Source organism: Pseudomonas sp. CFBP 13719 (genome assembly GCF_014842095.1).
GTDB lineage: Bacteria > Pseudomonadota > Gammaproteobacteria > Pseudomonadales > Pseudomonadaceae > Aquipseudomonas.
The window spans coordinates 225,750-283,116 of sequence record NZ_JACYVB010000006.1 but is presented as its reverse complement, the minus strand read 5'-3'; the positions used below and the strand labels follow the sequence as shown (position 1 = coordinate 283,116).

Below are 57,367 nucleotides of genomic sequence, written 5' to 3'. Positions count from 1 at the left end.
CGTCGCTGTACACCGCCAGTTCGATGCCCGCAGTGGCGAAGCCCGGCAGCACGCTGTCGAGCAGGCCGTGCTTGAGGATGCCGGCGTCGGTGACCAGCAATACCCGCCGGGCGCCGCGGCTGGCGCACTGTTCTGCCAAGCCGGCGGCGCTGCCGGTGGCGCAGATGAGGTGGGCAGTGCTGCTGAAGGTGAATCCTTGCATGGGGTGACCTCGTATTCTTGTGGTTGGGGGCGCTGTTTCAGCGCAGGGCTAGGGCAGCGGCTGTTCGGGTTCGGCAGGTTGATCGGCATCGATGATCTGCTGGGCGATGGCCTCCATGCTGGTGCGCCGCGTCATGGCTTCGCGTTGCAGGCGCCGATGGGCATCGTTCTCGCCCAGGCGATGGCGCGCCATCAACAGTGCCTTGGCCATGGAGATTTTCGACACGGCCGGTTGCCGGCTTTGCAGCTTGCGCAACTCGGCGAGCATGTCGATGCGCGCCCGCCAGGCGGCCCGCGCCATCAGCAACTGGGTCAGCAGGCCGAAGGGCCGCAGGGGCCGCTCGATGACCGCCGCCGGTTGCGTCTCCAGCACCAGTTGCAGCATCGACGGGTTCTCGTAACCGACCACGGCGATGATCGGCGGCGCCTGCTCGCTCAGGCCTTCCACCAGGGTTTGCGTGTTCGACCGCTGGCTGAGTTCCACGGCCAGCAGCACCACGTCGACCGCTTCGGGCAGCGTGGTGGGCACCGGCCAGCGTTGTTCGACGATGCAGCCGATGCGCTGCAGTTGGTCGAGCACGATGCGTGCCTCGCCGTCCTGTGGGTGAATCACCAGTACGCGCAGGCCCTTGAGTTCGCGCAGCAGGGACGGCGCGTTGGTCATCTCGGCCTCCGGCAGGTCATGGCTGCACGTCCATCTGGTAGTCGACCATATAGGGGCTCGGCTGCACAGCTTCGGCGCTCTCCAGCACCAGTTGGAATTGCCGTTGATGATCGAGCCGGGCGATGCGTGGCCACAGCCAGGTGTGCTGGGTCTGGGCGTCGATCTGCACGGTGCCCTGAGGCGCCTCGAAGCGTGCCCCGGCCAGTGCTTCGCGCAGGGCCTGCACTGAATCGTCGGACGCGCGGCGCGCGGCTTGCGCGAACAGGTGAACCTGGAAGTAGGCCGCTTCGGCACCCGAGGTAATCGCGGCGTGTTCGCCGAAGCGCGCACGGTAGCGTGCCACGAATGCCTGGCTGGACGGCGTCGGCAAGGTCGAGAACCACGGTGCGGCGGAGATGTGGCCTTCGGCTTCCTCGTCGCTCATGGCCTGCACGTCGACCTCGTTGGTGGCCAGGCTGACGATGGGCACGACCGCAGGATCGAACCCCGCCTGGCGATAGGCGCGGTGCAGCGACGGAATGTCGCTGCCGACGATGGTCGAGTAGATGGCGTCGGGAGCGGTTTCGCGCACCCGCTGCATGACCCGGTCGAAATCTTCGGCGGTGGCGTGGAAGGGCAGGTAGATCTCGTCGACGACCTCGCCGCCGGCCTGTTCGAACAGCTCGCGCATGATGCGGTTCGATTCGTAGGGGTAGACATAAGAGCCCCCGACGAACAGCACCCGCCCGCCATGGGTTTCCAGCACGTAGCGGGCCAGCTGCAGCGAATTCTGGTTGGGTGCCGAGCCGGTATAGAAGCAGTACGGCGAGTATTCGAAACCTTCGTACAGGGTCGGGTAGAACAGCAATCGACGACGACTTTCGACCACCGGCAGAACGACCTTGCGCGTGCTCGACATGTGCGTGCCGAACAGCACCTGCACCTGATGCTGGTCGCACAGCTGCAGCGCGCTGTCGCGGTAGTCGTTCGGGTCGCCGCCGGGGTCGCCGTCGATGGCCAGCAGGCGCCGGCCGTCGAGGCCGCCGCTGTCATTGATTTCGGCGATGGCCAGGTGCGTGGCGTTGGCCTGGGCGGTTTCCGACGCCGCCGTCAGGCTGGCCCGGGAAAACAGCAGGCCTACCTTGTAGTCTTCGCCGCTCATGAGGTCAGGCTTTCCCAATCAATATGCTGTTCGAAGTGATGCGCGGCTTGGTAAAGGGTCGCCTCATGGTAATCGCGGGCAATGAGCATCAAACCCACCGGCAACCCCTGGGCCAATCCGCAGGGAATCGACAGGGCCGGGTGGCCGGTCACATCGAACGGTGCGGTGTTGGCGTTCATTTCCAGGGCACGGGTAACCCAGGTCGCGGGTGTGGCATCGGCTGCGGGAAGCTTGGGTGCCTTGAGCGGCACCGTTGGCATCAGCAGCAGATCGTAGCGAGCGAACTGCTCGTCGTAGGCGGCGCGCAGCTGGCGTGCAGCGTTCTGCGCCTTGGCATAGTACTGGCCGGCGAATCGCTGATGAGCATAGTGGCCGGCCAGCAGGCAGGTTTTCAGATCGTGAGGGAAGGCGTCGGCTTGCTGTTGCCAGTCTTGTTGCGCGCGCATCAGGCTCTCCACGTACAAGCCCTTCCAATTGGAACCGTAATTGTAGCCGCGCAGCAGCTGCGTGGTGCCCTCCACGGCAATCGGTGTCCAGATGGCATGGCCCAGTGCGTGCAGGGGGATGGAAACCTCGTCCACCAGCGCGCCCCATTCGGCGAACAGACCGGCGGCGCGGCGCACGGCGGCGTCGACATCGGCTTCGGAATTGGCATGGCCAAAGCCCTCGCTGACAATGCCGATGCGCAGGCCCGCAACACCTGCGCCCAGGGCCTGGGTATAGGCCTGCACCGGCATCTGCCGGTCCTGACGCGGATCCAGGCCGTCGGCGCCGGCCAGTGCTTCGAGCATCAGTGCGTTGTCGGTCACTGTGGCGCTCATGACGCCAGCGTGGTCCAGGGTCATCTCGATGGGCATGATGCCGGTGTAGGGCACCAGTCCGTGGGTCGGCTTCATGCCGTAGATGCCCGAGTAGGCCGCTGGAATGCGCACCGAGCCGCCTTGATCGGTGCCGATGGCCAGGTCCACTTCACCGGCGACGATCAGCGCGGCGCATCCCGACGACGACCCCCCGGTCGAATGCCCTGGGTTGCGCGGGTTGTGCACCGCGCCGGTGGCGTTGGTGTGGCTGCTGCCCGATACGCAGAAAAACTCGCAATGGGCCTTGCCCAGAATGCTGCCGCCGGCGTCCAGCACGCGCGTGGCCACGGTAGCGTCGACATCGGGGACGTAACCTTGCAGGGTCGACGAACCATTCATCATGGGCACACCGGCCAGGCAGATGTTGTCCTTGAGGGCGACGCGCTTGCCTGCGAGCTTGCCGTCGGCAGCGCCGTGCAGGTCGGTGCGCACGTACCAGGCGTTGTAGGGGTTTTGCGCCGGGGCAGGAATCTGCCCGGCATTCCTGGGATACCGCTGCGGCACGCTGGCAGGTTGCAGTTGATCCAGGCGGTCATAGTCCTGCCAGACCGCTTCGAGGATGTCGGCGTACTGCGCCAGTAACGGCGCTGGCAGATGCAGGCCCAGTTGGTTGCCGGTTTCGGCAAGCTCGGCCTGGGTTGGACGTTGAATGGACATGACGATGAATCCTTAAGAATGAAAGCCCATGAAACGCTCGGCAAGCGCTTCGGCAGTGGTGCTGGCAGGGTCGACTTCATCGACCAGTTGGCCGTTCTCGATGATCAGGATGCGGTCGGCCAGGGCCGTCAGGAAGTCGATGTCCTGCTCCACCAGAATGATGCCCAGGCCCTGTTCGCGACGCAGGCGCTGCAGGGTCTCGATGATCTCGTCGCAGATGGAGGGCTGGATGCCCTCGGTCGGTTCATCGAGCAGAATCAGCTTCGGGTTGCCGCACAGGCAGCGAGCCAGGGCCAGCAGCTGTTGTTCGCCGCCCGACAACGCGCCGCCGGGCTGGTCGAGCAGCCGTTGCAGCCGCGGGAAATACGCCAGGATCCGCTCGATGGTGGCGCTGGCCTCGGTGAAATTCTTCACGCAGCCCATGCGCAGGTTTTCGCCAACAGTGAGAAAGGGGAAAATCTGCCGGCCCTGGGGCACGTAGCCGATACCGGCCCGTGCCCGCTGGCTGGCGTCGGCGCGGCTCAGGTCCTGGCCGGCGAAACGCACGCTGCCGGACAGCGCCGGCAATTCGCCGATCAGCGCGCGCAGCAGGGTGGTCTTGCCCATGCCGTTGCGGCCGAGCACGCCGATGCAACTGTCGGTGGCGCTGCGCAGACCGATGTCGCGCAACACCGGCACGCGCCCGTAGCCGGAACACAATCCGTTGACTTCAAGCATGTTTGATCTCCTGTTTGCCCAGATAGGCTTCGCGCACCAACGGGTCCTGAGTCACCTCGGCAAAGCTGCCCTGGGCGAGAATTGCCCCCTGGTTGAACACGGTGACCGTGCCGGCGATCAGGCGAATGAACTCCATGTCATGCTCGACCACCACCACGGTGCTGTGCGCATTGATCTCCTTGATCAGCGCTGCGGTCTTGCGCACTTCCTGATAGGTCATGCCGGCGGCCGGCTCGTCCAGCAGCACCAGCGTCGGGCGGGAGGCCAGGATCATGCCCAGCTCGACCCACTGACGCTGGCCATGGGCAAGGTCGCCCACCAGACGATGACGGTGTTCGCTCAGATCGATGCGTTGCAGGGTCTGTTCGGCGGTTTGCCGGGCCTGGTCGGCGCTCTGCGTGCGGCTGGCGGCCAGCCGCAGGTTCTCGAACACATCCAGGCCGTCGAACACGCTGGGCGTCTGGGTCTTGATGCCGATGCCCATGCGGGCGATGCGGTGCGGCGGCAGGCCGCTGATGCGTTGAGCCTGGAAGTGACAGCTGCCGTGGGAAGGCTTCAACTGCCCGCTGAGCAGTTTGAAGAAGGTGCTTTTACCCGCTCCGTTGGGGCCGATGAGGCAGCGCAGCTCACCACGTTCAAGGGTGAAATCCACCGCCTTGACGGCATGCACTCCGCCGAAACTGACGCCCAGGCCCAGGGTTTGCAGAAGCACGCTCATACGACGCTCTCCGGTGGCACGACAGGGCTGGGCGCCGGGCGGCGCTTGAAGAGGCGCGAGGCCAAAGCCCCCAGGCTTGGCAGCAGGCCGCGCGGCAGCAGCATGACGAAGGTCAGCAGAATCGCGCCCAGCACCAGGCCGCTGTCGACCGTTTGCTGTTCACCCAGTCGCGCCATCAGCGCCTGCAGGCCGATGCAGGCCAGGATTGGCCCGAACAAGGTGCCGCGGCCGCCGACGATGACCCAGATGATGATCTGCGCCGACTGTGCCAGGCCAAACACGCCTGGGCTGACGAACGCCCCCCAGTTGGCGAACAGGCATCCGGCCAGCCCGGCAATGCCGCCGCCCAGGCTGAACACGATCAGCTTGTGCAGGCGCGTGTCATAGCCCAGCAGCCCGGCGCGCTGCTCGTTTTCACGGATGGCTACGACCACCTTGCCGAAGCGGCTGGCGAGCAGCCCGCGCAGGCCCAGGTAGCAGAGAATCAAAGCGCCGCCGATCACCTGGAACAGGGTTTCAGGTTCCAGCACGCGCTCTGGATCGAACGGCACGTTGAGCGTCGGGATCGCCGGAATGCCATTGAAACCACCCAGCAGCGCGCTGCCGATGTGGTATTCGCTGCCCGAGGTGGAGTTCATCACGTTGAACAGAATCAACGTCACCGCCAAGGTGATCACACCCAGGTACACATCACTGATGCCGCCGTAGAACATGAAATAGCCCATGGCCGCGGCGAACAGCGCGGGTACGGCAATGGCCAGCAGCACCGGCCAGGTACTGTCGCCGATGTTCAGCACGCCGATGGCATAGGCATAGGCACCCAGGCCGAAGAACGCGGCCTGGCCGAAACACAGGATGCCGCCAAAGCCCCAGATGAATGCCAGGCTCAGCGCCAGCAAGGCCATGACCAGGTAGATGGTCAGCGAGAGCAGGGTGAACAGGTCCAGCCACTGCGGTAGCACGCCGACCAGCACGGCAGCGAGCACACAGCCCAGCACCGGCAGCACATCACGAAATGCAACAGGCATCAGAACGCCCTCCGAAAGAAACGACCGGTGATGCCTTTGGGCAACACGCGGATCAGCACGATGGCGGCCAGCAGCAAGGCCACTTCACCGAACACCGGGGTGCTGAAGAAGGTCACCATTTGGCTGATGACGCCGAACGCCCCGGCTGCACTCAGTGTGCCGGTAATGACCGCGCTGCCGCCGCCGATCACCGTGATGAAGGCTTTGGCGATGTAGCTGGCGCCCAGCGTCGGGATCACCCCGGTAAGTGGTGCGAGGACCGCGCCACCGAGCCCGGCCAGGGCCGCACCCAGTCCAAAGGTAAGGCTGTAGATGCGCCCGGGGTTGGCGCCCAGGGCGGCGGCCATTTTGGCGTTCTGCATGGTCGCCCGCGCGCACAGGCCAAACTGCGTGAAGCGCAGCAGCGCCCACAGGCTCAGCAGGACCGCCACGGCCACGGCAATCACGAACAGTCCGTAGCCACTGGTTTGGTAGGCGCCCAGGGTAATGCCCGGCAACGGTGAGCTGATGCCCACCGTGGTGTTGCCGAACAGCATGGTCGCCGTACCGGTCAGCGCCAGGCTCAGGCCCCAGGTGGCCAGCATGGTGTCGATCATGCGGCCGTACAGATGACGAATCAGCAGGCGCTCGACCAGCATGCCGAACAGGCCCACCGTGAGCGGCGCCAGCACCAGGATCGAGATCCAGATCGGCACATGCCAGTGGTGGGTGGCCAGAACGGCGACGTAACCGCCAAGCATCATGAACTCGCCGTGCGCCAGGTTAATGATCTTCATCATGCCGAACACCACCGCCAGGCCGATGCTGAGCAGCACCAGCGTGGCGATGGCACCGACTATCTGCAGGGAAAAAATCGCAGCCCAATCCATGTCCGTCTCCTTACAGCGCGATGCTGTATTGCTTGGCATCACGGGGGTTCTTGATCAGGTCGCAGACTGCGGCGGTGTCCGAAGGCGCCTGTTGGGCGAAGCTCTCGACCACCTCGAGGCGGCGATCGCGCACCTCGGCGATGTGTACGTCCAGGATGCAGTGGTGGGTGGCGGGGTCGATGCTGACCTTGCCGCTGGGCAGGTCCAGGCTGATGCCTTTCTCCAGCGCTTCGATGACCGCCATGCGTTCGATCGAACCGGCCTGACGCACGCCCTCGGCCCACAGCATCATGCCCTGATAGGCGCCCATGGCCAGTTCGGTGATGTACGGGTAGTCGGCGCCGAAGCGCTTGTGGAAACGTTCGACGAAGGCAGTGTTGAGCGGTGTCTGCAGTTCCTGCACGTAGTTCTGGCAGATCAGGATGCCATTGCATTCTTCGGGCGAGAGCACGATGTGCTCGTTGCCCCCGGCGAAGGTGGTCGAGGCGATCGGCAGCTTGCCGGTCATGCCGGCGGCCTTCCACTGGCGGTAGAACGACATGTGCGCGCCGCCGACCAGGGCCGACCAGACGAAGTCCGGCTTGGCTTCCTGAATTTTCGAAATGGTCGCGCCGAAGTTGGTCACGTCCAGCGGGAAGAACTCGATACCCACGCTCGAACCGCCGGCCTGCTCGACGTACTTCTTCACCCAGGCGGTGACGATCTGCCCGTAGTTGTAGTCCGCCGCGACGATGTAGACCTTCTTGCCCCACTTCTGGGTCACGTGGGACACCAGCGTCTCCACGGTCTGCCCCGGCGTCACGCCGGTGCCGAAGAAGTTGCGATCACACACGCCGCCTTCGTACTGGTTGTCGTAGAAGTACAGCGTCTTGTAGCGGTCCAGTACCGGCCGTACCACTTCGCGGGATGCCGAAGTGATGCCCGCGTGCACCACGGCGGCGCGATCCTTGAGCGCAGCCTGCTGAGCGTATTGCGCGTACAGCTGCATGTTGGACTGGGTGTCGTACTTGATCAGGTTCAACGGCCGACCGAGCAGACCGCCCTGGGCATTGAGTTCCTCGGTGGCAAACGTCAGCGCGTCCACGATCGGCTTGCCGTAGATGTCCAGGCCACCCGAGCTGTCGTACAGCGAGGCGATCTTGATGGCGTCATCGGCGGCGAAGGCCGACAGGCTCTTGAAGCTCAATGCCGACAGTGCGGCAGCGGAAATGGCGGACGAACGCAGGAAGGTACGACGATTGATAGCCATGCTCAGTGCTCCTGGAACCAGCCCTGCGTGCCATCGCCTGCCGGTTTGCGGACAGCCGAATGGGCTGCCCGTGCAAACACCGGGAAACAGCAATGGAGTGGGGTCTGGATGAGATGCAGGCGAGGGGGGTTAGGGCCTGATCTCACGTACCGACGACGCTGTCGGCTGAACGGGTGTCGAGCGTTTCGCTTGTGACCGCAGCCGCATCGTTGGGGCCGGGTCGCCCAGTGCGTGGGGGCGCTGGAGGAAACAGATGTCGCGTGGGGCGCGACGTCTGAGACAAAGCAATAATCAGGCCGCTGTTAGCAACTAGATGTTTTCATTGGCTATTTTTTATTGGTGCGCTTTTGAGAGCGTAATGGTTTGCTCCAAAATGGGAATCCTGCACTCAAACCGGGCAGGGTCCATCCGATGGGTAACATCAGTGGCAGTGCTCAGCAGAGATTGAACACTGCCCCTATGCAGCGAATGGATCTGCGCAAACGGCTTCACCCTCCGGAAGCAAGCCTCGATATGGCAGCCTTGCTGCCTGCACGCTCGCGCAGCACGAATTTCTGGATTTTGCCCGTGGCCGTCTTCGGCAGCTCCGTGAAGATGACCTGCCGCGGGCATTTGAACCTGGCCAGGCGCGTTTGGCAGAACGCGATCAGCTCGGCACCGGTGGGCGCCGCGACACCGGCCTTGAGCTCGATGAAGGCGCATGGTACCTCGCCCCATTTGTCGTCGGGCTGGGCTACGACAGCCGCGTGCAGGACGCTGGGATGGCAGTGGATGACATCCTCGACTTCGATCGAGGAGATGTTCTCGCCGCCTGAGATGATGACGTCCTTGGAGCGATCGGTGATCTGCACGTAGCCGCCTTCGTGCACCACGGCAATGTCGCCTGTGTGAAACCACCCCCCCTCGAAGGCCTTGCCGGTGGCCGACGCGTTCTTCAGGTATCCCATCATCACGGTGTTGCCGCGCAGCAACAGCTCGCCGGTGGTGACACCATCGTGCGGCACCGCGATCAAGGTATCCGGATCGGCCACCATCATCCCTTCGAACGTTGCCGCTCGCGTGCCTTGGCGAACCCGGAAGGCGCGCTGCTCGCTGTCCGTCAGCGCGTCCCAGCCGTCTTGCCACACGCAGCTCACCGGGGTCCCGGATACCTCGGTGATGCCATAGACGTGATCCACGTCGAAGCCCAGTGCAACCACGGCGCTGAGCACCGAAGCCGGTGGGGGGGAGCCGGCCGTGAGCACGCGCACAGGTGATCGCAAGACCTCGCGATCACGCGCATCGGCAATCATGGCCATGACCACGGGTGCGGCGCAGAAATGGTCCACGCCGTGGGTATCGATGGCATCGAACACGGCCTCGGCACTGACCTTGCGCATGCACACATGAGTGCCCGCCGCTGCGGTGATCGCCCAGGTAAAACACCAACCGTTGGCATGGAACATCGGCAGCGTCCACAGGTAGCGCGGCGCACGCGGCAGCGGCCAGTTGGTCATCTGCAGCAGGCTCATCAGATAGGTCGCGCGGTGACTGGTGACGACCCCCTTGGGATCGCCCGTGGTACCGGAGGTGTAGTTCAGGGCGATAGGGTGCCACTCATCGACAGGCCAGACGCCGGCAAAATCCGGATCGCCGCTGGCGAGCAGCTCTTCATAACCCACCACGCCGATCGATGGCCCCAAAGGCGCGAAGGGGTCGTCGATATCAATCACGATCAGCGCCTGATCCAGTCGCTCGAGCGCCGCCGCAACCAGGCTCGCGTATTCGCGATCCACCAGAACGGCCTTGGACTCGGCATGACGGAGGATGAACGCCACGCCTTCGGCATCGAGCCGACAGTTGATGGTGTTGAGCACTGCGCCCGATAACGGGATGCCGAAATGCGCTTCGAGCATGGCCGGCGTATTCGGGCACAGAATGGAGACGGTATCGCCAGCGCCCAATCCCCGAGCGACCAGAGCGCTGGCCAGTCGCAGGCAGCGCTCTCGCGTCTGCGCCCAGGTCCGGGTGATGGATCCATACACCACCGCAGCCCGTGTCGGATGGGCCAGCGCAGCCCTTTCCAGAAAACCCAACGGGGTAAGGGGGAGGTGATTGGCCGGGGTCTTGTCGAGGCACTCGTTGTGGGCTGCAGGCTTCATGGGCGAGTCTCTTTGTTATTGTGATGAAAGGTGGTGAATGCACTGACCGGTTCGCGCTCGGTGACCAGCTCGTTCTCGACGCTGGACGCGTCCGCATAGCCCAGGCTCATGCCGCAGACCAGCATTTGCTCGTCGGGAATGCCAAGGACTTCGGCGATGACGTGGTGATACTTCAGAAAGGCGGCCTGAGGGCACGTGTGCAACCCGCGAGCCCTGGCAGCCACCATCACGCTCTGCAGGAACATCCCGTAGTCCAGCAGGCTTCCTTGCTGGAGCACGCGGTCGATGGTGAACAGCAGACCTACCGGCGCGTCGAAAAACCGATAGTTGCGGCCGTGCTGTTCGTGCATGCGCTGCTTGTCGCCCTTGGCAATACCGAGCAGTCCGTACAGCTCCCAGCCGACCTTCTTTTTCCTGTCCACGTAGGGCGTCACCCACTCCCTGGGGTAGTACTCGTAGGGGTCGAGCAGCTGGTTGGCATGGGCGGGATCGTTGTCTATATCCGCTATGGCGTTGGACAGCTGCCGTTTGGCGTCGCCGGTGACCACGTGCACACGCCAAGGCTGCATGTTCACCCCCGTCGCGCAGAAGCGGGCGACATCGAGGATGCTTTCCACGTCTTCCTGGGCCACGGGGTCGGGAAGAAACGCCCTGATGCTGCGCCGAGACCTGATCGCCCAGTCCACAGCCTGCACAATCAGGGCGGGGCTTGACGGCGGTTGAGACAGTCGATTCATAAGTGCCCCGAGTCAGGTGGATTTGGAGGTAGCGCGATTCAAGGCCGCACCGTCGGTGGCCGGTGGCGCACGACGGGTCGAGCGCGCCTGGGAAGAGTCGGCGAGGGACTGATTGATCAGCGAAACCGCTGCCGCACCGATCAGCCCGGCAAGGGCGATGGCCATGAAGTTCTGCTCCAGCGGCAAGTGCATCGAGATCAACCAGCCGATCAGCACCGGGGCTACGATGGCGCCTATGCGGCCGACGCCCGATGCAAAGCCGACGCCGGTGGCCCTGATGGTCGAGGGGTAGAAATCACCGGCGTAGGCGTAGGCCAGCAGTTGCGTGCCCAAGGTCGATGCGCCGACCGTGAACACCACGGCGTAGAGCAGGGTAGGCGAGCGGGTGTAGGCAAGCATGACCAGCGCCAGGGCGCCGACGATGTAGAAACACACCAGCACACGCTTGATGTTGAACCTGTCGCCCAGCCAGCCACCGCCCAGCGCGCCGACGATGGCACCGACGTTGAACACGATCACGAAATTCAGCGCCGATCCCAGGCTGAAACCCGCCATCGCCATCAGCTTGGTCAGCCAGGAGTTCAGCGCGTAGACCATGAACAACCCGGTCATGAATGCGGCCCAGATCATGACCGTGCTGAAACCGCGGCCATCGGCGAACAGGTTACGCACGGGGGAATCCTGTTTATCGAGGATCTCCGGGTTGCCGGCCATGAGCGCATCGTCGGGAATCACCTTGCCGGGATCGAGCTTTCGCGCCACCTCCCTGAGGGCCTCCTGCTGGCCCTGTTTGAGCATGTAGCCGATGGAGTCAGGCATGCTCTTGAGAATGAACGGGATGAGGATCACGGGCAGTCCGGCGACATAGAACACCCATTGCCAGCCATGACTTTCAATCAGCTGTTTTGCGGTAAGGGCGACCAGGATGCCACCCACGGAATAGCCGGCAAACACCAGCGTCACCAGGCGTGTGCGCAGCTTCAACGGTGAAAACTCGCCCATCTGCGCGGTGCAGATGGGCAGCACGCCGCCGATACCCAGCCCTGCGATGAAGCGCATGATGCTGAAACTGATGGGGTCGTTGGTCAGCCCGGCACCCGCAGTGAACAGACTGAACAGCGCAACGCAGATGGCCGTCATCTTCGGCCGCCCGATGCGATCGGCCAAAGTGCCGAGGAAGATCGCGCCGAGCATGGTGCCGAACAGCGCCGAGCCGGCCATGATGCCGGCGCTGGTGGCCTCGATGTTCATGTCTTTCATGATGGCTGGCAGTGCAGCACCCACAACGGCGAGGTCGTAGCCGTCGATGATCAGGATGAGCACGCACCAGAACAGGATCAGGCCATGGAAGCGGTTGAACCTTGAATCCTTTGCCAGCGCGAATACGTTCACGGGTTGCATAGCGTGTCTCCTTCGGTTTTATTCTTGTTTTGAAGTGCACAGGTGTTCCGCCGACCAGGCCATGGGCAGCGGCCATGACTGGAGTTCGGCTATCGTAGGCGCCGGCATGGAATAGGCCCATGTCCAAAGTCGTCGTTCTGATTGGGGTCTTTGGACAGTCCCCAGGCAGGGACAGGCGGAAGGGTTTGCTTATTTCACAGTGGCGAACGGACGGTGCTCATGTTTCATCGGCTTCGGTGCGGCGATAGCAACCGGGACTGACGCCCGTCCATTTCTTGAAGGCCCGATGGAAAGCGCTGGCATCCTGAAAGCCGGTTTGCAGTGCCACCTCGACCACTGTCAGCTCTTCACGGCCAAGCAGATGAATGGCCATGTCCCGGCGAAGATCGTCTTTCAGGCGCTGGTAGCTCAAGCCTTCGATGTGCAAGCGTCGTTGTAGTGTCGAACTCGACGTGCCCAGCGATTTCGCCAACCGGTCGAACTCAGGCCAGTCCTCCGGATCCACACCGCGAAGCTTCTGACGAACCCTTGCTCCCGTGCTTTCATCGTTCCGATACTTGACCAGCAAATTGCCGGGCGATTCTTCCAGGAAGGATGTGAGGGTTGCGGGTGTCTGCACGACCTTGAGGGCGAGGAGGCTGCGATCGAACCTTACGGTGGTCTGGGCGACACCGAACACCAGCGACTCGCAAAAGCGCAGGCGGTAGTCGCTGTCGTCCAAAGGTTGCGCCGGCCGGAAGCCGATGCTTTGGATAGGCAAGCGCCGACCGCCCAGCCAGCAGAGCAATCCGTGCACCAGGATCAGCCAGGTGCCATAGCTGAACAGGCGTCTTTCCACGCCGTGGTCGTGAATGACCAGCACCGCCGAGTCGTCTTCGTACGTCAGCTCGCCGTAGACATCGTCCAGAGCGCTGCGCAGAAACATCAGGATCCGCCGCAGCGCCTGCTCCAGCGAGTGGCAGCTCAAGGCCACGTGGCACATCAGGCGAAAGCTGCCTCTGCGCAGCGGGTGGCTGTCGATGGCGAAAAACTCGTCGTCCAGCGCATTGGCCAGCGCAATCCAGAGTCGAGAAAACGCGACTGCGGAGACTCTGGCCTGGGGCGCATCAAGCAACCCTGGGTCGATGCCCGCGTCTCGCAGCACCGGCTGGATGTCGAATCCGCGCTGCACTGCACCGTGCAGGGCTTCGTGCACCAGGCCTATGGAAGTCGTGCCTTTGTCTGCAACTACAGCCATGACGTGTCCCCGTGAGCGATGCACCGAGTGTCGACCAGCGGCCTGAACGGTAAACAAACCTGCACCGACAGGCAATCGGTGCAAGCACACCAACTCAATCGTCGTCTGATCATTGCTGCACCGAGTGCAGGTATATACTGCAGATTCACCGTCTTGTGAAACGCCGGGCGCGTTTCCATACTCGTCGGCACTACTGACCGACTGGAGAACGACATGGCCGCAGTGATCCGTTTCAATCAACCCGGTGATTCTTCCGTACTGTGGGAAGACACCGTGGTCGAGCAGGCGCCGGGCGAAGGGCAGGCGTGGCTGCAGCAGGCGGCCGTGGGCGTCAACTACCTGGATGTCACCCAGCGCAATGGTGCGGTCAAGGTCCCGCTGCCGTCCGGCCTGGGCCTGGAAGGCGCGGGCACCGTGATCTCGGTGGGGCCAGGGGTAACCAACGTGCAGCCAGGCGACCGCGTTGCCTATGCCACCGGTCCCTTGGGCGGCTATGCGGCGCAACGGCTCTATCCGGCCGAACGACTGGTGAAGTTGTCGGCCGGGGTCAGCTTCGAGCAAGCGGCGGCGGTGTTGTTCAAAGGCATCACTGCACAGTACCTGTTGAAATCCACCTACCCGGTAGGCCCCGGTACGACGATGCTGCTGTACGGCGTCGCCGGCGGCCTGGGGCAGATCATGGGGCAGTGGGCCAAGCACCTGGGGGCGTACGTCATCGGTGTGGTGTCGAAACCCGAGAGCGTCGAGCGGGCAAAGGCGGTGGGCTGCGACGAGGTGCTGGTATTCGATGCGGCCACGCTCGCTGCAGACGTGGCGAAGCTCACCCAGGGCCGCAAGGTCGATGTGGTCTACGACCCGATTGGTCGCATCTCCTTCGAAGCGTCGCTGGACAGCCTGCGTCCGCGCGGTTTGATGGTGTCGTTCGGCGCATCGTCGGGTGCGCCCAACGCGGTCGAGCTGTCGACCCTCAATGGCAAGGGCTCGCTGTTCCTGACCCGGCCTTCCATCGTCGCGCACACAGCGTCCACAGCCGAATACCAGGAGCGCGCAGCCGACGTGCTGGCGGCGGTCGAGGCGGGCATCATCACCCCGCGGATCTGGAAGACCTATCCCTTGACCGAAGCGGCTCGCGCCCATGAGGCGCTCGAATCGGGTCAGTCCGGCGGGGCGATCATTCTCGCCCCATGACCCCGGACCTGCTCGACAGTCAGCACAGCGACGAGATCGCCGCCTTCCTCGCCGTGGCCAGCCAAGGCTCGTTCGTCGCTGCCGGTCGCTTGCTCCAGCGTCACCCCACGGTGATCTCCAAGCGTCTGGCCGCCATGGAAAAGCGGTTGGGCGTGCGCCTCATGGAACGCTCCACGCGCCAGGTCAGGATTACCGAAGTCGGCGCCAAGCTGGAACAGCGCCTGCGCGCAGCCCTTGGCCAGATCCTCGAGGCCGAGCAGCAGGCCACCTCAGGCGTTGCCCAGGTGCGCGGAGTCCTGCGCCTGGCGCTGCCGGCCGCCATGGGACGGCTGTGGGTGGCCCCACTGTTGCCCGAGTTTCTCGGCGCACACCCCGGTGTTTCGATCGTTGCCGACTACAGCGAGCACGTCGTCGATATCATCGAGCAAGGCTATGACCTGGCCCTGCGCATCGGCGAGCTGGACGACAGCCGATTGATTGCCAACAAGCTCTGCGACCATCGCCGCATTCTCTGTGCGTCTCCTGCGTACGTGGAACGCTGCGGCATGCCGCTGACGCCCGCAGATCTGATCCAGCACAACTGCCTGCGCTTCAGCGGGCTGGCCTCGTTTCCGGAATGGAAACTGCACCGCGCAGGCTGTCAGGAAAGCGTGACGACCCAAGGCACACTGACATCCAACGACAGCGAAACCCTGCTCAGCGCCGCAATGGCCGGCACGGGCATTCTGGGCGCCGGTGAATGGCTGATGAGCCGCCAACTGGCATCGGGTGAACTGGTTCAGGTACTGCCCGACTGGCGACTGGATTCAGTGGGCGGAATCTACTTGATACGACCCTCTGCGAAGTTCCCGGCGGCGACCGTCCTGGCATTCAAGGCCTGGATCGAATCGCGCTTCGTCGATGTGCCCCCTTGGGGGTAGGTGTGCGGCGCAAGGGTCATGCTGGCGTCTGACAGCGATATCGGAACTACGTCACAGTAGTAGCATATTGATATTAAAGACTTCCTCGACCCGTCCGATACCCCTTTCACTGTGTAACCAAAAGAAATGGCCATGTGCCATTATTTTAGTTGCCGGCGATAAATGGATGATGTCATAATGGCATCATTGGCCACTACGTTCCGAATTTTGGAGCGTTGTGGCTTTGGTTGGCCGGACGTGTCGTTCGAAGGCTCGCAATGCTTCGCGATCATGCCCACCAACACCCGATCACGCTGTCAGTCACGATCCGACAGGATCGCCAGGGAACAATGGCGGCCTGGAACACCGCGTAGCGCACCCATCAACGCGCCGGTTTCCAGGGTCTTTACAAACGCTCGCGCAAGCGAATCCATTCTCATCCAGAGGGATGAGAACCACGCAAGCAAGGTTGCTTTAATAGTCCCAGAAATGGGATTGCTACACTGGAACACGATGAATCGATCTATCTGCCTGATGTTCGGCCTGCTTCTTTCCGGCTGCAATGGCATGCCAACTCCCTTTGTCAGCGATGCCGCCTACAAAGACGCTTTCATGGTCACCTCGAGTCTTCCCGCCCCTCTCCTGTATCAGGCCTCCGCCGTGCAATGGAATGAGGACTACGCGGTTTCTGCCAAGCACACCCCTTACCTCAGTGACGTTGCGCACCGTGGTCGTGGCGATGTGGTCTTCATCAAGCGCAAGGCTGCTGCGGCTCCCCACTGGCGTCAGGCATCGGTCGGCGAAAACGTCACCGCCGTCGGCTTCAGTCCACTGCTGATGCCCGTCAAAGGCAGCGGCAAGGTGAAGGAAGGCAAGCTGCTGCTCAGCAACCTCAACGATGGCGTGCTCTATTCCATCCACGACGGTCCGAGTGCCATGGGCATGTCGGGTGGTCCGGTGTATGCGGATGATGGCTCGGTAGTCGGTATCACGGTGGCATTCGTGCCGACGCGCTACACCCAGTCCATGACCAATACCGATCTGGCCGACGCCAAGCGGGTGAGTGTGTTCATGAGCTACAAAGAAATCGACAAGGAATGGCATCGCTTTCAGGGCGACGTCAAAGTACCGGCCCCAGTCATGGGCTATGTGACACGTTGAGTCGATGGGGGAACGGCGGGGAGGTTGTCAAGGCGGGGGGCGTTGCGGAAGAAGCACGGCTCGGGCGGCCTTGGCAGCCGCCCAAGCCCCTCACTCATTTCTGAGCGCGAGCTGCGTCACGCAGTGCCTTGATCTTGTCATGATTGCGCATGACACCATCGAACTGCTTCTGGATCACGGCGCGTACCTCAGGGGTCACGTCATGGTTTTCCAGCGCTTTGGTGTAGCTCTTCTTGGCAACATCTTCGCCACGCTCTGCTTCGTTGAGCAGTGCGACGTCGTCCTTGCCGGTGATGGCCGACTTCAGGTCGACCCAACGACGGTGCAGATCGCCTGCAACGCTGGTGGTGGTTTCAGGTTCGCCACCCAGCTTGCGTACTTCGTTCTGCAGTTCTGCAGCACCGCTGGCAGTGTCGGAAGCGGCGGCTGCGAAGACTGCCTTCAGTTCAGGGTTGTTGGTGTTTTCGGCGAGATCCTTGAAACCAGCCTCACCATCTTTCGATGTTTCGATGAGGTCGTTGAGTACCTTGATCGTTTCTTTATGAGCGTCGGTCATTTCAAAATCTCCTTGGTGGACGGTCTGGCTCAGACCCAAGAGGCAGCCATGGCGTAGGCATGGTACGTACGCTGTGTTTAGGTCGCCCTGTTTGGCGGAAGGTTCCGATTTTTTTGAAATGGGCGCTTAGGCAGTTCTTTCAGGCGCATTTTTGCGGAGCACAAATCGGCCAGGCGCCCGTCACCGTCAGGCGTTCGGCCCAGGCGCGCCGGCCAACTCTCTGACCAGTCGGTCCAGCTCGTCGAGTTCGAACGGTTTGCGCAGCACCACCGCACCGTCGATGGCATCCAGTGCAAGGGTGTCGGCATAGCCACTGATGAAGATGATCGGTAGCTGGGGGACGAGCTGGCGTGCCTTGCGCGCCAGCTCGGCGCCATTCATCTCCGGCATCAGGAAGTCGATGACGGCTGCGGCGCAGCGCGTGTTGCCCAGTATTGCCAGGGCCTTGCCACCACGATCGGCCTCGAGCACTTCATAGCCACGTCCACGCAGGTCGTCGACCAGTACCGTGCGCACTGCATCGTCATCGTCGACCACCAGCACCGGCAGGGCGAGAGGGGCGAGCGGCGCCGCGACGCTGGTCGGCTGTGGGCCGATCGAGTTCGCGCGCGGACGCTCGGCCATTGGCAGCACCAGCTCGAAGGTCGAGCCTTGGCCCGGCTCACTGGTGATCTTCAGGTCGCCGCCACATTGACGGCACAGGCCGTAGACCTGCGCCAGGCCCAGCCCGGTGCCGCGGCCCGATTCCTTGGTGGTGAAGAACGGTTCGCATGCCTTGGCCAGGACTTCCGGCGACATGCCGGTACCGCTGTCGCTGACCCGGATCGACACGCTGGGCGGCGTGCCCTGCGCTGTGGTAGGCAGGCATTTGACGATGAACCAACCGCCGTCGGGCATCGCATCCCTGGCGTTCAACGCAAGGTTGAGTATGGCCATTTCCAGCTGCAGGGGGTCGGTGCTGACGAACAGGCTGCGATTCGGTGTCTGCATGTCGATGTTGATGTCCGGCCCCAGCGCGTTCCCGACCAGTTCGAAGGCAGCACTGACAGTATCGGCGAGGTTGACCGCTGAAACGTTCAATCGCTGAGTGCGCGAAAACGCCAGCAGTTGCCCGGTCAGACGAATGCCCTTTTCCGTGGACAGCGTCGCCCGTGTCACGTACTTCGAGGCCTTGGGATCACTCTCGACGTGGCGATGCAGCAGTTCGAGGTTGCCTGAAATGCCCATCAGCAGGTTGTTGAAATCGTGGGCGATACCCCCCGTCAGTTGGCCGACTGCATCCAGGCGTTGGGCGCGGTTCATGACTTGCTCGGCGACGATGCGTTGTGCCGATTCCTGTTCCAGTTCTGCGCGCTTCTGGTCCAGCTCGAGTTCCAGGCGCTGGCGGATGGTGGTTTCCAGGCGACGCTGCTTCTGCCGTTGCAGGTCCAGTCGGGCCGTGACCCGGCCGTCCTTGACGATCAGGATGACCAGCGGCAGAAACACCGTTGCCACGACCAGGGCCAGGGCGGCGGGCGCACCGATGGCGCGGGCGTTGATGGCCGACAGCAACAGCCAGCCGATCACCGGCAGGATGGCCGTGAGCAGCAACTGCCGACGGGTGACCGCGCCGGCACGGTTGCTCAGCGTGACCACGTTCAGCCAACCCTGGTCGGCCTGGAACAGCATCATCGAAACGGCCAGGCAGGCCAGTGCCGCTGCGGTGTGTACTGCCATGGCGTTGAACAGCAGCACCGAGTACAAATCCTTCACGCCGTAGGCGTAGCCCAGCAGGCCGATACCGGCCACGCCGAAGGCGAGCAGGGCCAGCACATCGCAGGCTTTGTGGCGACCAGCGAGCTGAGCCATGCGGGCCACGCCCAGCAAAGCCAGGCAGCTCGCCGTGGCCGGCGAAACGCTACCGACGAAGAGCTCCGAAGGCGGAAACAACCAGGCGTTCACCGCCGGGCTCAAGACGTCGGCACCGAGCAACAGGTGTGCGCCCAGCAAGGCGAATGCGATGCTCGAAGCCAGGCCGGCGAGCAACCAGCTGGGGCGTGCGCGACGTCCCAGGAGGCTGGACAGCGCCAGACCGCAAAGCGCCATGGCCGTCAAGGGTGACATGCCCATCAGGCCCGGAAAGAGATAGCCCAGCAATGGCTGGCCCAGCAGGTATTCGCAAAGCGCCGTGGCACCGGTAAGCAGGGCCACCCACGACAACAGCTTGGCCACCCACCTGACCGATGTCGCGGCGTGCAGACGGCTCAGTCCCCAGCCGGAGGTGTGGGCACCGGTATCCAGGTCGTCGTCGGGTGCGTGCATCGGTAATGGGCCTCCGTGATGGGCTGGTCGATCGAGGGCAGGTCGGCGCGGGCCTACGGACCGCGCATGGCGATGACACTTGTAAAGCCACTGCCACCAATTCTCAAGGCTTTGGCATCGACCTTTGGCACGGGAAACTGCAGCCGCGGCTTGGCAGGTGGGGAATCGTTACCGGCTGGCAAACCCCCGTGCAGCTCAGCAATCTGGCCGCGCTGGGCGAGCAGTCAGGACCGCCACGAGGTTGTTGCGCAGTCCTGCCGTCGCGGCCATTCACACGCAGAGATCACCATGACACACATTCAGCAGGTACACGATGTCGTTGCACGAACGCTATGGGGTGAAGCCCGCGGCGAGGGCGTCGCCGGGCAGATCGCGGTGGCGTGGGTCATCCGCAACCGTGTGCATGATGCCAATCCCCGTTCGTGGTGGGGCGAGGGCTACATCGGCGTGTGTCATAAATCCTGGCAGTTCAGCTGCTGGAACCCTGGTGACCCCAACTACCCCTACCTCAGCGGCGCTCGTCCCATTCCGCAGGCGCAATGGGCGCAGGCCTTGGTGGTGGCCGAGCAGGTCATCGCTGGCCGTACGGCGGACCCCACCGACGGTGCCACGCATTACCATGCGTTGCGCCTGTCCCCACCGCCAGCCTGGGCCGCTGGCGCGACGCGTACGCTGGTACTCGGCGGCCATGCGTTCTTCAAGGATGTGCCTTGAGGCCAGGTGCCGCTGAGGAAAACCCAGGCAGCGTTACAATCGGCGCAACAGTGTTTCACCCATCCACGCCGGGGCGATTTGTCGCAGCTGTCGGTTTTTTTTGATATCGTTGCGTAACTAACTAATTAGTTAATGCTGTGACGGCGCCCGTCGTTCCTCTTTGGAACCTGATCGGGAAGCCGTGCAGGTCGTGAAAGTGCGTCACGAGCATCGTCCCGACAAGCGTGTCGCGATGGCTTGCCTACACTTTGCTCAACCTTCCAGAAACGTTCATGCGTCAACAGGATCATGCAACATGACTAAGCCTCAACCTTCACCAGCGGTGCGCCGCTGGCCCATCTGGGTCGCCGCCTTGGGCGTACTCGTGTTCGGACTGCTCTACCTTGCGGGCGGGGGCTACCTCGCCACCCTGGGCGGCAGCTGGTATTTCCTGCTGGCCGGCCTGGGCATGACCGTTGCCGCCATTGCTCTGTTCAAGTCGCGCCTGCTGGGTGCCTGGCTGTTTGCCACGGTGATGGTGTTGTCGGTGATCTGGGCACTGGTCGACGCCGGGCTTAATTTCTGGCCGCAGATTTCCCGCCTGTTCGCGCTGGGTGTGCTGAGTCTGGTCGTGGCATTGGCCTATCCCACCTTGCGTCGCGCCAACGGGCTTAGCGGCGGTCGCGCCGGCTATGCGCTTGGCGCGCTGCTGGCCGTGGCTGTCGTGGCTGGCGCCGCCGGCATGTTCGTGCCGCATGCCTCGGTCGCCCCGACCGGGGAAGGCCCAGGCCTGACCCAGGTCACGCCGGCCAACGCGCAGAAGGACTGGGCCCATTACGGCAACGACGAAGGCGGCAACCGCTTCGCCGCGCTCGACCAGATCAATCGCGGCAATGTCGCCGATCTGGTTCCAGCCTGGACCTACCACACCGGTGACGTCGCCATCAGCAACGGCAACGGCGCGGAAGACCAAGCCACGCCGCTGCAGGTGGGTGACAAGGTGTTCATCTGCACTCCGCACAACAACATCATTGCGCTGAACGCCGACACCGGCAAAGAGCTGTGGAAAAACCAGATCAATGCTCAGGCTGCGGTCTGGCAGCGTTGCCGCGGCCTGGCCTACTTCGACGCCAGCAGTGCGGTGGTGGAATCGAGCGAAGGCAATACGCCGGTCAAGGCCGTTGCAGTCGCGCCGGGTGCCAATTGCCAGCGTCGCTTGTTGACCAACACCATCGATGCCCGCCTGATTGCCGTGGATGCCGACACGGGCGAGTTTTGTGAAGGTTTTGGCAACAAGGGGCAGGTGGACCTGAAAGCGGGTCTGGGGAATGTCCCGGATTCCTACTATCAGTTGTCGTCCGCGCCGTTGATGGCCGGCACCACGGTGGTGGTCGGCGGTCGCGTCGCCGACAACGTCCAGGCGGACATGCCGGGCGGTGTGATCCGCGGTTTCGATGTGGTCACTGGCGAGATGCGCTGGGCGTTCGATCCGGGCAACCCCGAGGACAAGCAGGCACCGACCGGCGACAACACCTATGTGCGCAGCACGCCCAACAGCTGGGCACCGATGTCGTACGATCCGAAGATGAACACCGTGTTCCTGCCCATGGGCAGTTCGTCGACCGATATCTACGGTGTCGAGCGCACGCCGCTGAATCACCGCTACGGTGCTTCGATCCTGGCGTTGAACGCGACCACCGGTGAAGAGAAGTGGGTCTACCAGACCGTGCGCAACGACCTCTGGGACTTCGACCTGCCCATGCAGCCAACCCTGATGGACTTCCCCAAGCCTGACGGCAGCAGTGTGCCGGCAGTGGTGATCGGCACCAAGGCGGGGCAGATCTATGTGCTGGACCGCGCGACCGGCCAACCGCTGACCGCCGTGCAGGACATTCCGGTCAAGGGCTCGGACATTCCTGGCGAACCCTATGCCAAGACTCAGCCGTTGTCGGTGGGCATGCCGCAGATCGGCGCGCAACACCTGACCGAGTCGGACATGTGGGGTGCCACCCCGTTCGACCAGATGCTGTGCCGGATCTCGTTCAAGAAAATGCGCTATGAGGGTCTGTACACCGCACCGGGCACCGATGTGTCCCTGAGCTTCCCAGGTTCGCTGGGCGGCATGAACTGGGGCAGCCTGTCGACCGATCCGGTGCATGGTTTCATCTTTGTGAACGACATGCGTCTGGGCCTGTGGGTGCAGATGGTGCCTCAGCAGAAGGATGCCAAGGCGTCTTCGGGTGGCGAAGCGCTCAACACCGGCATGGGCGCGGTGCCACTCAAGGGCACGCCGTATGCGGTGAACAAGAATCGCTTCCTGTCCATCGCCGGCATTCCGTGCCAGGCGCCACCGTTCGGTACCCTGACCGCAATCGACATGAAGACCCAGAAAGTTGCCTGGCAGGTGCCAGTGGGGACTGTGGAAGATACCGGGCCGATGGGCGTGAAAATGCACCTTCCGCTGCCGATCGGCATGCCGACGCTGGGTGGCACGCTGTCGACCCAAGGCGGCCTGGTGTTCATTGCCGGTACCCAGGATTACTACCTGCGTGCGTTCAACTCGGCGACGGGTGAAGAGGCGTGGAAAGCCCGTCTGCCGGTTGGCAGCCAGGGCGGCCCGATGACCTTCGTTTCGCCCAAGACCGGCAAGCAATATGTGGTCATCACCGCCGGTGGTGCGCGCCAGTCGCCGGATCGCGGTGACTACGTGATCGCCTACGCCCTGCCCGACAAGAAGTAACCCCCACTGCCGCTGCCACGTCCCTGTAGCAGCGGCGCATGCGGTGTATCAGGCAATCCGCGTTGAGGCCGGACGCGGCTTGCACCGCTGCTACAGGGGATCGCAGCGTCAATGTTTCACGCGGTGTGCCAATGCACACAGACGCGGCATGCACCATCCCTGTAGCAGCGGCGCGAGCCGCGTCGGCGGCGCACGCGGTGTATCAGACAAGCCGCGTCAACGGTTCACGTGGTGTGTCTACTTGCGCCGGGCGTCAAATCACCTCGGTGATGACCTGAGCGTTGCCGCCCATGCTGACCCCATCGTCCACCTGTTTGCCCAACAGGCTTTGCCCCAGCGGCGAGCGTGGGGTGATGACCATGACCGGGCAGCCTTCGAACTCCAGCTTCAACCCCGCTGCATCGGGCCCCAGGAAAAACCACTGGCGCACGCCGTTTTCCGAATCCAGCGCCACCAGTGCGCCCAGTTCGATTCCTGCCTGAAGATCACGCAACTGCAGTGCGCGGAATTTCGCCAGCCCATGACGAATTTCTTCCATGCGCCGCGCCTGCCCGGTGGCCAGGTAGGACGCCTCCAACCCGAGCGTGTCGTACTTGTTCTCGGCCACGTTCTCTTCGTGGGTGGCGGTTTCATAGGCCGTCTGCGCGGCACGCTGAGCCACCTCCAGATCAATGGTCAGGCGTTCGATGATTGCTTGCAACAGGGCAGGTTTGTTCATGGTTGGACTGATGCTGGGAACGAGCGGGCAATTGTCGCACGAACGGCCTTTAGTGCTTCTGTGCGCGCACGTTTATGCGGACAATAGCCGGCTTTGTGTAAACGTTTGCGTTGGAGTCAGCCATGAAGGCCACCTGGGACATTTTCTGCACGGTCGTGGACAACTACGGCGACATCGGCATCACCTGGCGCCTGGCCCGCCAACTGCAGGTCGAGCACGGTATGCAGGTGCGCCTGTGGGTCGACGATTTGGTGCCATTCGCCCGGCTGTGGCCTGCCGCCAGCGCCGAGCAGCCGCAGCAGTGGCATGACGGCGTCGAAGTCCGCCATTGGCGCGGCGAATGGCAGGCCACCGAGGTTGCCGATGTAGTGGTGGGTGCCTTCGCCTGCAAACTGCCGCCTGAATACGTCGACGCCATGGCAGCCCGCAGCCCGTCCCCGTTGTGGTTGAACCTTGACTACCTCAGCGCCGAAACCTGGGTCGATGGCTGCCACGGCTTGCCATCGCCCCAGCCGGGCGGGCTGCGCAAGTTCTTCTTCTTTCCCGGCTTCACCACCGGTACCGGCGGCTTGCTGCGTGAAGCCTGCCTGGTCGAGCGCCGCGAGGCCTTCGAGGCCAGTCCCGCAGCACGGCAGACGTTTCTGGCCGGACTGGGCGTCGAGCCCGAGCCCGATGCCCGCCTGTTGTCGCTGTTCGCCTATGAGCACAGCGGGCTGGGGTCGTGGCTGGATGCCCTGGCCGATGACCCGCGCAGCAACCACCTGCTGGTGCCCGAGGGCCGGGTGCTGGCCGACGTGCGCCAATGGTTGGGCGAGTCATCACTGGAGGTTGGCAGCCAGGTACAGCGGGGCAGCCTGAAGGTGCAGGTGTTGCCGTTCGTCCGTCAGAGCGAGTACGACCGCTTGCTGTGGTGCTGCGACTTCAATGCCGTGCGCGGCGAAGACTCGTTCGTTCGCGCCCAGTGGGCAGCTGCACCGATGGTCTGGCATATCTATGTGCAGGAAGAATACGCGCACTGGGAAAAACTCGAGGCATTCCTCGATCGCTACGGCCAGGGCCTGTCGCCCGCAGCCTATGCCGCATTGCGCGGGCTGTGGCGGGCCTGGAACCAGAGCGTGGAGGGCGCCGACATCGGCCCGGCATGGCGCGAGGCCCTGGAGCACTGGCCGGAACTGGTCGCGCACGCTCGCCAGTGGTGCGCTACACAGGCCGCTCAGCCTGATCTTGCAACGACGCTGGTGCAGTTTTACCGAAATTGGCTATGATATGCGGCCTAGATTTTTGTAAATCACCATCCAAATTCGGATATTCGTAATGAAAACTGGTAAAGAACTGAAACCCGGTACCGTGATCCGTATCGACAACGACCCTTGGTTGGTTCAGAAAGCTGAATTCACCAAGTCGGGCCGTAACAGCGCGATCATGAAGACCAAGCTGAAAAACCTGCTGACCGGCTACAAGACCGAAACCGTCTACAGTGCCGACGACAAGCTGGACGACGTGATCCTGGACCGCAAGGAAGCGACCCTGTCGTTCATCAGCGGTGACAGCTACACGTTCATGGATACCACCGACTACACCATGTACGAACTGAACGCCGAAGACATCGAGGCCGTTCTGCCGTTCGTCGAAGAAGGCATGACCGACGTCTGCGAAGCCGTGTTCTTCGAAGAGCGTCTGGTCAGCGTCGAGCTGCCGACCACCATCGTGCGCCAGGTCGACTACACCGAAGGTTCCGCTCGCGGCGACACTTCGGGCAAAGTCATGAAGCCTGCCAAACTGAAGAACGGTACCGAGCTGAGCGTTGCGGACTTCATCGAGATCGGCGACATGATCGAGATCGACACCCGTGAAGGCGGTTCGTACAAAGGTCGCGCCAAGTAAGCTTCCAGCCTGCTTGATCGCGATGCAAAAACCCGACCTGGAGTCGGGTTTTTTTATGCCTAGTCACCGCCTATTCCGTAGGAGCGGTCATCGGCCGCGAAAAATCCACCGCGGTATACCTGACACACCGTGGTGCTCTTTTCGCGGCCACTGGCCGCTCCTACAGGCCCGCGGAGCGGGTGGTCAGTGCGAATGCCGCGGCACCTCGGACCCCCTGCAGCCGACCAGGAAATCGAAGTCACAGCCCTGGTCTGCCTGCATCACGTGGTCGATGTACAGTTGCCGATAGCCGCCCACCAGCAACGATTGCGCCGGTGCCTGCCAGTCGGCCAGGCGGGCCTGCAGCTCGTTGTCGGAGATGTCCAGGTGCAACCGCCCGCTGGCGCAGTCCAGCTCGATGAAATCACCCTCGCGGACCACTGCCAGCGGGCCCCCGGCGGCCGCTTCCGGCGCCACGTGCAGAACCACCGTGCCGTAGGCCGTGCCGCTCATGCGCGCATCCGAAATGCGCACCATGTCGGTCACTCCCTGTGCCAGCAGCTTGGCCGGCAGGCCCATGTTGCCGACCTCGGCCATGCCCGGATAACCCTTGGGTCCACAGTTCTTCATGACCAGGATGGAGCTGGCGTCCACGTCCAGGTCCGGATCGTTGATGCGCGCCTTGTACATGTCGAAGTTTTCGAACACCACTGCGCGGCCGCGATGCGTCATCAGCGCCGGGGTCGCGGCCGAAGGCTTGAGCACTGCCCCCAGCGGCGCCAGGTTACCGCGTAACACGCAGATCCCGCCGTCGGCCACCAATGGGTTGTCGATGGCGCGGATCACTTCGTCCTCGCCATAGATCGGCGAATTCTGCACGTTCTGCCACAGCGACTGACCGTTGACCGTCAAGGCATCCGGATGAGGAATCAGGCTGTTTTCACCCAGACGTCGCAACACCGCTGGCAGGCCGCCAGCATAGTAGAACTCCTCCATCAGGAAGCGCCCGGAAGGCTGCAGGTCCACCAGGGTGGGTGTGCCACGGCCGATACGGGTCCAGTCGTCGAGTTCCAGCTCGACGCCGATACGCCCGGCAATCGCCTTGAGATGGATCACCGCATTTGTCGATCCGCCAATGGCCGCATTGACCCGGATGGCGTTTTCGAACGCCTCTTTAGTCAGGATCTTCGACAGGCGCAAGTCTTCGCGGACCATCGCCACCGCCCGCATGCCGGACATGTGCGCCAGCACGTAGCGCCGCGAATCCACCGCCGGGATGGCCGCATTGTGCGGCAGCGAGGTGCCCAGTGCCTCGGCCATGCAGGCCATGGTGGAGGCCGTGCCCATGGTGTTGCAGGTACCGGCCGAGCGCGACATGCCGGCTTCGGCGGACAGAAACTCGTCCAGGCTGATCTGGCCGGCCTTGTACGACTCGTGCATCTGCCAGACGATGGTGCCAGCACCGATGTCGCGGCCCTTGTGCTTGCCGTTGAGCATCGGCCCGCCCGTGACCACGATGGCCGGCACGTCGCAGCTCGCCGCGCCCATCAGCAGGGCAGGGGTGGTCTTGTCGCAGCCGGTGAGCAGCACCACGCCGTCGATCGGGTTGCCGCGGATGGCTTCCTCTACATCCATGCTGGCCAGATTGCGGGTCAGCATCGCGGTGGGCCGCAGGTTGGACTCGCCGTTGGAGAACACCGGGAATTCCACCGGAAAACCACCGGCCTCGATCACGCCACGCTTGACGTGTTCGGCAATGGTACGGAAGTGGGCGTTGCACGGCGTCAGCTCGGACCAGGTGTTGCAGATGCCGATGATCGGCTTGCCGTTGAACTGATGGTCGGCAATGCCTTGGTTCTTCATCCAGCTGCGGTACATGAAACCATTCTTGTCAGCCGTACCGAACCATTGGGCCGAGCGCAGGGGCGTTTTGTTATCAGGCATGGTGGCTCTCTTATTGTAAGACTTGTTTTTGTGTATACCCTCAAAATAGGCCATCGAAGGGGGGATTGGAAGAGCTTGTTTAGCAAATAGTAATACTATAAAGTCGATTTCAAAGAAGGTTGCAGGTTTGCCGAAGCGCCGACGAGCGTCCGTTGCAGCTTTCCCACAACAACAACCATAAGAACAAGAACGTGGAGATCGATCCCATGAGCCAGGAACTGGGGCTTATACGCCGCATCACCTTCAAATTGATTCCGTTCCTGATCCTGCTGTACCTGATTGCCTACGTGGACCGTTCCGCCGTGGGCTTCGCCAAGCTGCACATGGGCGCGGACGTAGGCATCGGCGATGCGGCCTACGGCCTGGGTGCCGGGTTGTTCTTCATTGGCTACTTCCTCCTGGAAATTCCCAGCAACCTGATGCTCGAACGCTTCGGCGCACGCCGCTGGTTCGCGCGCATCATGATCACCTGGGGCGCCATCACCATCGGCATGGCGTTCGTGCAAGGGCCGCACAGTTTCTATGTCATGCGCTTTCTGCTGGGCGCCGCCGAAGCGGGCTTCTTCCCCGGCGTGCTGTACTACATCACGCAATGGTTTCCGGTGCGTCATCGCGGCAAGATCCTCGGCCTGTTCATTCTTTCCCAGCCCATCGCCATGATGATCACCGGGCCCGTGTCCGGTGCACTGCTGGGCATGGACGGCGTACTCGGTCTGCACGGCTGGCAGTGGCTGTTCATCGTCATCGGTACCCCGGCCATCCTGCTCACCTGGCCGGTGCTGCGCTGGCTGCCCGACGGCCCGCAGCAGGTCAAATGGATGAACCAGGACGAAAAGAACTGGCTGGCCAGCGAACTCGAGAAGGACCTGCAGGCCTATGGGCAGACCCGTCATGGCAACCCGTTGCATGCGCTCAAGGACTTTCGCGTGTTGTTGCTGGCGCTGTTCTACCTGCCGGTGACGTTGAGCATCTATGGCCTGGGCCTGTGGTTGCCGACCCTGATCAAGCAGTTCGGCGGCAGTGACCTGACCACCGGTTTCGTGTCGTCGGTGCCTTATGTATTCGGCATCGTCGGTCTGTTGCTCATCCCGCGCAGCTCGGACCGTCTCAACGACCGCTACGGGCACCTGGCCGTGCTGTACGTGCTGGGCGCGGTCGGCCTGTTCCTCAGCGCCTGGCTGAGTGTGCCGGCGGCGCAACTGGCGGCGTTGTGCCTGGTAGCGTTCAGCCTGTTCTCCTGCACGGCGGTGTTCTGGACCCTGCCGGGCCGCTTCTTCGCCGGCGCCAGTGCAGCGGCGGGTATTGCCCTGATCAACTCGGTGGGCAACCTGGGCGGCTACATCGGGCCGTTCGTGATCGGTGCGCTCAAGGAGTACACCGGCAACCTGGCCAGCGGCCTGTATTTTCTCAGCGGCGTGATGGTGTTCGGGCTGCTGCTGACCGCAGTGGTCTACCAGCTCCTGGAGCGCCGCCATGTGCTGCCGGCCGATGCGTTCGCCGCCAGCGCCCGTTCCTGAACCCAGCAAGAGGAAGCGATCATGCATCTGGTGCAATTTGAATTGAACGACGGTCAACGTCGGGTGGGTCTGGTCGATGGCGACCGCGTGCACGAAGTGCGCGGCGCTGACAGCGTTCGCGAGTTGGCCATGACAGCCATCGCTGCGGGCCACGACCTGGCTCAGGCGGTAGATGGGTGTGGCCTGGGTGAGCACCATGACTACGCGCAGCTGCTCGAGCAGGGCCGTATCCTTGCGCCCCTGGACCACCCCGACCCAGCCCATATGCTGGTGACCGGCACCGGCCTGACCCACCTGGGCAGCGCCGCCACCCGCGACAAGATGCACCAGCAAAGCGGTGACGCCGCCGTTACCGACAGCATGAAGGTATTCCAGTGGGGCGTGGAGGGCGGCAAGCCTCGTGCGGGCCAGCCCGGCGTGCAGCCGGAGTGGTTCTACAAAGGCGATGGCAGCATTGTCGTACGGCCTGGCCAGGCGTTCCCGGTGCCGCCGTTCGCCGAAGACGCCGGCGAAGAGCCCGAACTGGGTGGGTTGTACGTGATCGGCCCGGATCGACGGCCGTATCGCGTGGGGTTCGCCCTGGGCAATGAGTTCTCCGACCACGTGATGGAGCGCAAGAACTACCTTTACCTCGCCCATTCCAAGCTGCGCAGCTGCAGCTATGGCCCCGAGCTGCGCGTTGGCGAACTGCCCGAGCATCTGTCCGGCACCAGCCGTATCCGCCGGGCTGGCGAGGTGATCTGGGAGAAGGAATTTCTCAGTGGCGAAGCGAACATGTGCCACAGCTTCGACAACCTCGAGTACCACCATTTCAAGTACGCGCAGTTTCTCAACCCTGGCGATGTGCATGTGCACTTCTTCGGCACCGCCACCCTGTCGTTCGCCGACGGCGTCGTCACCCAGCTGGGTGACCAGTTCGAGATCAGCCTGCCCGCCTTCGGCGCGCCGCTGGTGAACAGCGTCGGCCAGGCCGAGGCCGCCTTCACGCCGGGCAGCGTGGGCATCCTGTAGCGCGTGCGGGCGAGCAGGCCAGAGGCGCACATCGCGGTTATCATGGTCGGACATCACCCCGGAGATCCGACCATGAGCCTGCCTATCGCGCTGCAAACCTGCAACATGCTGCTGATCGACACCCTGCACGCCTTCGACTTTTCCTTCGACGAGGAACACACCCTGCACATCCAGTGCATGGACGGCCGTGAGCTCAAGCGCTGGCAGTTCACCCTGCCAGAGCAGCAGGCCGCCCAGCCAGACGCCGAACCGAACAGCTTCGTCATCAGCCGGGCCGGCGTCTCGCACCAGCTGACGTGCCTCAGTGCGTTCTCGGCCCGCGACGATGAAGATGAAGATGAAGATGAAACCCAGGCTTGAACGCTGCGGTCTGTAGAGACCGATCCACGTTCGCTCCTGCTGCCGCGACAACATTCGGTGCCACGAAAAATCGGCCACTCACAACAGGCTCGGAGAGACCTTCATGAAGCGAGTTCTGCTATCTATGCTTGTCAACGGTTTGGCCCTGACCTCACTGCACGCCGGCGCTGCCGAAAAATATGACCTGCTGGTAGGTACCTATACCCAGGGTGCCAGCGAAGGCATCTATCGCTATGCCTTCGACAGCTCCACCGGCCAGATCGAGGCGCAGCCCCGGCAGACATTCAAGAGTTCCAACCCATCCTGGCTGACCTTGTCCCAGGACCAGCGACGCCTGTTCGTGGTCAATGAAAACGGCCCTGGGCAGAAAGAGGTGGTCGGCAAGGTCACCAGTTTCACAGTGGACGGCAAGACCCACGAACTCAACCAGGTCAGCCAGGTCGCGACCCGTGGCGATGAACCGACCCATTCCAGCCTGAGCCAGGACGGGCGCTACCTGTTCGTTTCCAACTATGCCGTGAATGCCAACCCAGGTGGCAGCCTGAGCGTGTTCAAGGTGGCCGAGAACGGCACGCTCAGCGATGTAGTGCAGCAACTCAAGCACGTTGCCAGCCAGGTGAATCCCGAGCGTCAGGCGGGGCCGCATGTGCATTCGGTGGTATCGCTGCCCTCTGGCAACTACGTCTATGCCAGCGACCTGGGCGCCGACCGCGTGTACGTGTACCGCTACCAGCCCGAGTCTGCCGAGCGTCCACTGGTGCCGGCGCAACCCGCCTCGGTCCAGCTGCCGGACGGCAGTGGCCCGCGTCACCTGCTGTTCAGTCGCGATGGCAAGCATGCCTATCTGACCCTGGAAATGAGCGGTCAACTGGCCATGTTCGACGTGCGGGACGGCAACCTGGTACGCCAGCAGTTGCTCGAACTGGGCACTGTCGGCAAGCAAAGCGCAAGCGGCGCGCTGCACCTCTCGGCCGACGGCCGCTTCCTCTACGTGAGCAACCGCGGCACGGCCAACCAGATGCTGGTGTTCAGCGTCGCGGCCGGCAGTGGCCAGCTCAAGGAGATCCAGCGTCGCGAGGTGGACGGCGATCACCCGCGCGAATTCACCCTCGATCCTACCGGCCACTTCTTGCTGATCGCCAACCAGAAAAGCAACCAGATCACCGTGCTCAAGCGCGATGCGAGCACCGGCATGCTCGGTGAGACGGTGCAACGCTTCGCGCAGGATGCCCCCTCGGACGTGAAATTCCTGACCCAGTGATGCCGCTGCAGCGTATCCCCGGCTGCGCGACCATTCGCGCAGCCGGGGACACGCTGCACCAGGCCCTAGCCGGTGACCTGCACGCTGCTCAAGCCGTTGCCCAGACGACGCACTTGAATCTGCACCGGAATGCGCTCGTGCATCTCCTGCACGTGGGAAATCACCGCCACCTTGCGACCCTGCGCCTGCAGGCCGTCGAGGGCATCCATGGCCAGTTGCAGCGACTCGGGGTCGAGGCTGCCGAAGCCTTCGTCGATGAACAGCGACTCGATGCGCAGCGTGCTCGAGGCCATCGAGGCCAGGCCCAGCGCCAATGCCAGCGAGACGAGGAACGTTTCCCCGCCCGATAACGAATGCACCGAGCGCAGCTCGTCGCCCATTTCCGTGTCGAGGACCAGCAATCCGAGCATGCTGCCGCCGCGCTTGAGCCGGTAGCGCCGCACCAGTTGGCGCAGTTGCACGTTGGCGTGGTGCACCAGCAGGTCGAGGTTGTAGGCCTGGGCAATCTTGCGGAAGCGATCACCCTCGGCCGAGCCGATCAGCGCGGCCAGTCGCGCGCAGCGCTGGTAGTGCGCATTGGCCTGGGCAATCTGCGTCTGCAGGGCCTGATTGGCGCCATGCCGGCGCTGGTCTTCGGTCTGCCGGGCACGCAGTTCGGCGCAGTGGTGTTCCTGCCGTTCGACGTCGAGCAGCAGGGCGGCGTGTTGCGTGTCCAGCGTTTCGGCACTGGCGATCGCGTCGACTTGGGTTCGATGGGTGTGCTGGCGTTGTTCGCGTTCGTGCAAGCGGATCCGCGCCTGCTCCAGGTTCTTTTCACTGGTTAGCACGCGGTTGCGCAAGTCATCGGCTTGCTGCGTATCAATGCCAAGCAGGACGCGCAAGCCCTCGTCGTCAAGCTGCGGGTGCTGTTCGCGCCATAGGTGCAAGGCGTGCTGCACATCGGCCAGTGCTTGTTGCAGCTGGCTCTGCTGTTGGCAGTCAGCGTCCAGCGCGCTGCCGGTTTGCACTGTCTCGGTCCGCAGATCCTGCTGCTGGCGGTCGACCTGCCGTTCCTGCAGGCGCGCCGCTTCGACCTGGTCGTGCAAGGCCGCCTGCCAGGCGGAGGCTTGTGAGTACTCGCCCAACCACTCGCGCAACCGCGCCTCGCACGCCTGCAGTTGCACGGACAGCGCCTCGACGCGCTGACGTTGCTGCTCGCAGCTGGCTTGATGGCGGGCGTGCTCGCTGCGGGCCTGTTCGATGCGGCGCGCGCGGGTGTCGAACTCGGCCTGTTCCTCGTCCCGCTGCTCGATCTGCGCCAGACGCTCGCCGATGCTCTGCTCCAGCGCCATGAACGTCTGCGCCGGTTGCTCGCGCAGGGCTTGCAGGCGTGCGGTGGGCAACTGGCTGGCCAACGCCTGCAACTCTTCGTCGAGCCGTTGCTGGTCGGCGTCCACGTGGGCCTGGTGCGCCTGCAGCGTCTGCCGAGCCTGCTGGCTGGCTTCCCGGGCCTGCGTGACTGCGCGCTGCAAGGCGGTTGCCTGCTGTTGCAAGGCCAGCAGGCTGGTTTGCTGCCGTTCATCCTCGTCGATGAGGCGCGCATGGGTCGCCAGTGTGTCGCGCAGCCATTGGGCCGGCTGCTCGTGCTCATCGAGGGCAGGGTAGAGCGGATGCTGCGCGAGCTGTGTGTCCGACTGCTGCTCGAGCAACTGTTGCTCTTGAAGCTTGAGCTGCTTGTGCTGCTCGATCAGTGCGCCGACTTCGGCGCGCAGCTCGGCCAGGCGCTCGGACAGCGTCTGCAGTGCGCTGCGGGCCTGCTGCTCCTCGCCTTCGTCATGTGCCGAGAGTGCCTGCAGCAGCGCCTGCGGCGCATGATACGGGTGCTCGACGCTGCCGCAGACCGGGCAGGGTTGTTCGGGTTGCAGGCGTTCGCGCAGCTGCTCGACGCTTTCGCTGCGGGCCAGTCGTTGGCGTTCGAGCAGTTGCAGGGTCAGCGTCAGGGCGTGTTCGGCCTGTTCGTGGGCCGCGCGGACCTCTAGCCCCTGAGCGGTCAGTTGCTCGCGCCTGGCCAGCAAGTCGGCCTGTTGCCGACGCCCTTGCTCAAGCCGCTGCTGCAGTTCGGCGCGGCGCTGCCACAGCTGATCGAGGGCTTGCGCACTGCGCTGCTCCAGGCGTTGCTGCTGCAAACGCTGGGTCAGCTGCTGCAAGCGCTCGGGCAGTTGCTCGGCGCTGCACGGGGTGTTTTCGAACACACGCGCAAGGCTGCTCTGGTGCTGCTCGAGGGTCCCCTGGGTGGCCTGCGCCTGTGCCTGCAGCGCTGGCACTTCGGCCAGGCCCTGGCGCAGGCGGCTGCTCAACGTGACCACCTGTTGCAGGCGCGGCAGGTACGCGCCCCAGGTCGCGGTCAACGGCGCCAGCTCGGCGCTTCGTTCGAGCGCTTCGGCAACCTGCTGCAAGCGTTTGCCACTGTCCAACTGCTGCTGTTCCATACCCAGCAGCGTTTGCTGCCCTGAACCAAGCTGTCGCTCGGCCTCGGCCAGTGCCGGCATCAGCGGTTCGATCTCTGCCTGCCAGCGGCCACGTTGCGATTGCTCGTCGAAGGCCTGTTGCAGCAACGGCTGCGCCTGGGTCTGTCGCGCCAGCGCCTGGTGCAGGGCGTGGCCCGCCTGTTCGCGCTGCTCGTCCAACTGTTGGTGCTGTACCTGCTGTTGCTGCTGTCGAAAGCGCAACTGCTCGATACGTTCGGCCAGAGGGTGGAGCTGCGCCTGCAGTTCCTCTCGGCGGCCGAACAGATGGCGCTGCGGTGCCAATTGTTCCAGCAGCTGCAATTGCAGGCGCTGCTGGGCACCGGCTGCCCAGGCTTGGGATGCGTGTTCGACCTGCTGGCGCGCGGCGTCGCAGTCGTCCGTCAGGCGGCGATCCTGCTGGTGCCACTGCTGCTGCCGTTCCACCTCCTTTAGGCGCGCTTGCTGCTGGCGCAGTTGCTCGCTGGCGCTCTGGAACTCCTGATCCAGGGCCGCACGGGCCTCTACGGGCAGCGGCGCGATACCGGTGGCCTGGTCCTGCCAGTGCTTGAGCTGCTCGCGGGCATCGCGGCTCTTTTCGAACGCGCGCTTGCCCAGGCGGGTGTACAGCGCCGTGTCGGTAAGCTTTTCCAGCAGCTCGCTGCGCTCGTTGTCATCGGCCTTGAGAAAGGCACTGAACTCGCTCTGCGCCAACATCACCGCACGGGTGAACTGTTCGAAGTTGAGCCCCAGGCGAGCCTCGAGCAGTTGCTTGTATTCACCTTTCTGGCTGGCCAGTAGCTGGTCGTTGTCCAAGTCGCGCAGCGCCTGCCGGCTGTTCTGCAACTTGCCGCCGGGTTTGTCCCGTGCGCGGTTGGCTTCCCAGCGCGCGCGATAGCGACGACCGTCGACGCCGAGAAAATCCACTTCCGCATAGCCCGCCCCGGTACCACGACGCAGCAGCGTACGCGGGTCGTAACTGCCGATCTCGCCATCGGCGTCCGGCACCTTGGCGCTCTGCGACGCGTTGCCCAGGCGCGGCACGGCGCCGAACAGCGCCAGGCACAGGGCATCGAGCAACGTGCTCTTGCCCGCGCCGGTGGGGCCGGTGATGGCGAACAGACCAGCACTGGCCAGCGGTTCGGCGGTGAAATCCAATTCGAACGGGCCGGCCAGCGAGGCCAGGTTCTTCAGACGAATGGCCAGGATCTTCATGGGGTTTCGCCCTCCAGTTGTACTTCCTGCAACAGTTGGGCGAAATCATCCAGCGTCTGTTCGTCCACCTCGCTGCCATAGCTGTCCAGCCAGGCGCGGCTGAACAGTTCGTGGGGGCTGAGCTGATCCAGTTCGATCAAGGCGCCGACGTCTTCGTTGTCGGCGTTGGCTCGCCCGGCGTACTCGGCGGCGATCCGCACCAGACGCACCGCCTTGCCTTGCAGAGCGGTCTCGATGTGCTGGCGCAGGTCCGGTTGCGGCTCGTCGAGTACCACCCGTACTTCCAGCCAGGGGTAGCCCAGCACGTCGGCCAACAGGTCGACGTCGGGCAGCTGCTGCAACTGTTCACGCACTTGCGGCAACGGCGCCGGGCCGATGCGCAGCAGGTCGACGGCGCGTGGAATGAGGATCGGTTCCACGCTCACCAGTTGCTCGCCAGCGCATTCGATCTCGAGGATCTGGTGCGGGTACTCGATTTCCGAGAACGACAGTGGAATGGGTGAACCGCTGTAGCGAATGCGCGATTCGCCGTTGACCTTCTGCGGCTTGTGCAGATGGCCCAGGGCAACGTAGCTGATGCTGGCATCGAACAGGCTGGCCGGCAGCGCTTCGGCGCTGCCGATCACCAGGCTGCGTTCTGACTCCATCGACACCGAACCGCCGGCCATGTGCGCATGGCTGATGGCAATCAGTGCCTGCCCCGGCGAGCGCCGGGCATTGGCGGCGGCAATCAGCATTTCGTGCACGCGGGCGATGCCGTGCAGGTAATCCTCGCCCAAGGCTGCGCCGGTCACTTCCGCGGGGCGCAGGAAGGGCAGGGCCAGGCACCAGGCTTGCACTTCGCCCTTGGCATCGGGCAGCGGCAGCAACAGCCGTTCGCTGTCGAGGCGGCCATCCTCGAGCCACATCACCCGGCCCAGCGCGTGGGTACGCAGGCGGCGCATCAACGGCCCGGGCAGTTCGATGCGCGAACCCGAGTCATGGTTGCCGGCGATCATCACGATGGTCAGCTGCGGCTGTTGCTCATGGGCGCTGACGATGAAGTTGTAAAGGCGCTCCTGGGCGCGCACGGGCGGGTTGACCGTGTCGAAGATATCGCCTGCCACCAGCAGCACGTCGGGCTGGCGCTCGGCGAGCTGGCGCAGCAACCAGCGCAGGAAGCTTGCGTGTTCGAAGTCGCGCTCCTGACCGTGCAGGCTTTGGCCAAGGTGCCAGTCGGAGGTGTGGAACAGGCGCATGAAGGCTCCAGGGGGCAGGGAAGGCCGCCATGATAGCCGTTCGGCCCTGGCGTTCCCATGCGCCGTGCTTGGCAGGATGTGACCCACCGATCTTTACGCGTTCTTTACGGCAGCGCCGGGGTATCGATCTCGCGCCTTTACACCCAGGCCTCGGAGAATGTCGGCAAGCGGCGCCCGCCGTGCCTGGAGATATTGCTCATGTCTGTTCTGGACGGCCTGTTCCTGCTGCTGGCCATCGGCTTGTTCGTGTACCTGCTCGTTGCCCTCTTGCGCGCCAGTGGAGGCTAGTCGGTCATGCACAGTCACGATTTCGCATTGATAGCGGCCTTCCTCGCCCTGGTATTGCTGCCCGCGCCCTGGCTCGGACGTTTCTACTACAAAGTCATGGAAGGCCAGCGCACCTGGCTCAGCGTACCGCTGCAGCCCGTGGAAAGGCTTTGCTACCGGTTTGCCGGTATCGACCCGCAACAGCAGCAGAGTTGGCAGCGCTACGCCCTGGCTCTGCTCGCCTTCAATCTGGCCGGGTTCGGCGTGTTGTTTGCCTTGCTCATGCTGCAAGGCTACCTGCCGCTCAATCCCCAGCACCTGCCTGGCCAGGAGTGGACCCTGGCGTTCAACACCGCGGTCAGCTTCATGGCCAACACCAACTGGCAGGCCTACAGCGGCGAAACCTCGCTCAGCTACCTCAGCCAGATGGCCGGGCTGGGCGTGCAGAATTTCCTCAGCGCCGCAACCGGCCTGGCCGTGCTGGTAGCGCTGTGTCGCGGCATCAGCCGACGCTCGGCCAGTACCCTTGGCAATTTCTGGGTCGATGTCACCCGCGCTACCTTGTATGGCCTGCTGCCGCTGGCCCTGCTGCTGGCCGTTTTCCTCGTATGGCAGGGCGTGCCGCAGACGTTCGCCCCCTATGTGGATGCGCTGACCCTGCAAGGCAACGCACAGACCATCCCGCTCGGACCGGCTGCAAGCCAGATCGCCATCAAGCAGTTGGGCACCAACGGCGGCGGATTCTTCGGGGTCAACTCGGCGCATCCGTTCGAGAATCCCACGGCGTGGAGCAACCTGTTCGAATTGGCAGCCATTCTGACCATCCCGGCAGCCCTGATCTTCACCTTCGGTCATTACGTCAAGGACCTGCGCCAGAGCCGGGCGATTCTGGCCTGCATGCTGACCCTGTTGCTGCTGGGCATCGGGCTGTCGCTGTATGCCGAGCAGCAGCCCAACCCGCTGCTGGCCAGCGCCATGGTCGAGCAGGCCGCCCCGCTGGAAGGCAAGGAAAGCCGCTTCGGCACCACCGCCAGTGTGCTCTGGTCGGTGACTACCACGGCCGCCTCGAACGGTTCGGTCAACGCCATGCACGACAGCCTCAACCCGCTTTCCGGGATGGTCGCTCTGGTCAACATGATGCTCGGCGAGGTGATTTTCGGCGGTGTCGGCGCCGGTCTCTACGGCATGCTGCTCAACGTGCTGCTGACCGTGTTCCTGGCCGGACTGATGATCGGTCGAACCCCTGAGTACCTGGGCAAGAAGCTGCAGGCACGCGAGGTCCGCTGGCTGGTGGCGAGTCTGCTGGTGATGCCGGTAGGCGTGCTGGTGCTCAGCGCTATCGCCGTCAGCCTGCCGGGGCCGGCGAGCGCCGTGAGCAATCCGGGCCCCCATGGCTTCACGCAGTTGCTGTATGCCTACACCTCGGCCAGCGCCAACAACGGTTCGGCCTTCGCCGGCCTGTCCGCCAACACCGCCTTTCACAACCTGATGTTGGGCCTGGGCATGTTGATCGGGCGCTTCGGCTACATCCTGCCGGTACTTGCCCTGGCCGGCGCGCTGGCCAGCAAGAACGCCAGTGCGCCCAGCGCCGACAGCTTCGCCACCCATGGCCTGCTGTTCATCACCCTGCTGACCGTGACCCTGCTGATAGTGGGCGGCCTGACTTTCCTGCCGGTGCTGGCCCTGGGGCCGATCGCCGAGCATTTGAACCTGTATTTCTGAGGCCTGGACAATGAACCGATCGACCGTTGCCGCTGCCACGCAACCATCACCGCCTGCCGGGGCCACCCTGAGTGCTTTGTGGCGACCGGCGCTGCTGCAAGCCTTCGTCAAGCTCGACCCGCGGCGACTGCTGCGCAGCCCCGTGCTGTTGGTGGTGGAGTTGTGCGCTGTATTGACCACCGGCCTGTGCCTGCTGCCTGACCCGGCGGTGCCGGCCGGGGTCGCCGTGCAGATTGCCGTGTGGCTGTGGTTCACTCTGCTGTTCGCCAATTTTGCCGAAGCCTTGGCCGAGGGCCGCGGCAGGGCGCGGGCCGACAGCCTGAAGGCCGGCAGCCAGGGCTTGCAGGCACGCCGACGGTGCGCCGACGGCAGTTTCGAAACCGTTGCCGCCACTGTACTGCGCAAGGGCGATGTGGTGCGCGTCGAAGCCGGGCAGATGATCCCCAGCGACGGCGAGGTGCGTGAGGGCATTGCCGCGGTCAACGAGGCCGCCATCACCGGCGAATCGGCACCGGTGATCCGCGAATCGGGCGGCGATCGCTCGGCGGTCACCGGCAACACCCTGGTGGTGTCCGACTGGCTGCTGATCGAGATCAGCACCGACCCCGGTGAATCGACCCTGGACCGGATGATCGCGCTGGTGGAAGGCGCAAAGCGCCAGAAGACCCCCAACGAAGTGGCGCTGGATATTCTGCTCATCGGCCTGACCATGGTCTTCCTGCTGGTGGTGGTGACCCTGCAGCCGTTTGCCCGCTTCTCCGGGCACAGCTTGCCCCTGGTGTTCCTCCTGGCGCTGCTGGTGACGCTGATTCCGACCACCATCGCCGGCCTGCTGTCGGCCATCGGCATCGCCGGCATGGACCGCCTGGTTAGACTCAACGTCGTGGCCAAGTCCGGGCGCGCGGTGGAAGCGGCCGGCGACGTTCATGTGCTGCTGCTCGACAAGACCGGCACCATCACTTTCGGCAACCGCCGGTGCAGCGCTTTGTACGCCGCCCCCGGCGTCAGCGATGCGCAGATGGCCGAAGGTGCGCTGTTGGCTTCGCTGGGCGATGAAACGGCGGAGGGGCGTTCGGTGGTCGAGTTCATCCGTCCGGTGTTCAGCGTCGACGAGCCGCCGGCAGAGCGCTGGCAGTCGGTGCCGTTCAGCGCGCAGACGCGCCTGTCCGGCGTCGACCTCGACCAGCAGTGCTACCGCAAGGGCGCAGTCGATTCGCTGCTGGCCTACATCGGCCAGTCCAGGGCGCAGCTTCCGGCCGCACTGGCTGACCACATCGAGCGCATCGCGCAAAGTGGCGGCACGCCGCTGCTGGTGTGCCGAGACAAGCAACTGCTCGGGGCGATCCACTTGAAGGATGTGGTCAAGCCGGGCATTCGCGAGCGCTTCGAACAATTGCGCAAGCTGGGCATCCGCACCGTAATGGTGACCGGCGACAACCCACTGACCGCGGCGGCCATCGCCGCCGAAGCCGGCGTCGACGATGTGCTGGCCGAGGCCACGCCGCAGAAGAAGCTGGCGCGCATTCGCCAGGAACAGGCCGATGGGCGGCTGGTGGCGATGTGTGGCGATGGCGCCAACGACGCGCCCGCGCTGGCCCAGGCCGACGTCGGCGTGGCGATGAACGATGGCACCCAGGCTGCGCGCGAGGCAGCGAACATGGTCGATCTCGACAGCGACCCGACCAAGCTGCTGGACATCGTGCGCATCGGCAAGGAGCTGCTGGTGACCCGCGGTGCGCTGACCACCTTTTCCATCGCCAACGACGTCGCCAAATATTTTGCCATTTTGCCGGCACTGTTCGCCGCGGTGTACCCGTCCCTGGGCGTGCTCAACGTAATGAACCTGGCCAGCCCGCAGAGCGCGATCCTTTCGGCCATCGTTTTCAACGCCTTGATCATCATCGTGTTGATTCCCCTGGCCCTGCGCGGTGTGCGGGTCCAGGCCAACAGTGCTGCGCAGTTGTTGCGGCGCAACGTGCTGATCTATGGCCTGGGTGGCCTGGTGGTGCCCTTCATCGGCATCAAGGCCATCGATATCGTCCTCACCGCATTGCACCTGGTCTGACCCTGGAGCTTGAATGATGAACAGTTTGTTGCGTCCGGCCTTGAGCCTGATTCTGCTGATGACCCTGCTCACCGGCGGGGCCTATCCACTGCTGGTGTGGGCGGTAGGCCAGTTGGCATTCTCTACCCAGGCCAACGGCAGCCTGGTGCGCGATGCGCAGGGCGAGGTGCGCGGTTCCGCTTTGCTTGCCCAGGCCTTTACCGATGAGCGTTGGTTCCATTCACGGCCTTCGGCGGCGGACTACGCCACGCTCGCCAGCGGTGCGAGCAACCTGGCGCCGAGCAATCCCGCGCTGGGCACGCGCGTGCTGGCGCAGGCCGATGAACAGTTCGATGCACAGCAGGGGCCTGTTCCGCTGGCGCTGTTGACCACCTCGGCCAGTGGCCTGGACCCTCATCTGCCACCGGCGGCGGTCAACTATCAGGTGCCCAGGGTGGCACGCGAGCGCGGCCTGGCCGAGTCAGCCCTGCGCGCGCTGGTGCAGGCACATACCGAAGCGCCCCTCGTCGGCCCGGCCGTGGTCAACGTACTGGCTTTGAACCAGGCGCTGGATCGGCTACCGTCGCAGTCCCGATGATGACGAGCCTGCGCCATGAGTGATTCCGGCCGCGCCGATGCCTTGCTGGCCGCCTTGCCCCGCCAGGGGCGTGGGCGTTTGAAAGTGTTTCTGGGCGCCGCCCCCGGCGTTGGCAAGACCTACGCCATGCTGCAGGCCGCCCATGCCCGTCAGCGCCAGGGCGTCACCGTGCTGGCCGCGGTGGTGCAGACCCACGGTCGCGCGGAAACCGAAGCGCTGCTGGTCGGCCTGCCTCAGCAGGCGCTGCTGCGTTGCCAGTACCGCGATGTGATGCTGGAGGAAATGGACCTGGACGCGGTGCTCGCTGCCCGTCCGGGCCTGGTGCTGGTCGACGAACTGGCGCACAGCAATGCCCCCGGCAGCCGCCACGCCAAGCGCTGGCAGGACGTGCAGGAGCTGCTCGCCGCCGGTATCGACGTCTACACCACGGTCAACGTGCAACACCTGGAAAGCCTGAACGACCAGGTCCAGACCATCACCGGCGTGCAGGTGCGCGAAACCCTGCCCGATTGGGTGGTGCAGGAAGCCGACGATCTGCTGCTGATCGACCTGCCGCCGCGCGAGCTGCTTGAACGCCTGCGCGAGGGCAAGGTGTACGTGCCCGAGCAGGCGCGGGCGGCCATCGACGCGTTCTTCACCCAGACCAACCTCAGCGCCCTGCGCGAGCTGGCCATGCAGACCGCCGCGGCGCAGGTCGACGACGATCTGCACGAAGGGTATCGCAGCCTCGGCCAGCAGGCGCCCAGCGTCCGTGGACGGCTGCTGGTGGGCATTGCCGGCGACGAGCAGGCCGAGCGCCTGGTGCGCCACGCCAGCCGCGTGGCGCGTCGTCGCCATCTGCCGTGGTCCGTGGTTCATGTGGACAACGGCGCGCTGCTCGACGAAGCGGCGCGCCAGCGCCTGCAGCTGGCCCAGCAGATGGCCGAGCGCCTGGGCGGCGAGGTGGTGGAGCTGCGCGATGCGGAAGTGGCCAGGACCTTGCTGCAGCATGCCGCCGACCGTCGCGCCAATCTGGTGCTGGTCGGCCAGTCGCGTCGACGCCGCTTCGGCGCGGGCCTGGCCGAGCGCTTGCTGCGCCAGCCCAGCGGCATCGAGATCAACGTACTGGCGCGCACTCAAGAGCATGCGCCGCAACCGCGGCGTCCGCGGCCCGTTGGACGCTGGCGCGAATATGCCCTGGCGCTGACCGCCACGCTGCTGGCCAGCGGGCTGGCCTGGGCGGTGGCGCAGGTGCTGGACCTGCCCAATATCTCTCTGGTGTTTCTCGCCGCTGTGTTGCTGGTGGCGGTACGCAGCAGCCCGGGGCCGGCGCTGAGCTGCGCCGCGTTGTCGTTCCTGGCGTACGACTTTCTGTTCATTCCGCCCAACTTCTCCCTGAGCATCCAGCGTCAGGAAGACGTCTTGACCCTGCTGTTCTTTCTGCTGATGGCGGCGCTCACGGGCAATCTGGCGGCACGCCAGCGTCAGCAACTCAGTGCCCTGCGCGAAACCCAGGCGCACACCGCGCAGCTGCTGGAGCTGTCCCGTCTGCTGGCGGCGGCGACCGACCGCCAAGCGGTGTTCAGTGCAGCCGCGCAGCACCTGCAAGGGTGGCCCGGTCTGGACATCTGCCTGCTTGAGCGTGGCGAGCAGGGCTGGAAGGTGGCCCACAGCAGCACTGCGCAGTTCTCGACCACCGAACTGGCCGCCGCGCAGTGGGCCGGCAACCACGCCCAGCCGGCCGGGCTGGGCACCGCGACGTTGCCGGCCGGGCGCTGGTGGTGGTTGCCGGTGACCCTGGAAGGGCAGGTGCTGGCGCTGCTGGCGGTGAGCGAACGGCAGGCCGGGCGGCTCGATGGCCATGGCCGACGCCTGCTGGAGGCGCTGGTGCAGCCGGTGGCCCAGGCACTGGCGCGGGCCAACTTGGCCCATGATCTGGAGGCGGCGCGCCTGCACGGTGAAACCGAACAGTTGCGCAGTGCCTTGCTGGCCTCGGTGTCCCATGACTTGCGCACGCCGCTGACGGCCATGCGCGGCAGTATCGACAGCCTGCTGGCCCTGGACACGGCGCTGGCGCCGGCCGATCGCCAGGCCTTGCTCGAAGTCACCCGCGACGAAGCCGAGCGCCTGGACCGCTACATCCAGAACCTGCTGGACATGACGCGCCTGGGCCACGGCGCGCTCAAGCTGGCTCGCGACTGGGTGGCCGCCGGCGATATCGTTGCCAGCGCAGTGGCTAGATTGCGCGCACCCCTGGCGCCGTTGCAGGTGCAGGTGCAGGTGCCTGCGCAATTGCCCCTGCTGCATGTGCATGCGGCGCTGATCGAGCAGGCCTTGGTCAATGTGCTGGAGAATGCCGCTCGATTCTCGCCGCTCGGCGGGCGCCTGCAGGTGTCGGCCAGCGTGCGCGACGACAGCCTGGTGCTTGCGGTCAGCGACGAGGGCCCCGGCATTCCCGAAGCCGAGCGAGCGAAGATATTCGATATGTTCTATACCGCTGCCCGGGGTGATCGGGGCGGGCAGGGCACGGGGCTGGGCCTGGCCATCTGTCAAGGCATGGTCGGTGCCCATGGCGGTCGTGTCGAAGTGACCAGCGGCATTGATGGCCATGGCACCTGCATCGCCTTATGCTTGCCGTTGCGCGCTCAACCGGGCGCGGAGCCGGACACCTGAGCATGAGCCTTTTCAGCACCTCTGAAGCCAGCACCTCCCTGGCTTATACCCTTCTGGTCATCGACGACGAACCGCAGATTCGCAAGTTCCTGCGCATCAGCCTGGCCTCTCAAGGCTACAAGGTGATCGAAGCGGGCACCGGCGCCGAGGGCCTGAGTCAGGCCGCACTGCTACGCCCCGACCTGGTGGTGCTGGACCTGGGGCTGCCGGACATGGACGGCCAACAGGTGCTCGAGCAATTGCGCCAGTGGAGTGCCGTGCCGGTACTGGTGCTTTCGGTCCGCGCCAGCGAGGCGCAGAAGGTCCAGGCCCTGGACGGTGGCGCCAACGACTATGTGACCAAGCCGTTCGGCATTCAGGAGTTCCTCGCCAGAGTCCGGGCATTGTTGCGTCAGTCCAGCGGCAGCGAAACGCTCGAGGCTGCCTTGCAATTGGGGCCTCTGCAGGTCGACCTGGCGTTGCGCCGAGTCGTCCTCGACGGTGCGCCGGTGGCCCTGACCCGCAAGGAATACGCGGTGCTGGCGCAGCTGGCGCGCCATCCAGGGCGCGTCATTACCCAGCAGCAACTGCTCAAGGACATCTGGGGCCCCACCCATGTCGACGACACCCACTACCTGCGCATCGTCGTCGGCCACCTGCGCCAGAAGCTCGACGACGACCCGGCCGCGCCACGCTTCATCGTCACCGAGCCGGGCGTGGGCTACCGACTGACAAGCCCGGACTGACCTGCGCGCCGTTGTACCTGCCCACAATGGCAAGCCATGGACTTGGCAATGGCACTTTTCAGGTGGCACACCGTCTGACCCAGCATTACCCTGATGTTTTTCCCGAGGTGTCATCGATGAAAGCCTGGATCTGTGTGCCACTGGTGGCACTGGCCTTGAGTGGTTGTGCCGGCAAGACCGCCTACCGCGATAGCTGCGCCACCCAGCTCGATGGTGCCTGGCATGAACTCGATCTGGCCAAGGCCGAGGGCCTGGCCGGAACCGTCAGCTATTCCAAGGCCCTGTCATTGCTCACCGGGGCCAAGACCCAGCAACAGTTCGAAGCCTTCGAAGGGTGCACCAGCAAGGCCGAGAAGGCGCGGTTCTACATTCGCGAGTCACGCGCCGGACGTTAAAGCACGGTAGTCGCCCAGGGCCGCCGCAAGGCGCCGGGCGCGTTCTGCAGACGTAGTATCGACAAGGAGTGTCTGCCATGCGCAGTCGACTGGATGAATGCCTGCAAGCGGTCAACGAAGTCCTGCTGGGCAAGGAAACCCAGGTTCGCCTGGCAATGACGTGCCTGATCGCCGATGGTCACCTGCTCATCGAGGACCTGCCCGGCATGGGCAAGACCACCCTCAGCCACACCCTGGCCAAGGTGCTGGGCCTGAGTTTCCAACGTATCCAGTTCACTTCCGATCTGTTGCCCAGCGATATTCTCGGCACTTCGGTGTTCGACAAGGACAGCGGCCGCTTTGTGTTCCATCCCGGGCCGATCTTCGCCGAACTGGTGCTGGCGGACGAAATCAACCGCGCCACCCCGAAAAGCCAGAGTGCCTTGCTCGAAGCGATGGAGGAGGGCCAGGTCACCATTGAGGGTGCCACCCGGCCGCTGCCCCAGCCATTTTTCGTCATCGCCACGCAGAACCCCACGACTCAGGGCGGTACGTTCGCGCTGCCCGAATCGCAGCTTGACCGCTTCCTCATGCGCCTGTCGCTCGGCTACCCGGCCAAGGCCGCAGAGAAAGCCCTGCTGATGGGCGAAGCGCGACGCGATCTGCTGCCGCGCATGAACGCGGTGCTCGATCATGCGCAGTTGGCCGCGCTGCAAGCCCAGGCGCGTGCGGTACGCGCCAGCGACGCTTTGGTGGATTACGTACTGCGCCTGGTGGAAGCCACCCGCAGCCAACCTCAGTTTGCCTACGGGCTGTCGCCGCGCGGCAGCCTGGCGCTGCTCGCTGCCGCCAAGGCCTGGGCGTTGCTGATCGGCCGCGACTACGTGATTCCCGAAGACGTGCAAGCCGTGCTGCCGTCGGTGGTCAGCCATCGCCTGCGCGAGCGCGCCGACCCCGCCGGGCAAGGGGGCGGGGCGCTGGTGCAGTGGCTGCTGCGGGAGGTGCCTGCGCTGTGAAGCGCAGGCTGGGCGAGCGCTGGCGCCGCTGGCAGGTGCGCCGGCTGCCAGCGGCGCCGCGCATCGAGCTCGACCAGCGTCGAATCTTCATCGTCCCCAGCCGCAGCGGCCTGGGCTTCATCGTCGTCTTGCTGCTGATGTTCCTTGCCGCGATCAACTACCAGAACAGCCTCGCCTACGCCTTGGTATTCCTGCTGGGCTCGGTGTTCGTCGTGGCCATTCTGCACACCTATCGCAACCTCAGCGGCCTGCTCGTCAGTGGCAATGGCGCCACGTCGGTATTCGTCGGCGAGCAGGCGCGCTTCGGTCTGCGCCTGGAAAGCGGCGGCAAGGATCACCAGGCCATCGGCGTTGGCTGGGATGCCCGGCAGCTGCAACGCAGCGACGTCGCACCCGATCATGTACAGGCGCTGGAATTGAGCCTGCCTACCGAGCGTCGCGGCTGGCTGGCAGCACCACGCATGCGCGTGGAGACCAGCTTTCCGTTGGGCGTGCTGATGGCCTGGACCTGGGTCGATCTGGGTCAGCGCGTGCTGGTGTATCCCCAGCCCCTGCAAGGCGAAGTGCCCACGTTGCACAGCGAATCGGCCGACATCGAAGACCAGGCGCAGCGTCTGCACGGCCAGGGCGTGGATGATTTTCAGGGCCTCAAGCAATACCAGCCTGGCGACTCCTGGCGGCGCATGCACTGGAAGGCCTGGTCGCGCGGTGACGGGCTGCTGGTCAAGGACTTCGCCGACCTGCGCGGTCAGGAGCTGTGCCTGGACTTCGTGGCTCTGGGCGGCGATGTCGAACAGCGCTTGTCGCGCCTCTGCTATTGGGTACTGACCCTGTCCCGCGAACAGCGGCCGTTCGCCTTGCAGCTGCCCGGCAATCGGCTGGCCACCGCCAGCGGCGATGCACACCGCGAAGCGTGCCTGCGCGCGTTGGCGCTTTTCGGAGAGCAGCCATGAGTACGCCCGCCGCCATTCCGCGCGTCAGCCTGACCTGGCTGCTGCTGGCACAATCGCTGGTGCTGGTGCCGCTGTGGTGGCACGTGCCGCTGTGGCTGCTCGGCTTGTGGTTGGGTTGCACGCTGTGGCGCGTGCAGGTGTTTCGCATGCGTGCGCGTTATCCGGGGCGGCTGATCAAGGTAGCGCTGATGCTCGCCGTGGCCGCCGGCGTCTACCTGTCCAGCGGCACCTGGGTGGGCCTGGAGGCCACTGCCGCGCTGCTGGTGGCCGCGTTCCTGCTCAAGCTGCTGGAGATGCAGACCGCGCGCGACGCCCGCGTGGTGATTTTTCTCGGTCTGTTCTGTCTGGCAGTGGCCTATCTGTTCGATGCCAGCCTGGGTTGGGCGCTGTACAGCGTCCTGCCGCTGCTGGCTTTGCTGGCTGCCTTGATCGGGTTGCAGCAGACCTCACTGATCGCCCGCCCGATGGCCACACTGAAGCTGGCCGGCAGCCTGGTGCTGCAGGCACTGCCGCTGATGCTGCTGTTGTTCGTGTTCTTTCCGCGGCTGGAACCTCTCTGGTCGCTGCCGCTACCCAAGCCGGGGCAGGGCGTGACCGGCCTGTCGGAAAGCATGAGCCCGGCCGACGTCGCCAGCCTCAGCCAGTCCGGCGAGGTGGCCTTTCGGGCCAGCTTCGAGGGTGCCATACCGGCCAAGCGCGACCTCTATTGGCGTGCGCTGAGCCTGGATGTCTACGACGGCCGGACCTGGAGCCAGTCGCCGTGGATCCAGACACAACCGGCAGTGGATTGGCAGCCGACGGGGCCGTCTGTGGATTACCAGATCATTCAGCAGCCCAGCGGCAAGCCCTGGTTGTTCGCCCTGGACGTGGCTCGCACGGCGTTGCCCGGCGTGCGCCAGTTGAGCGATGGACGCCTGCAGCGGCGGCGCCCGGTCGACCAGCCACTGATGTACGCGGTGACGTCCTGGCCGCAGGTGATTCGCGAGCCCCAACTGGCTCCCCCGGCGCTGCGCACCGCGTTGCAACTGCCGGCCCAAGGCGATCCGCGCACGCGCCAGTGGGCGCAGGATCTGCGTGCCCGTTTCGCTGCGCCTCAGGCACTGGTGGATGAAATGCTGCGGCAGTTTCGCGAACTGCCTTTTCACTACACCCTCAATCCGCCAGTGCTGGGCCGCGACAGTATCGACGAGTTCCTGTTCGACAGCCGGCGCGGTTTCTGCGCCCACTACGCCGGGGCCATGGTCTATGCCTTGCGTGTGGCGGGGGTACCCGCACGGGTGGTAGCCGGCTACCAGGGTGGCGAACTGAACCCGGCGGGCAACTACCTGACCGTACGTCAATTCGAAGCCCACGCGTGGGTCGAATACTGGCAGGCAGGCACCGGCTGGCAACGGGCCGACCCCACCGCAGCGGTGGCCCCGGCGCGGGTCGAGCAGGGCTTGCAGCAGGCGCTTTCAGCCGATGAAGAGTTTCTTGCCGGCTCGCCCTTTTCGCCGCTGCGCTACCCACATTTGACGTGGCTCAACGACCTGCGCCTGCAATGGGACAACCTCAATTACGGCTGGCAGCGCTGGGTGCTGGAGTATCAGGGCGAACGCCAGATCGAATTTCTCGCTCGCTGGTTCCAAGGGCTGCAACGCTGGGCGCTGCCGATCGGTGGGCTGTCGTTCATGCTGCTGGCCAGTGTCTGGCTGCTCAAGCCATGGCGCCGCCGGGTCGATGCGCAGCTCAAGGAGTTCATTGCGTTCGAGCGCCTGTTGCGCCGTCGTGGCCTGGTGCGTCATGCCGGCGAAGGCGCCATGGCTTTCGCCGAGCGCGCAGCCGTTCACTTGCCAGCGCAAAGCGAGGCCATCCTGACCTTTGCCTACGCCTTCATGGCCCAGCGCTACGGCGGCCGACCGGTTTCGCGCGAGCAACTGCGCACTGCTCTGACGCGTTTGCGCAGGCAATTGGGACGCACGGCTGGGCGTGTAGCCTCGTAGCGCAGCGTGTCTGGGCGACCGCCTGAGCTGGAGATTGGCCGATATGAAAGCTGCGCGCTCGCGCCGAGCTGTCTACCATCAAGCCCATCGACAACCACCCCCAAGGTCGGCCCATGAACCTTCGCGACTTGCTGGCAAGCGCACGACGTCCACCCCACAGCGTTACCGTACCCCGCGAATGGAGCCAGGGGCGCGCCTGCTACGGCGGCCTCATGGCCGCATTGCTGCACGAGGCCATGGCGGCGCAGGTCCCTGACCGGCCGGTGCGTTCGATGGCGATCACTTTCGTGGGTCCGGCCGAACTGGAAGTCCCCATGGATCTACAGGTGGAAATATTGCGCGAGGGCAGTGCGGTGACCTCGGTGCTGGCGCGGGCGGTGCAGAACGGACGCACCATGACCGTGGTCCAGGCCAGTTTCGGTCTACCGCGCGAATCGGCGATCACCCTCAGCGCGATGCCGGTGCCGGCCATGAAAACGCTGGAGCAGTCCACCGCGCTGCCCTACCTGCCTGGGGTCACGCCCGAGTACATTCGCCATCTGGACATGCGGTGGGGAATCGGCGCGCTGCCGTTCAGCAATACGCCGGTCGCCGGTATCGGCGGGTGGATGCAGCTGCGGGAGCATGACCGGGATGAGCCGATCACCGAAGCCTTGTTGCTGGTATTGGGCGACGCCTGGCCGCCTGCGCTGCTGCCCTATCTGAACAAGCCGGCGCCTGGCAGCAGCCTGACCTGGACCATCGAGTTCATTCAGCCGATGCCTGCAATGCGCAGCGGCGATTGGTGTCGCTATCAGGCCCTGATCGAGCATGCCCGCGATGGCTATGGGCACACCTCCGCAGCCATGTGGAACCCAGAGGGCGAGCTGTTGGCAATCAGCCGGCAGACGGTGACAGTTTTTGGCTGACTTCGGCCTGGCTGGGCTCACGCTGGCCGCGCCCCAGAGCGAAGGCGGCGATCAGACCGATCACGCCGATGGCGGCTTCGCCGACGCTGGCACAGGCTGAGGCATCCACCAGCATCAAGGCGGAAAGGGCCAGCAACGGCAGCGCAATGGCGCGCGAAACGCGCAGACCGTTGTTTGGGTCGTTGACGATTTTCAATGCGGTGGTGTCGTTCATGGCTCAATGCTCCTTGGGTACGGTGCAACAGGACCTGGATCAACAAGACGTTTCTGCGTGAGCCATTTCTGGATGGCATGACCTGTAGAGTCCTGCCACCGGCAAATTGTTCAGCCCTGTCCTGGTCCGGATCAGTTGAGAACGATAATAGTCAGCCCTCGCATTGGCCGCGAATCAAGCTTCGCTATCGTCGTCATAGAGCGCGCCGCGGATTTCCGGCAGACCGAAAAACGCCCGAGCGCAGGCTGTCGTGGTCCGCGCCAGATCAGCCAGGCTTTCGCCGCGATGCAGTGCCACTTCGCGCAGGACTTCAGTAAGGAAGGCCGGCTCGTTGCGGCCGCTCTTGGGCTTGGGCCGCAAGGTGCGCGGCAGCAGGTACGGCGCATCGCTCTCGAGCATCAACCGCGCGGCAGGAATGCTGCCCACCAGCGGATGCAGATGGGTGCCGCGACGCTCGTCGCAGATCCAGCCGGTGATGCCGATGTGCAGGTCCAGGTCCAGATAACCGAACAGCGCCTGGCGCTCGCCGGTAAAGCAGTGCACTACGGCGGCCGGCAGGTGGTCACGGTAATCCTTGAGAATGTCCAGCAGGCGCTGGTGGGCGTCGCGCTCGTGGAGGAATACCGGCAGCTGCAACTCCACGGCCAGGGCCAGATGTTCCTGCAGCACCTTTTCCTGCTGCGGACGCGGCGAGAAATCCCGATTGAAATCCAGGCCGCATTCACCCACGGCCTTCACCTGCGGCAGGCGCAGCAGGTCGCGCAGACGTGCGGCGCTGTCGCCGTTCCATTCGCTGGCGCTGTGTGGATGAATGCCCGCAGTGCTGAACAGCCGCTCGCCCGACTCATCCCACCGCTGGCACAGTTGCAGCGCCTGTTCGCTGCCCTCGACGCTGGTCCCGGTGAGCACCAACTGACAGATGCCCGCCGCGTAGGCCCTCTGCAGAACGGCCTCGTGCTTTTGCGCGAAGCTGTCGTTGGTAAGGTTGACGCCGATATCGATGAGTTGCATGGTGCTACCTCGAAGCAGGAGGCGAAAAGCATACCAGAGCTTGGCGATTGGCAAGAAAACCAAGAACTTCAAAAGGTTATGGCGGTCCTTGAGGGGCTGCTCAGGACGTTGCCGGGGAACCATGGGCCTTAGATCACTGATTGTCATGCTCTGCCTGGCCCTTGGGCTGCCCTCGGCGGCGGCCGCTCGTCCGGCGGGGCCACCGCTGGCGGCGCACCCGGCAAAGGTCCGCGACCTGGCGCAGATCCAGTCGAGCAAGGTATTGCGCGTGCTGGTCAACCAGAGCCGCAACAGCTCGGGTCAGGTTCGCGGCCAGGCCATCGGCGTCGAGTACCACCGCCTGCAGGCTTTTCAAAGTTATCTCAATGCTCACGCCGGCAAAGGCCAGGCGCTGCAGCTCAAGATCATCCCGCGCGCCAAGGAGCAACTGCTCGGCGCCCTGCAGCGCGGCGAAGGCGACCTGGTCGCGCCTGGCGAGTTGATGGGGTCGCATCCCGCCAGCAAGATTGCTGCCAGCGAAGCGGTGGTCGCCAATGTCCCCTTCGTGCTGGTCGGTAGCAAAGGCGGGCGGCGTTACGTACGCGTCGAACAATTGGCCGGCAAGACCCTGGCCCTGCCCAACGGCAGCGCAGCGGGCGCCGCTGTCGAACGCTGGAACCAGAAGCTGGCATTGCGCAAGCTGGCGCCCATCGATATCGAATGGGTCGACCCCAGTCTGGCCGCCGAAGACGTACTGGAGACGGTTCAGGCCGGGATCTACCCGCTGACCGTGGTCGAACTGCCCATCGCCGAACGCTGGGCCAAGGTCATGCCGCGGCTGCGCGTGGACCGTCGTGTGGTGCTCAGCGCGCCGGGTTCGGTCAACTGGTACGTGCGCCGCGACGCACCGCAGCTGGGCGCCAGCGTCGATCGCTTCCTGGCCTCGTACAAGGCGCCGCGCGATCAGGACGCCGCTTTCGTCAAGGTCTACCGCGGCCTGTACAAGGTTCACTATCCACTGGCCCGCGGCGACCGCCAGCGCCTCGAAACGCTGCGCCCGGTACTCCAGCGGCACGCCCGCGAACAGCACATGGACTGGCTCAACCTTGCAGCGCTGGCCTTCAAGGAGTCCAAGCTCGATCCGGCCGCCCGCGGTGGTGGCGGCGCGACCGGCCTGCTGCAGATCACCCCCTCGGCGGCGCGGCGGGTGGGCGTGGGCAACATCCAGAACCTCGACAACAACGTGCAGGCCGGGGCCAAATACCTGGCGATGATCCGCCGCAAGTTCTTCTCCAGCAACAAGCTCAACGAACGTGAACGCATGGCCTTCACCCTGGCCGCATACAACATGGGCCCCGAACGTGTACAGGCGATGCGCAAGGAGGCGCGCCGCCGCGGCCTCAACCCCGATCAATGGTTTTTCCAGACCGAACGCATCGCCATGGAGCAGATGGGAATGGCCTCGGTGAGCTACGTCAACAGTGTGAACAAGTACTACCTGGCATTCGCCCGCGAACGCGACTCACTGGAGCCCGGCGCCCGCAAGCTGGCGTCTGCTCGCTGAACGCCCGGCGTACTGGCAGGGCAGGGCGTTTGCTGTAGGCTACGGCTTTGAGCCTGGCTGGAGACCGTGTTGGCAACGAACATCATTACCCGTGAAGGGCACGAGGCATTGAGGGCCGAACTCGATCATCTGTGGCGCGTCTATCGTCCGGAGATTACGCAGAAGGTCGCCTGGGCAGCATCGCTGGGCGATCGCAGTGAGAACGCCGACTACCAGTACAACAAGAAACTGCTGCGCGAGATCGATCGCCGGGTGCGCTACCTGCGCAAGCGCCTGGAAGACGTCAAGGTCGTCGATTATTCGCCCGAACAGGAAGGGCGGGTATTCTTCGGTGCCTGGGTCGAGATCGAGAACGATGACGGCGCGCGCAAGACATTCCGCATCGTTGGCTATGACGAGATCTATGGCCGCAATGACTATATCTCCATCGACTCACCCATGGCCCGTGCCCTGCTGAAGAAGCAGGAGGGCGACGACATCGTCGTGCAGATCCCCGATGGCGAAGCGCTCTGGTACGTAAACCAGATTTCCTACAAACCTGCCTGAATCCGGTGCGCATCCGTCGCAAGCCCTGCGAGTCAGGCGGTTGACTCGTGCCTGCCCGTTCACTAGGATTACCGCTCATGCGCCGATTTAGACAGCTACTTGCGGGGCGCCTGGGGGTTTTCACGAGCCCTCGAAATACCGCTAAAGCGCTGGTTCGGTGATGCCTCCCACCGCTGCCCAGCTCTCCCACATGAAGCGGTCGAGGCTGAGAACACCATCATGAACTGTCCCCGTCCCATCGTTTGCCTCGCGCCGATCCCGGCCAGCCCATCCCTGCGCAATCCCCGTATCCTGCTGGTTGGCCAGCATCAGCCGAACCTGCTGCGCAGCCTCGATGGCTGGCCGCGTCGCCGTGGCAAGCCCGGCGCGTTCGTGGCGCGTTTCATCGACCAGCACAGCGCCTTGAAGAGCCTGCCCGACAACAGCTTCGAACTGGCCGTGATTCAGGCACCGTCGGCCCGCGACGCCCACGAAGTGATTGCCCATGCCGTGCGCATCGCCCGGCAGGGGCTCATCACCCTGCGCTGAGTCGCCCGCGGCGTTTCAGCCTTCCCTGAGCACCTGCAACGGGCTTGCGTTGAGGGCTCGACGAGTGCCGAACACCCCGGCCCCACCTACCAGCAGCGCGCCGATCAGCGGCAGGCAGAGCAGCCATGGGTGCGGCGTCCAGACCAGATCGAAGGCGTAGCGATACAGCACAAAGCTGATCAATTCGCTGCCCAACGCCGCCAGCACCCCACTGGCGGCGCCCAGCAGCCCGAACTCGATGCGCCGCGCCTTGACCAGCAGCTTGCGCTCGGCACCTAGCGCACGAAGCAGCGCTCCTTGGCGGATGCGCTCTTCGAGCGTGGCCTGCAGCCCGGAAAACAACACCGCCATGCCTGCTGCCAGCACGAACAGCAACACGTACTCCACCGCCAGGGTGACCTGGGCGAGGATGCTGCGCAGCTGTTCCAGCAGCGCCTCGACCCCCAGAATGGTGGCCGCTGGGAAGGCTCTGGACAGTTCGACCACCTGTGAATCATGGCCGGGCGCAATATAGAAGCTGGTCAGGTAGGTGGTTGGCAGGTCGTCGAACGTGCCGGGCTGGAAGATCATGAAGAAGTTGGGCTGGAAGTTGTTCCAGTCTACCGTGCGCAGGCTGGTCACCACGGCATCGCGGTTGGAGCCGCCGATATTGAACGTCAGACGGTCGCCAAGCTTGAGATTCAGGCTTTGCGCCACCCCTTCTTCGACCGATACACCCGGTACGTCAGCGCGCTGGGCCGCATTCCACCATTGCCCGGCGGTGATCCGGTTGCCATTGGGCAGGTGCTCGGACCAGGTCAGGCTCAGGTCTCGCTGCACCGCGCGCTCACCGCGTGAATCCTTCTCGACCAGCTCCTGCACCGGCGCATCGTTGATGTCGACCAGGCGGCCGGGCATCACCGGGTACAACGGCGCCGAGCGGGCGCCGGCCTGCTGCAGATGGCCGGCGAAGGCATCGCGCTCGTCCGGCAGGATGTTCAGGGCGAAATAGTTCGGCGCGTCCTTGGGTAGCTGGTTCTGCCAGTTGTCCAGCAGCTCGCCGCGCAGCAGTGCGATCAGTGTCATTGCCAGCAGAATCAGGCCAAAGGCCAAGGCCTGCCCTGCAGCTGCCAGGGGATGGCGCAGCAGTTGTCCGAGCCCCAGGCGCCACGGCAGGGGGGAACGCGCCAGCAAGCGGCGCAGGCTTTTCAAACCCAGCAACAACAGGCCACCCAGGATCAGCGCTGCCAACAGGCCGCCGGCGAGCAGGGCGAACGTCAGCACCAGGTCCAGGCTCAACCGCCACATGATCAAGCCCAGCGCCAGCAGCGCAGTGCCATACACCAGCCAGGTGCTTGGCGGCACTGGCAGCAAATCACGACGCAATACGCGCAAGGGCGGCACCGCGCCCAAGGCCGCCAGGGGCGGCAGGGCGAAACCGGCCAGCGCCACCAGCCCGGTGCCGATGCCCGCCAGCGCGGGAAACAGCCCTCCGGCCGGTACCACGGCTGGCAGCAGCCCGTGCAGCATCTGGAACAGCACCAGCTGCGCCAGCCAGCCGATCAGCGCGCCGCTCAGGCACGCCAGCAGACCCAGCAGGGCCAGCTGCACGCAGAACATCAGCATCACCTCGCGCCGCGACAGGCCAAGGCAGCGCAGCAGGGCGCTGGCATCGAAACGTCGCGCGGCGAAGCGACTGGCCGACATTGCCACAGCCACGCCAGCCAACAGCACCGCCACCAGGCTCGCCATGTTCAGGTAGCGCTCGGCCTTGCCCAGGGCACCGCCGATCTGCTGGTTGCTGTCCCTGGCATCACGCAGACGCTGGTTGGGTTCGAGCCCCGGCTCCAGCTGCTTCTGATAACTGGCCAACACGTCGGGCGCACCGCGCCAGAGTTCGCGGTAGGTCACCCGGCTGCCCGGTTGCACCACGTTGGTCGCGGCCAGGTCCTGCAGGTTGATCATTACCCGAGGCGTGAGGCTGTAGAAATTGCCGGCACGGTCCGGCTCGTAAGTCAGCACCCGTGCCAGGCGCAAGGTCTTGCTGCCCACATCGAGGGTATCGCCCACTTTCAGGTTCAGCGCGGCCAGCAGCCGTGACTCGGCCCAGGCCTCGCCAGGCCTGGGCCCATCCCCGGCGGTCTCCTCGCCATACGGCTGCGCCGCGCTCTTGAGCTCGCCGCGCAAGGGATAGGCCTCATCGACCGCCTTGACGCTGGACAGCTGGATCCCGCTGTCGGCGGCAATCACGCTGGCGAACTCCACCACCCGCGCATGATCCAGGCCGACGCTGGTGCCTGCATCTATCTGCTCCTGACGCGCCGGGCTGCTGCCCTGCAGGATCAGGTCGGCGCCGAGAAACTCGGTGGCGCGCAACTGCATCGCGCCGTTGAGGCGTGCTCCGAAATAGCCGATTGCGGTACTGGCAGCAACCGCCACCAGCAAGGCGAAGAACAGCACGCGCAGCTCGCCGGAACGCGCATCACGCAACAACTGACGGGCGGCAAGGGCCACCAGTCGCGACATCGGCAGGCCTGCCATCAGGGCTCCAGGGGCGCAACGAGGCGCCCGGCATCAAGACGGATCAGGCGGTGGCAGCGATGCGCCAGGCGTTCGTCGTGGGTGACCAGTACCAAGGTGGTACCGCGTTCCTTGTTGAGCTCGAAAAGCAGGTCGCTGATGCGCTCGCCGGTATGGCTGTCGAGATTGCCGGTAGGTTCGTCGGCGAACAGCACGTCCGGTTCGGCCGCGAACGCGCGGGCGATGGCGACACGCTGTTGTTCGCCGCCCGAGAGCTGGCGCGGCGAGTGGGTCAGACGCTGGCCCAGGCCGACCCGTTCGAGCAACGTGCGCGCATGTTCACGGGCGTCCTTGCGGCCGTCGAGCTCCAGCGGCAGCATCACGTTCTCCAGAGCGTCGAGGCTGTCGAGCAGTTGGAACGACTGGAACACGAAACCGACGTGTTCGGCCCGTACCCGGGCCCGCTGGTCTTCGTCCAGCGTGCTCAGGTCCTGGCCGGCCAGGGTCACGCTGCCCGCGCTGGGCAGGTCGAGGCCGGCGAGCAGGCCTAGCAGGGTAGACTTGCCCGAACCCGATGCGCCGACGATGGCCAGGCTGTCGCCTTTGGCCAATTCCAGCGAGAGTTCGTGCAGAATGGTCAGTTCACCTTCCGCGCTGGTGACCACTTTGCTAAGGTTCCGCGCTGTAAGAATGCTTGCGCCCATGGAGAGTCCCGATGCGAATGTGGTTGATGAGTGCTGGCCTGGGCCTGATGTTGGCCGCCCAGAGTGCAGCGGCAGGTACGGTACTGATCGTTGGCGATAGTATCAGCGCGGCTTTCGGCCTGGATACCCGTGCCGGCTGGGTCGCGCTGCTCGAGCAGCGCCTGGAACAGCAGGGTTTCAGCGACAAGGTGGTCAACGCTTCGATCACTGGCGACACCTCGGCCAATGGCTCGGCGCGGCTGCCCGCGCTGCTTGCAGCGCACAAGCCGGACCTGGTCGTGCTCGAGCTGGGTGGCAACGATGGCCTGCGCGG

Annotated in this window: 49 protein-coding genes (2 of these 49 only partly in view); 26 read left to right on the top strand and 23 right to left on the bottom strand. The window is 64.4% G+C overall.

Features of this window, described 5'->3' with window-relative positions; all coding sequences use genetic code 11:
• The 13 genes from IFT57_RS19430 to IFT57_RS19370 all read right to left on the bottom strand — a co-directional run.
• A protein-coding gene (locus IFT57_RS19430; protein ID WP_192152354.1) for an iron-containing alcohol dehydrogenase crosses the window boundary here: on the bottom strand, positions 1-202 show its 5' end (the start). The gene continues 950 nt to the left of window position 1, outside the view; the window shows 202 of its 1,152 coding nt (coding positions 1-202); its start codon is at positions 200-202; its stop codon lies off the left edge, out of view.
• 48 nt (positions 203-250) lie between these two features.
• On the bottom strand, positions 251-865 hold the full coding sequence (locus IFT57_RS19425) for an ANTAR domain-containing response regulator (RefSeq protein ID WP_192152353.1): 615 nt from the start codon (positions 863-865) through the stop codon (positions 251-253).
• A 16-nt stretch (positions 866-881) separates the two neighbouring features.
• On the bottom strand, positions 882-2,006 hold the full coding sequence (locus IFT57_RS19420) for a transporter substrate-binding domain-containing protein (RefSeq protein WP_192152352.1): 1,125 nt from the start codon (positions 2,004-2,006) through the stop codon (positions 882-884).
• The gene (locus IFT57_RS19415; RefSeq protein ID WP_192152351.1) at positions 2,003-3,523 is read right to left on the bottom strand and encodes an amidase; all 1,521 of its coding nucleotides are present in this window, start codon (positions 3,521-3,523) and stop codon (positions 2,003-2,005) included. The genes IFT57_RS19420 and IFT57_RS19415 overlap by 4 nt, the downstream gene beginning before the upstream one ends.
• A 12-nt stretch (positions 3,524-3,535) precedes the next feature.
• The gene (locus IFT57_RS19410) at positions 3,536-4,240 is read right to left on the bottom strand and encodes an ABC transporter ATP-binding protein (RefSeq protein WP_192152350.1); all 705 of its coding nucleotides are present in this window, start codon (positions 4,238-4,240) and stop codon (positions 3,536-3,538) included.
• On the bottom strand, positions 4,233-4,958 hold the full coding sequence (locus tag IFT57_RS19405; RefSeq protein ID WP_192152349.1) for an ATP-binding cassette domain-containing protein: 726 nt from the start codon (positions 4,956-4,958) through the stop codon (positions 4,233-4,235). Before IFT57_RS19405 ends, IFT57_RS19410 begins: the two co-directional genes overlap by 8 nt.
• Positions 4,955-5,986: an ABC transporter permease subunit gene (locus IFT57_RS19400; RefSeq protein ID WP_192152348.1), complete on the bottom strand. Its 1,032-nt coding sequence runs from the start codon at positions 5,984-5,986 to the stop codon at positions 4,955-4,957. Before IFT57_RS19400 ends, IFT57_RS19405 begins: the two co-directional genes overlap by 4 nt.
• Positions 5,986-6,855 (bottom strand): ABC transporter permease subunit, encoded by an 870-nt coding sequence (locus IFT57_RS19395; protein WP_192152347.1) that lies wholly within the window; start codon positions 6,853-6,855, stop codon positions 5,986-5,988. The genes IFT57_RS19400 and IFT57_RS19395 overlap by 1 nt, the downstream gene beginning before the upstream one ends.
• Before the next feature lie 10 nt (positions 6,856-6,865).
• Positions 6,866-8,104: an urea ABC transporter substrate-binding protein gene (locus tag IFT57_RS19390; protein ID WP_192152346.1), complete on the bottom strand. Its 1,239-nt coding sequence runs from the start codon at positions 8,102-8,104 to the stop codon at positions 6,866-6,868.
• Between the two features lie 488 nt (positions 8,105-8,592).
• Positions 8,593-10,245: an AMP-binding protein gene (locus IFT57_RS19385; protein WP_192152345.1), complete on the bottom strand. Its 1,653-nt coding sequence runs from the start codon at positions 10,243-10,245 to the stop codon at positions 8,593-8,595.
• Positions 10,242-10,982 (bottom strand): nitroreductase, encoded by a 741-nt coding sequence (locus tag IFT57_RS19380; protein WP_192152344.1) that lies wholly within the window; start codon positions 10,980-10,982, stop codon positions 10,242-10,244. The genes IFT57_RS19385 and IFT57_RS19380 overlap by 4 nt, the downstream gene beginning before the upstream one ends.
• A 12-nt stretch (positions 10,983-10,994) precedes the next feature.
• On the bottom strand, positions 10,995-12,383 hold the full coding sequence (locus tag IFT57_RS19375; RefSeq protein WP_192152343.1) for an MFS transporter: 1,389 nt from the start codon (positions 12,381-12,383) through the stop codon (positions 10,995-10,997).
• Positions 12,384-12,600: 217 nt separating this feature from the next.
• Positions 12,601-13,620 (bottom strand): AraC family transcriptional regulator, encoded by a 1,020-nt coding sequence (locus IFT57_RS19370; protein WP_192152342.1) that lies wholly within the window; start codon positions 13,618-13,620, stop codon positions 12,601-12,603.
• A gap of 213 nt (positions 13,621-13,833) precedes the next feature.
• Here IFT57_RS19370 and IFT57_RS19365 point away from each other — a divergent pair, with 213 nt between their 5' ends.
• The 3 genes from IFT57_RS19365 (at position 13,834) to IFT57_RS19355 (ending at position 16,868) form a co-directional block, all read left to right on the top strand.
• On the top strand, positions 13,834-14,808 hold the full coding sequence (locus tag IFT57_RS19365) for a quinone oxidoreductase family protein (RefSeq protein WP_192152341.1): 975 nt from the start codon (positions 13,834-13,836) through the stop codon (positions 14,806-14,808).
• Entirely contained in the window at positions 14,805-15,728 is a 924-nt protein-coding gene (locus tag IFT57_RS19360) for a LysR family transcriptional regulator (protein WP_192152340.1), read from the top strand. The genes IFT57_RS19365 and IFT57_RS19360 overlap by 4 nt, the downstream gene beginning before the upstream one ends.
• 492 nt (positions 15,729-16,220) lie before the next feature.
• Positions 16,221-16,868 (top strand): serine protease, encoded by a 648-nt coding sequence (locus IFT57_RS19355; RefSeq protein ID WP_192047769.1) that lies wholly within the window; start codon positions 16,221-16,223, stop codon positions 16,866-16,868.
• A gap of 94 nt (positions 16,869-16,962) precedes the next feature.
• Here the strand turns inward: IFT57_RS19355 and IFT57_RS19350 are convergent, their stop codons facing one another.
• Both IFT57_RS19350 and IFT57_RS19345 read right to left on the bottom strand, forming a co-directional pair.
• Complete coding sequence (locus IFT57_RS19350) at positions 16,963-17,424, bottom strand: PA2169 family four-helix-bundle protein (RefSeq protein WP_122476136.1); 462 nt, start codon at positions 17,422-17,424, stop codon at positions 16,963-16,965.
• A gap of 186 nt (positions 17,425-17,610) precedes the next feature.
• Positions 17,611-19,725 (bottom strand): ATP-binding protein, encoded by a 2,115-nt coding sequence (locus IFT57_RS19345; protein ID WP_192152339.1) that lies wholly within the window; start codon positions 19,723-19,725, stop codon positions 17,611-17,613.
• Between the two features lie 288 nt (positions 19,726-20,013).
• On the opposite strand from IFT57_RS19345, the gene IFT57_RS19340 reads away from it, so the two are divergent.
• Positions 20,014-20,439, top strand: a complete 426-nt coding sequence (locus tag IFT57_RS19340; RefSeq protein WP_122794921.1) for a cell wall hydrolase — start codon at positions 20,014-20,016, stop codon at positions 20,437-20,439.
• 295 nt (positions 20,440-20,734) lie between these two features.
• Positions 20,735-23,158, top strand: coding sequence for a glucose/quinate/shikimate family membrane-bound PQQ-dependent dehydrogenase (locus IFT57_RS19335; RefSeq protein WP_192152338.1), 2,424 nt, complete (start codon positions 20,735-20,737; stop codon positions 23,156-23,158).
• A 253-nt stretch (positions 23,159-23,411) separates the two neighbouring features.
• Here IFT57_RS19335 and IFT57_RS19330 read toward each other — a convergent pair whose 3' ends face one another.
• Entirely contained in the window at positions 23,412-23,876 is a 465-nt protein-coding gene (locus IFT57_RS19330) for a GreA/GreB family elongation factor (protein ID WP_192152337.1), read from the bottom strand.
• A gap of 122 nt (positions 23,877-23,998) precedes the next feature.
• Between IFT57_RS19330 and earP the strand changes: the two genes are divergently transcribed.
• Both earP and IFT57_RS19320 read left to right on the top strand, forming a co-directional pair.
• On the top strand, positions 23,999-25,141 hold the full coding sequence (earP, locus tag IFT57_RS19325) for an elongation factor P maturation arginine rhamnosyltransferase EarP (protein ID WP_192152336.1): 1,143 nt from the start codon (positions 23,999-24,001) through the stop codon (positions 25,139-25,141).
• A 49-nt stretch (positions 25,142-25,190) separates the two neighbouring features.
• On the top strand, positions 25,191-25,760 hold the full coding sequence (locus IFT57_RS19320; protein ID WP_049858924.1) for an elongation factor P: 570 nt from the start codon (positions 25,191-25,193) through the stop codon (positions 25,758-25,760).
• Between the two features lie 183 nt (positions 25,761-25,943).
• Here IFT57_RS19320 and IFT57_RS19315 read toward each other — a convergent pair whose 3' ends face one another.
• Complete coding sequence (locus IFT57_RS19315) at positions 25,944-27,683, bottom strand: IlvD/Edd family dehydratase (RefSeq protein ID WP_192152335.1); 1,740 nt, start codon at positions 27,681-27,683, stop codon at positions 25,944-25,946.
• Between the two features lie 206 nt (positions 27,684-27,889).
• Here IFT57_RS19315 and IFT57_RS19310 point away from each other — a divergent pair, with 206 nt between their 5' ends.
• From IFT57_RS19310 to IFT57_RS19295, 4 genes are all read left to right on the top strand, one after another.
• Positions 27,890-29,200 carry an MFS transporter gene (locus tag IFT57_RS19310; protein ID WP_122476768.1) on the top strand — a complete coding sequence of 437 codons (1,311 nt, stop codon included), beginning with the start codon at positions 27,890-27,892 and terminating at the stop codon, positions 29,198-29,200.
• 21 nt (positions 29,201-29,221) lie between these two features.
• The gene (gene araD1, locus IFT57_RS19305; protein WP_192152334.1) at positions 29,222-30,211 is read left to right on the top strand and encodes an AraD1 family protein; all 990 of its coding nucleotides are present in this window, start codon (positions 29,222-29,224) and stop codon (positions 30,209-30,211) included.
• Between the two features lie 72 nt (positions 30,212-30,283).
• Positions 30,284-30,571, top strand: a complete 288-nt coding sequence (locus IFT57_RS19300) for a DUF5629 family protein (RefSeq protein ID WP_244657379.1) — start codon at positions 30,284-30,286, stop codon at positions 30,569-30,571.
• Between the two features lie 103 nt (positions 30,572-30,674).
• Positions 30,675-31,832, top strand: a complete 1,158-nt coding sequence (locus IFT57_RS19295) for a lactonase family protein (protein WP_192152332.1) — start codon at positions 30,675-30,677, stop codon at positions 31,830-31,832.
• A gap of 65 nt (positions 31,833-31,897) precedes the next feature.
• Here the strand turns inward: IFT57_RS19295 and IFT57_RS19290 are convergent, their stop codons facing one another.
• On the bottom strand, positions 31,898-35,530 hold the full coding sequence (locus IFT57_RS19290) for an AAA family ATPase (protein WP_192152331.1): 3,633 nt from the start codon (positions 35,528-35,530) through the stop codon (positions 31,898-31,900).
• Positions 35,527-36,768: an exonuclease SbcCD subunit D C-terminal domain-containing protein gene (locus IFT57_RS19285; RefSeq protein WP_192152330.1), complete on the bottom strand. Its 1,242-nt coding sequence runs from the start codon at positions 36,766-36,768 to the stop codon at positions 35,527-35,529. Before IFT57_RS19285 ends, IFT57_RS19290 begins: the two co-directional genes overlap by 4 nt.
• Before the next feature lie 198 nt (positions 36,769-36,966).
• Between IFT57_RS19285 and IFT57_RS19280 the strand changes: the two genes are divergently transcribed.
• From IFT57_RS19280 to IFT57_RS19230, 11 genes are all read left to right on the top strand, one after another.
• Positions 36,967-37,056 (top strand): potassium-transporting ATPase subunit F, encoded by a 90-nt coding sequence (locus tag IFT57_RS19280; RefSeq protein ID WP_082223535.1) that lies wholly within the window; start codon positions 36,967-36,969, stop codon positions 37,054-37,056.
• Between the two features lie 6 nt (positions 37,057-37,062).
• The gene (gene kdpA / locus IFT57_RS19275; protein ID WP_192152329.1) at positions 37,063-38,757 is read left to right on the top strand and encodes a potassium-transporting ATPase subunit KdpA; all 1,695 of its coding nucleotides are present in this window, start codon (positions 37,063-37,065) and stop codon (positions 38,755-38,757) included.
• Between the two features lie 10 nt (positions 38,758-38,767).
• A complete protein-coding gene (gene kdpB, locus IFT57_RS19270; RefSeq protein WP_192152328.1) occupies positions 38,768-40,822 on the top strand; it encodes a potassium-transporting ATPase subunit KdpB in 2,055 nt (684 codons plus the stop codon).
• A gap of 16 nt (positions 40,823-40,838) precedes the next feature.
• Positions 40,839-41,399 (top strand): potassium-transporting ATPase subunit KdpC, encoded by a 561-nt coding sequence (gene kdpC / locus IFT57_RS19265; protein WP_122795184.1) that lies wholly within the window; start codon positions 40,839-40,841, stop codon positions 41,397-41,399.
• Positions 41,400-41,414: 15 nt separating this feature from the next.
• Positions 41,415-44,051 (top strand): sensor histidine kinase, encoded by a 2,637-nt coding sequence (locus tag IFT57_RS19260; protein ID WP_192152327.1) that lies wholly within the window; start codon positions 41,415-41,417, stop codon positions 44,049-44,051.
• Positions 44,052-44,053: 2 nt separating this feature from the next.
• On the top strand, positions 44,054-44,776 hold the full coding sequence (locus IFT57_RS19255; RefSeq protein ID WP_192152326.1) for a response regulator: 723 nt from the start codon (positions 44,054-44,056) through the stop codon (positions 44,774-44,776).
• 116 nt (positions 44,777-44,892) lie between these two features.
• Entirely contained in the window at positions 44,893-45,171 is a 279-nt protein-coding gene (locus tag IFT57_RS19250) for a hypothetical protein (protein WP_122476107.1), read from the top strand.
• Positions 45,172-45,248: 77 nt separating this feature from the next.
• Positions 45,249-46,166 carry an AAA family ATPase gene (locus IFT57_RS19245; RefSeq protein WP_122794907.1) on the top strand — a complete coding sequence of 306 codons (918 nt, stop codon included), beginning with the start codon at positions 45,249-45,251 and terminating at the stop codon, positions 46,164-46,166.
• Positions 46,136-47,119 (top strand): DUF58 domain-containing protein, encoded by a 984-nt coding sequence (locus IFT57_RS19240; protein ID WP_446731213.1) that lies wholly within the window; start codon positions 46,136-46,138, stop codon positions 47,117-47,119. The genes IFT57_RS19245 and IFT57_RS19240 overlap by 31 nt, the downstream gene beginning before the upstream one ends.
• Positions 47,116-49,101: a transglutaminase TgpA family protein gene (locus IFT57_RS19235; protein WP_192152324.1), complete on the top strand. Its 1,986-nt coding sequence runs from the start codon at positions 47,116-47,118 to the stop codon at positions 49,099-49,101. The genes IFT57_RS19240 and IFT57_RS19235 overlap by 4 nt, the downstream gene beginning before the upstream one ends.
• 113 nt (positions 49,102-49,214) lie before the next feature.
• Positions 49,215-50,009, top strand: a complete 795-nt coding sequence (locus IFT57_RS19230; RefSeq protein WP_122713801.1) for an acyl-CoA thioesterase — start codon at positions 49,215-49,217, stop codon at positions 50,007-50,009.
• Here IFT57_RS19230 and IFT57_RS19225 read toward each other — a convergent pair.
• Both IFT57_RS19225 and IFT57_RS19220 read right to left on the bottom strand, forming a co-directional pair.
• Complete coding sequence (locus tag IFT57_RS19225; protein ID WP_122713800.1) at positions 49,978-50,223, bottom strand: hypothetical protein; 246 nt, start codon at positions 50,221-50,223, stop codon at positions 49,978-49,980. The two genes, IFT57_RS19230 and IFT57_RS19225, sit on opposite strands and share 32 nt — an antisense overlap.
• A gap of 174 nt (positions 50,224-50,397) precedes the next feature.
• Complete coding sequence (locus IFT57_RS19220; RefSeq protein WP_122795183.1) at positions 50,398-51,234, bottom strand: TatD family hydrolase; 837 nt, start codon at positions 51,232-51,234, stop codon at positions 50,398-50,400.
• A gap of 121 nt (positions 51,235-51,355) precedes the next feature.
• On the opposite strand from IFT57_RS19220, the gene IFT57_RS19215 reads away from it, so the two are divergent.
• The 3 genes from IFT57_RS19215 to IFT57_RS19205 all read left to right on the top strand — a co-directional run bounded on the left by IFT57_RS19215 (position 51,356) and on the right by IFT57_RS19205 (position 53,851).
• Positions 51,356-52,777, top strand: a complete 1,422-nt coding sequence (locus tag IFT57_RS19215) for a transglycosylase SLT domain-containing protein (RefSeq protein ID WP_192152323.1) — start codon at positions 51,356-51,358, stop codon at positions 52,775-52,777.
• 69 nt (positions 52,778-52,846) lie between these two features.
• Positions 52,847-53,323 (top strand): transcription elongation factor GreB, encoded by a 477-nt coding sequence (gene greB, locus IFT57_RS19210; RefSeq protein WP_122713798.1) that lies wholly within the window; start codon positions 52,847-52,849, stop codon positions 53,321-53,323.
• A 219-nt stretch (positions 53,324-53,542) separates the two neighbouring features.
• Positions 53,543-53,851 carry a class I SAM-dependent methyltransferase gene (locus IFT57_RS19205; protein ID WP_122713797.1) on the top strand — a complete coding sequence of 103 codons (309 nt, stop codon included), beginning with the start codon at positions 53,543-53,545 and terminating at the stop codon, positions 53,849-53,851.
• A 15-nt stretch (positions 53,852-53,866) separates the two neighbouring features.
• Here IFT57_RS19205 and IFT57_RS19200 read toward each other — a convergent pair whose 3' ends face one another.
• Together IFT57_RS19200 and IFT57_RS19195 are read right to left on the bottom strand one after the other, a co-directional pair.
• Positions 53,867-56,371, bottom strand: a complete 2,505-nt coding sequence (locus IFT57_RS19200; protein ID WP_192152322.1) for an ABC transporter permease — start codon at positions 56,369-56,371, stop codon at positions 53,867-53,869.
• Positions 56,371-57,054, bottom strand: a complete 684-nt coding sequence (locus IFT57_RS19195; protein WP_122713795.1) for an ABC transporter ATP-binding protein — start codon at positions 57,052-57,054, stop codon at positions 56,371-56,373. The genes IFT57_RS19200 and IFT57_RS19195 overlap by 1 nt, the downstream gene beginning before the upstream one ends.
• An 11-nt stretch (positions 57,055-57,065) precedes the next feature.
• Between IFT57_RS19195 and IFT57_RS19190 the strand changes: the two genes are divergently transcribed.
• A protein-coding gene (locus IFT57_RS19190) for an arylesterase (protein WP_122476089.1) crosses the window boundary here: on the top strand, positions 57,066-57,367 show its 5' portion. 304 nt of this gene lie beyond the right edge of the window; only the first 302 of its 606 coding nucleotides appear in the window; it begins with the start codon at positions 57,066-57,068; its stop codon lies beyond the right edge, outside the window.

Coding starts and splice junctions, on each gene's coding strand:
- IFT57_RS19425 (WP_192152353.1), bottom strand. CDS start 865: ATGACCAACGCGCCGTCCCTGCTGCGCGAACTCAAGGGCCTGCGCGTA.
- IFT57_RS19420 (WP_192152352.1), bottom strand. CDS start 2,006: ATGAGCGGCGAAGACTACAAGGTAGGCCTGCTGTTTTCCCGGGCCAGC.
- IFT57_RS19415 (WP_192152351.1), bottom strand. CDS start 3,523: ATGTCCATTCAACGTCCAACCCAGGCCGAGCTTGCCGAAACCGGCAAC.
- IFT57_RS19410 (WP_192152350.1), bottom strand. CDS start 4,240: ATGCTTGAAGTCAACGGATTGTGTTCCGGCTACGGGCGCGTGCCGGTG.
- IFT57_RS19405 (WP_192152349.1), bottom strand. CDS start 4,958: ATGAGCGTGCTTCTGCAAACCCTGGGCCTGGGCGTCAGTTTCGGCGGA.
- IFT57_RS19400 (WP_192152348.1), bottom strand. CDS start 5,986: ATGCCTGTTGCATTTCGTGATGTGCTGCCGGTGCTGGGCTGTGTGCTC.
- IFT57_RS19395 (WP_192152347.1), bottom strand. CDS start 6,855: ATGGATTGGGCTGCGATTTTTTCCCTGCAGATAGTCGGTGCCATCGCC.
- IFT57_RS19390 (WP_192152346.1), bottom strand. CDS start 8,104: ATGGCTATCAATCGTCGTACCTTCCTGCGTTCGTCCGCCATTTCCGCT.
- IFT57_RS19385 (WP_192152345.1), bottom strand. CDS start 10,245: ATGAAGCCTGCAGCCCACAACGAGTGCCTCGACAAGACCCCGGCCAAT.
- IFT57_RS19380 (WP_192152344.1), bottom strand. CDS start 10,982: ATGAATCGACTGTCTCAACCGCCGTCAAGCCCCGCCCTGATTGTGCAG.
- IFT57_RS19375 (WP_192152343.1), bottom strand. CDS start 12,383: ATGCAACCCGTGAACGTATTCGCGCTGGCAAAGGATTCAAGGTTCAAC.
- IFT57_RS19370 (WP_192152342.1), bottom strand. CDS start 13,620: ATGGCTGTAGTTGCAGACAAAGGCACGACTTCCATAGGCCTGGTGCAC.
- IFT57_RS19365 (WP_192152341.1), top strand. CDS start 13,834: ATGGCCGCAGTGATCCGTTTCAATCAACCCGGTGATTCTTCCGTACTG.
- IFT57_RS19360 (WP_192152340.1), top strand. CDS start 14,805: ATGACCCCGGACCTGCTCGACAGTCAGCACAGCGACGAGATCGCCGCC.
- IFT57_RS19355 (WP_192047769.1), top strand. CDS start 16,221: ATGAATCGATCTATCTGCCTGATGTTCGGCCTGCTTCTTTCCGGCTGC.
- IFT57_RS19350 (WP_122476136.1), bottom strand. CDS start 17,424: ATGACCGACGCTCATAAAGAAACGATCAAGGTACTCAACGACCTCATC.
- IFT57_RS19345 (WP_192152339.1), bottom strand. CDS start 19,725: ATGCACGCACCCGACGACGACCTGGATACCGGTGCCCACACCTCCGGC.
- IFT57_RS19340 (WP_122794921.1), top strand. CDS start 20,014: ATGACACACATTCAGCAGGTACACGATGTCGTTGCACGAACGCTATGG.
- IFT57_RS19335 (WP_192152338.1), top strand. CDS start 20,735: ATGACTAAGCCTCAACCTTCACCAGCGGTGCGCCGCTGGCCCATCTGG.
- IFT57_RS19330 (WP_192152337.1), bottom strand. CDS start 23,876: ATGAACAAACCTGCCCTGTTGCAAGCAATCATCGAACGCCTGACCATT.
- earP (WP_192152336.1), top strand. CDS start 23,999: ATGAAGGCCACCTGGGACATTTTCTGCACGGTCGTGGACAACTACGGC.
- IFT57_RS19320 (WP_049858924.1), top strand. CDS start 25,191: ATGAAAACTGGTAAAGAACTGAAACCCGGTACCGTGATCCGTATCGAC.
- IFT57_RS19315 (WP_192152335.1), bottom strand. CDS start 27,683: ATGCCTGATAACAAAACGCCCCTGCGCTCGGCCCAATGGTTCGGTACG.
- IFT57_RS19310 (WP_122476768.1), top strand. CDS start 27,890: ATGAGCCAGGAACTGGGGCTTATACGCCGCATCACCTTCAAATTGATT.
- araD1 (WP_192152334.1), top strand. CDS start 29,222: ATGCATCTGGTGCAATTTGAATTGAACGACGGTCAACGTCGGGTGGGT.
- IFT57_RS19300 (WP_244657379.1), top strand. CDS start 30,284: ATGAGCCTGCCTATCGCGCTGCAAACCTGCAACATGCTGCTGATCGAC.
- IFT57_RS19295 (WP_192152332.1), top strand. CDS start 30,675: ATGAAGCGAGTTCTGCTATCTATGCTTGTCAACGGTTTGGCCCTGACC.
- IFT57_RS19290 (WP_192152331.1), bottom strand. CDS start 35,530: ATGAAGATCCTGGCCATTCGTCTGAAGAACCTGGCCTCGCTGGCCGGC.
- IFT57_RS19285 (WP_192152330.1), bottom strand. CDS start 36,768: ATGCGCCTGTTCCACACCTCCGACTGGCACCTTGGCCAAAGCCTGCAC.
- IFT57_RS19280 (WP_082223535.1), top strand. CDS start 36,967: ATGTCTGTTCTGGACGGCCTGTTCCTGCTGCTGGCCATCGGCTTGTTC.
- kdpA (WP_192152329.1), top strand. CDS start 37,063: ATGCACAGTCACGATTTCGCATTGATAGCGGCCTTCCTCGCCCTGGTA.
- kdpB (WP_192152328.1), top strand. CDS start 38,768: ATGAACCGATCGACCGTTGCCGCTGCCACGCAACCATCACCGCCTGCC.
- kdpC (WP_122795184.1), top strand. CDS start 40,839: ATGAACAGTTTGTTGCGTCCGGCCTTGAGCCTGATTCTGCTGATGACC.
- IFT57_RS19260 (WP_192152327.1), top strand. CDS start 41,415: ATGAGTGATTCCGGCCGCGCCGATGCCTTGCTGGCCGCCTTGCCCCGC.
- IFT57_RS19255 (WP_192152326.1), top strand. CDS start 44,054: ATGAGCCTTTTCAGCACCTCTGAAGCCAGCACCTCCCTGGCTTATACC.
- IFT57_RS19250 (WP_122476107.1), top strand. CDS start 44,893: ATGAAAGCCTGGATCTGTGTGCCACTGGTGGCACTGGCCTTGAGTGGT.
- IFT57_RS19245 (WP_122794907.1), top strand. CDS start 45,249: ATGCGCAGTCGACTGGATGAATGCCTGCAAGCGGTCAACGAAGTCCTG.
- IFT57_RS19235 (WP_192152324.1), top strand. CDS start 47,116: ATGAGTACGCCCGCCGCCATTCCGCGCGTCAGCCTGACCTGGCTGCTG.
- IFT57_RS19230 (WP_122713801.1), top strand. CDS start 49,215: ATGAACCTTCGCGACTTGCTGGCAAGCGCACGACGTCCACCCCACAGC.
- IFT57_RS19225 (WP_122713800.1), bottom strand. CDS start 50,223: ATGAACGACACCACCGCATTGAAAATCGTCAACGACCCAAACAACGGT.
- IFT57_RS19220 (WP_122795183.1), bottom strand. CDS start 51,234: ATGCAACTCATCGATATCGGCGTCAACCTTACCAACGACAGCTTCGCG.
- IFT57_RS19215 (WP_192152323.1), top strand. CDS start 51,356: ATGGGCCTTAGATCACTGATTGTCATGCTCTGCCTGGCCCTTGGGCTG.
- IFT57_RS19205 (WP_122713797.1), top strand. CDS start 53,543: ATGAACTGTCCCCGTCCCATCGTTTGCCTCGCGCCGATCCCGGCCAGC.
- IFT57_RS19200 (WP_192152322.1), bottom strand. CDS start 56,371: ATGGCAGGCCTGCCGATGTCGCGACTGGTGGCCCTTGCCGCCCGTCAG.
- IFT57_RS19195 (WP_122713795.1), bottom strand. CDS start 57,054: ATGGGCGCAAGCATTCTTACAGCGCGGAACCTTAGCAAAGTGGTCACC.